The sequence below is a fragment of the Sodalis sp. RH19 genome, assembly GCF_047324215.1.
Taxonomy (GTDB): domain Bacteria; phylum Pseudomonadota; class Gammaproteobacteria; order Enterobacterales; family Enterobacteriaceae; genus Acerihabitans.
This window is the reverse complement of record NZ_CP178734.1, coordinates 4203114-4260474: the sequence shown is the minus strand read 5'-3', so window position 1 is coordinate 4260474 and position 57361 is coordinate 4203114. Positions and strand designations below refer to the sequence as shown.

Sequence of the window (57361 nt, the reverse complement as noted above, 5' to 3'; positions counted from 1 at the left end):
AGCGGTTTCTCGTCGGCCCGCCGGCCCGCGAGGCGGGCCACCAGGTTAAACCGCCGCTCGCCGAACCGCTTGAGATCGATGCTGAATCCCTGTTCCCGCAGATAATCCGCCAGGAATGCCATGCATAAAGACTCGTCGCCGGGCGGATTGATGGTATTAAACCGCACCAGGGCGCGGGTGAGTGAAATAACGTCATCGTTCGGGTTCATGGCTTGGTCCGCAATCAGCGCCACGGGGGCGATGCCCCGCGGCATTCAGCGCGTAAAGACACGCCGGGGATTATCGATCATCAGGGTTTCCAACTGCTCGCCGCTGATGCCGTGGCGCCGCAGGCGCGGTACAAAATGCTTGAGAATATAACCATAGCCATGGCCGCCATAGCGGGTCAGCATGGTTTTCAGGAATACATCCTGGGACAGCAGCACCTGTTGAATAAACCCGTCGTCGATAAGCTCGCGAATGGCGCGGGCGTTTTCTTCGTCCGACGGCGATTGCGCGGCTTCATCGGCATAATAATAACCCATGCCGATCATATCGTATTCCAGGAACGCGCCGCGCCGCGCCAGATCGCGCTGATAGGTTTTATCCTGGAAACTGGGGTTCATATGGCACAGCACCACATGGCGCAGGTCGGCGCCCTCATGCTCCAGGATGTCCAGCACCCGGTGGCCGTGGCGTTCCCAGCCCGGCAAATGGATTTCCATCGGCACGCCGGTGGCGGCGCTGGCGCGTCCGGCGGCGCGCAGCGATTTTTCTTCATCCGGCGTAAACGCGGCGGATACGCCGATTTCGCCGATAAGCCCGGCGATAACCAGCGGTTTTTCCACGGCGCCGCCGACATCGTAGATAAGCTGCTCCGTTAACTGTTCCACCGATCGGGTCTTGACGTAGGCCGGATGCGAGGGTTCCAGGTAAAAGCCGGTGCCCATCACGATATTCAGGCCGGTAAGGCGCGAAATGCGCTGCAACGCCAGCGGATCGCGGCCGATGCCGATATTCGTGGGATCAACTACCGTTTCGCCGCCGAGCGCGCGAAATTTCATCAGCTCCGCCACCGCCAGCTCCGGGTCGAACAGCTGGCAATTATCGCGGCTGGCCAGGGGATTGAGCGCCAGTTCGCCGAGGTTTTCCATCCGCACCGGCATTTCGGCCAGGTGGCGTTCGCTGCAGCAGCAGGGCGGCACCCATTTGCCGGAAGCATCCAGCAGAATATGCTCATGCATCAGGGTCACCCCCATCCGCGCCACCGGCAGCGGGCCGAGCACCGTCATCACATAACCGCTGTCCACGCCGAGCGGCAGCGGATCGGCATGGCGGAAAATCGAGTTTTGCATCCTGTCTATCCTTTGGTCGGCACGGGATTAAAAATGCGGGTATTGAGCCAGATTGCCAGCAGGATTATGGTGCCGGTGGCAATTTGGGTATAAAACGGCGATATATGCGACAGGATCAGTCCGTTTTGGATTACGGCAATGGACAGGGCGCCCAGCAGGGTACCGATAATGGTGCCGAATCCGCCGAACAGGCTGGTGCTGCCGAGCACCACCGCGGCGATAACCTGCAGCTCGAATCCCTCGCCCTGGTTGGAAGAACCGCTGCCCAGGCGGGCGGTAATAATCATTCCCGCCAGCGCGGCGCTCATGCCGCTTAGCACATACACCCACAGGGTGGTGGCGCGGGTATTGACCCCCGCGCGCCTGACCCCTTCGGTGTTGGAGCCGATGCCGGTGACATAACGGCCGAAACGGGTGTGATTAAGCAAAACATGCCCGCAAAGCAGGGCCAGCACGCCCAGGATGGCCGGCAAGGGCAACCCTATCACCCATGCCCGTCCCAGCAGGGTAAAAGGGCTATCGGCCGGGATGGGAATGGAATAGCCCTGGGTTATCAGCAGCGCCACGCCGCGCACCACCGCAAGCGTCGCCAGGGTGACGATAAAGGCCGGGATGCCTTCGTAGGCGATAAAATACCCGTTAAGCACGCCTATCATCCCGCCGAGCGCCAGGCCGCCCAGCAGCACCACCGGCCAGGGCAATCCCCAGTTATTTAGTGCAATGGCGGACAGCGCGCCCACCAGGGCCAGGGTGGATCCTACCGACAGGTCGATGCCGCCGGTGGTGATCACAAGCGTCATGGCCGTGGCGACAATGAGCAGCGGCGCGCTCTGGCGAATAATATTCAGCCAGTTGGCGCCGCTGAGGAAGTTATCGGTAATCAGCGCAAACACCACGCAGCAGAACAGGCAAAACAGCGCGATGCTGACCACGCCGGAGTGATTGTGCAGGATGCGTCTTGGCAGGGAGTGCCGGATCATTCGGGTACTGGTCATATTTATCATACTCATGCGGAGATCCCCCGTTAATGGGCGCGGGCGGAATGCGCCTCGAACTTTTCGCCAACAATAAGGTTAACGATTTCCGCCAGGCTGGTATCGGCCACCCGGCGGTCGGCAACATTCGTGCCCTCGTACATCACCATAATGCGATCGCATACCAGGAACAGATCCTGTAAGCGGTGGGTAATCAGGATCACGCTGACCCCGCGGGCGCTGACGCGTTTGATTAACGCCAGAACCGCCTCCACCTCGGCCACCGCCAGCGCGGCGGTCGGCTCATCCATGATCAGCACCTTGGGTTCGAATGCCGCGGCGCGGGCGATGGCGATGGCCTGCCGTTGCCCGCCGGACAGGTTGCGCACCAGCAGACGGGTATCGGGAATGGAAATGCCCAGCCCCTGCAGCATGTCCCGCGCCTCGGCATGCATTCTTTTTTCATCCAGGAAAGGCATGCCCAGTAGCCGCGTCTGCGGCTCCCGGCCCATAAATAAATTACCGGCCACATCCACCGTGTCGCACAACGATAAATCCTGGTAGACCATTTCGATATGGCAGCGGCGGGCATCGGCGGGCGTGGCGAATCGCTGTTCGCTGCCGTCGATGCGGATGGCGCCGCTGGAGGGGACCACTGCGCCGGATAAAATCTTGGTCAGCGTGGATTTGCCCGCGCCGTTATCGCCGACCAGTCCCAGCACCTCGCCCGGCGCCAGCTTGAGATTGACGCCGCGTAGCGAACGTATGGATCCGTAGGTTTTGGTGATGGCCACCATCTCCACCCGGGGTGGCACCCTCTGTGCTACAGCCATTGATTAACCTCCACTCGTGTTAACAAATACGAAGGGGGGACATGCCGGCCCGCAGGGCCGTCACGCCGGCGTCGGAAATTGCCGTTATTTTCGGTTTGCATTCCTTTGTAAACCGGTTTACCAAAATAACGGGAATCCACTTTCGCCGCTCCACTCGCAATAACGCGCTGCTCATGGATATTTGTATCGCCATACGCCATCAAGCAGCTTTCATGCCATTCAGGATGGGCAGGGGGCGACATAGTCGTGCAATAAACCGGTATTTAACTGTTTTTTAAGATAATAAAAATTATTCGCAACATTGCGATCCCGGACTTGCCGGTCAGGGGGACCGGCGCGGATTACCGCGCCGTGACGCAGGGTTGTGCAGGCATGCGCCGTTATGGTGCAAAAGCGTTAGGCCGGAGCATAGGGTTTAACCGAATCGCGGCCAATCCATTCCACCGGGATGCGGGTAACCTGGGCCACCGCCTGGCCGCCGCCAAGCAGCTTCATCATAATCTCAATGGCGGTGCGGCCCAGCAGCCGGGCGGGCTGGCGAATGGTGGACAGCCGCGGGGTGATAAGCTCGGCATAGCTGGCGTCATCGAAGCCGACCAGCGACAGCGCGTCGGGTGCGCTTTGGCCCCGTTGGCGCAGTCCGTCCAGCAGACCCAGCACCAGATAATCACTGGCGGCGAATACCGCGCTCGGCGCATCCGGCAGCGCCAGCAGCCGGTGCAGGGCGGCCTGGCCAAACTCGCGGCTGTAATCGCCATACAGTACCCATTCCGGCGGGCAGCTCAAACCGGCGCGCGCCATCGCCTGCCTGAATCCTTCATGCCGTTCCCGCACGCTCATCAGGGCGTCGGGACCGCCGACAAAGGCGATACGCCGGTGTCCGGCATCAAGCAAATGCTGGGTGGCCAGTATTCCGCCCTGGACATTATCGACAAAGACCTTAGGCACGGCGCTGCCCGGGATATCCTCGTCAATCAGCACGATGCGCTGATGGCCCAGCAACTCCTCGCGCAGCAGGCCGTTATCGGGCCGGTTGGTCGTGAACAGCAGGCCGTCCACCTGGCAGGTATCCAGCCAGCGGATAAACTGACGCTCCTTGTCGGGATTATTGCGGGTAATGCACAGCACCAGGCTGTAGTGGTGTTCAGAGGCCGCCTCTTCCGCCGCATCGGCCAGCTCGGCAAAAAACGGATTGGTAATATCCGGCAGCACCAGGCCGATAGTCTCGCTGCCGCCTTTGCTCAGGCGGCGCGCCAGGCTGTTGGCCCGATAGTCCAGACTGGCAATGGCATCCTCGATACGCGTAATAGTGGCCTGCGGCAGGACGATGCTGTTATTCAGGTAGCGCGAAACGGTAGCCTTGGACAGGCCCGCCAGAGAGGCGACATCCGACAGTACGACCCTTTTTTTACCCATCCAGCCCACCGCTGTCAGTGAATCCAGCGGTATTGTTAACACATTTTGGTCAGGCGTTTACAGCCTTTTTTTAGCCGGCGCGGGCTCCCGGCTGCTAGCCATAAAAAAATTAGCGCTTGACAAAAAAACGGCGCCGATTAATTGTAATTAACAGTTTACCTGCACCAAAGAGTAACCGGGAGTTATTCCCAAGCCTGTTGGTTCCTGCCGTGAAATAGCCTACATGGACAGGTTATGGTAAGGATTCAGCAGTGACGATGTATGCAAACCCGGCGAAAACGATTTAAGCCCGGGAATGTTTCTTCGCGCTATCAGATATTTGTCCCGCCAAAAAATAATCCTTGATGCGTAACGCGGCTGCCGCTTTACATTTCCCATCATGCCCTGAGCGTTTATTTCCGACGAGGACAACGTTATGTCATTCTATGCCAGTAAAAAAATTATCCGTACTGTAGCATGCTCGCTAAGCGCCGCCGCGCTCGTGGCCGGCGGGGTTTTCTCCGCCGGGGCAATGGCCAAGGACGCGCCGCCCACCTACGCGCTGGTGCAAATTAACCAGCAGGCGTTGTTCTTTAACCTGATGAATAAAGGCGCGCAGGAAGCCGCGAAAGAGAGCGGTAAATCATTGGTCATCTTTAATGCCAACGACAATCCGGTGGCGCAGAATGACGCCATCGAAAACTATATCCAGCAGGGAGTGAAAGGCATCCTGGTGGATGCTATTGATGTCAACGGCATTATGCCCGCCATTAAGGAAGCGGCGGACGCCCATATACCGGTTATCGCCATCGACGCGGTACTCCCGGACGGCCCGCAAAAATCCCAGGTGGGCGTGGATAATGTCAAAGGAGGCCAGATCCTGGGCGATTATTTTACCGATTATGTACAAAAAAATATGAACGGCAAAGCGAAGGTCGGTATTGTCGGCGCCCTGAACTCAGCCATTCAGAATGCCCGGCAGAAAGGTTTTGAAGACGCGATAAAAAAGAATCCGGCGATTACCGTCGCCGATGTGGTGGACGGACGCAATATCCAGGATGATGCCCTGACCGCGGCGGAAAACCTGATCACCGGCAACCCGGATATGACCGCGATTTACGCCACCGGCGAACCGGCGCTGCTCGGTGCCATGGCGGCGGTGGTCAACCAGGGACGCCAGGGCGATATCAAGGTCTTCGGCTGGGATTTGACCGCCCAGGCGATTGCCGGTATCGATCAGGGGTATGTGGCGGCGGTACTGCAGCAGGATCCGCAGAAAATGGGCGCCGAGGCGTTGAAGGCGCTGAACGCGGTAACCGCCGGCAACAGCGTGGAGAAAAATATCCTGGTACCGGCCGCGGTGGTGACCAAAACCAACGTCGATACCTATCGGCCATTGTTTAAATAACGCCGATCGGATCGGTGTTGATGGTCATGGGTGATAACGCCATTACCCGTACGGCATCCCGGCCCGGGCCGGGATGGATGAACGCGTCCGGTCACGCCAGGATGGCGTCAAGCTCGGCGCGGGTGGGAAACGCGCGCAGCGTACCGCTGCGGCCGATGGTGACTGCCGCCGCCAGGCCCGCGTGCCGCAGGGCGATAGCATCCACCGGCAGGTCGCGCCGCAGCGCGGAGGCCAGCATGGCCGCCAAAAAGGTATCGCCCGCGCCGGTGGTGTCGACGACCCGGCAGGGCGCGGCTTCGGCCCGCAGTTGCCGGCCGTCCCTGAACAATACCGCGCCGTCGGCGCCCAGGGTCATGACCAGGGCGCCGTTGCCGCCGGCCAGCAGGCGCCGTGCGGCGTCGGTCCTGTTTTCCAGGGCGGCGTTGAGCAAACGGGCCTCGACGCTGTTCACCACGGCCAAATCGACCAGCGGCCAGAGCCGGGCGAATTCCGTTTTGACCGGCGAGGGATTAAACACGGTGTATAACCGGCGGCTGCGGCAATATTCAAAAATGGCGCGCGTTTTATCAAAGGAGAAATTACCCTGCTGCAAGACGATATCGCCCGGCCGGGCATCGGCCAGGACGGCAGTTATCTGCGCCAGCGCTAACATCCCGGCGGCGGTGGTGGTGGTAATATTGGCGTTATCACCGTCGGCGCTGTTTAAGATAATCGAGGTATCGGTCGCACAATCCAAGGGTTCTTCTGGAAATAATGTTAATGATTCCTGAGCTAATTTATCGCGACACCAGTCACCCTGATGATCGTTGCCGCGGGCGGCGATTAACGTGGTGCTTATTCCGCAGCGGGCCAATATTACGGCCTGATTGGCGCCTTTACCGCCAAGGTCCTGCGATATTTTTCGGCCATGGATCGATGCGCCTTTTTCCGGCAGTTCATCGATTTGATAGGTCTGGTCAACGCCCATATTACCCACGACATAGACGTGCATAACTTATTCCTTAGAAGGTGAAACATAATGGCATCTATATCAGCAGAAAAACCAAGCGCAATACAAGATATATTTTCAAGAAACAAAGCGATAATTGGCGTGGTCCATTGCGAAGCCTTTCCCGGCTCGCCACAATATAAAGGCCAGTCTTTTGCTAAAATAATCGATCGCGCGCTCTATGACGCAAAAAGTTATATTGAAGGCGGTGTGCATGGATTAATTGTCGAGAACCACGGCGATATTCCTTTTTCTAAACCCGAGGATATCGGCCCGGAAACGGCGGCGTTAATGTCGGTGATTACCGATCGTATTAAGATGGCATTCGGCGTGCCGCTCGGCATCAATGTATTGGCCAATGCGGCGTTGCCGGCATTGGCCACGGCGTTGGCGGGCGGCGCGGATTTTATCCGGGTCAACCAATGGGCGAACGCCTACATCGCCAACGAAGGTTTTATCGAGGGGGCGGCGGCCAGGGCGCTGCGTTATCGCAGCCTGCTGCGCGCCGAGCATATCCGGGTGTTTGCCGACAGCCATGTAAAACACGGCAGCCATGCCATTGTCGCCGATCGCTCCATCCAGGAACTGACCCGCGATGTGGATTTTTTCCAGGCCGACGCGGTGATCGCCACCGGCCAGCGCACCGGCGACAGCGCCACCCTGGAGGAAATTGACGAAATCCGTTCGGCCACGGTGTTGCCGTTGCTGGTCGGGTCGGGCGTCACGCCAGATAACGTAGGACAGATCCTGCAGCGCACCCAGGGGGTGATCGTGGCCAGCACCCTGAAAGTGGACGGCGTATGGTGGAACGAAGTGGAGCCGGCGCGGGTTAAACATTTTATGGCCGCGGCGCGGGCCGCGCTGGAGGCGTGATCGTGATAAGTTTTAGCGAACAATTGCTGGCGGAACATCAATCCACCTGGCAGGCCATGCAGCAGCATCGTTTTGTCACCGATATCGGGCAGGATCGGCTGCCGGCGCGGGTGTTTAACCAGTACCTGGTGTTTGAAGGCGATTTTGTCGCCACGGCCATCGGCATTTTTGCCCTGGCGGTGAGCAAGGCGCCTGGCATCCGCCAGCAGCGCTGGCTGGTGGGCGTGCTAAACGCGCTGGTGGACGAGCAGATGGGCTATTTTGAGGACGTGCTGGCAAGGCGCGGCATCGATATTAACAACTACAGGCGCGATGTGCCGGCGGTCGCCCGTTTTCGCGACGGTATGCTGGCGGCGGCGCGGCAGGGGGGCTATGCGGATATTATTACCCTGATGTTCGGTGCCGAGTGGATGTATTACGCCTGGTGTCGGCGCGTCAGCGAGTCGGCGCAGTCGGACGCCGATTTGCGCCATTGGGTGGAGATGCATGCCGCCGAGGCGTTTTTTGCCCAGGCGCGCTGGTTAAAAGAGGAATTGGACGCCCTCGCCGCGGCCCTGCCGGAGACGGAGCGCCAGCGCCTTTCCGACCTTTACCGCCAGGTGCTGGTGTGGGAAATTGATTTTCACGAGGCGGCGTATACCCAATAAGGCAGGGAAACAACGCCGGGTGGTTGCCCGGCGTTGGGTAGGGCGGCTTTGCGCCATCACCCGACGGAGGTTACCGGATGATGTTTGCGCGCCAGGATCGGCTTGAGAAAACGCGCGGTATGCGAGGTTTCACAGGCCGCCACCGTTTCCGGCGTGCCGGAGATCAGGATTTCGCCGCCGCCGTTGCCCCCTTCCGGACCCAAATCGACAATCCAGTCCGCGGTTTTAATCACGTCCAGGTTATGCTCGATAACCACGATGGTATTGCCCTGATCGCGCAGCTGGTGCAGTACCGCCAGCAGCTGTTCGATATCGGCAAAATGCAACCCGGTGGTGGGTTCGTCAAGGATATACAGCGTCTGCCCGGTGCCGCGTTTCGACAGTTCGCGCGCCAGCTTCACGCGCTGCGCCTCGCCGCCGGACAACGTGGTCGCCGACTGGCCCAGCCGGATATAGGACAGGCCCACGTCGATCAGGGTTTGCAGCTTGCGCGCCAGTGCGGGCACCGCGTCAAAAAACTCGCGGGCGTCCTCGATGGTCATATCCAGCACCTCGTGGATATTTTTACCCTTATACTTCACTTCCAGGGTTTCACGGTTGTAGCGCTGCCCTTTGCACTGATCGCAGGGCACGTAGATATCCGGCAGAAAGTGCATTTCCACTTTTATCACCCCGTCGCCCTGGCAGGCTTCGCAACGTCCGCCGCGCACGTTAAAACTGAAACGCCCCGGCGTATAACCGCGCGTACGGGATTCAGGCACGCCGGCAAACAGTTCACGCACCGGCGTGAATACGCCGGTATAGGTCGCCGGGTTGGAGCGCGGCGTGCGCCCGATGGGGCTTTGGTCGATATCAATGACCTTATCGAAATGTTCCAGGCCCTGGATATCGCGATAAGGGGCGACCTCGGTGGTGGTGGCGCCGTTGAGCTGGCGCTGCGCCACCGGGAACAGCGTGTCATTGATAAGCGTCGATTTACCGGAACCCGAGACGCCGGTGATGCAGGTAAACAGGCCCACCGGCAGGGTCAGCGTAACATCCTTGAGGTTATTGCCCCGGGCGCCGATAAGCTTCAGCACCTTGGTGGGGTCGGCCGGTATGCGGTGTTCGGGGATGGCGATTTCCCGCTTGCCGCTCAGGAACTGGCCGGTCAGCGAGGCCGGATTGGCCATGATCTGCTCGGCGGTGCCTTCCGCGACGATTTCGCCGCCGTGCACCCCCGCGCCCGGGCCGATATCGATAATATGATCCGCCGACCGGATGGCGTCTTCGTCATGTTCGACCACAATCACCGTATTGCCGAGGTTGCGCAAATGAATAAGCGTTTCCAGCAGGCGTTCGTTATCGCGCTGGTGCAGCCCGATGGACGGTTCGTCCAGCACATACATCACCCCCACCAGGCCGGCGCCGATCTGGCTGGCCAGGCGGATGCGCTGCGCCTCGCCGCCGGACAGGGTTTCCGCCGAGCGGGACAGCGAGAGGTAGTTCAGGCCCACGTTCACCAGGAATTTCAGCCGATCGCGGATCTCCTTGAGGATTTTGTCCGCAATCTGCGCGCGCTGGCCGCTGAGTTTCATCTCATCAAAGAACCCCAGCGCATTGCCGATGCCCATATCGGAAATGGTCGGCAGGGTGGTGTTTTCCACAAACACATGGCGCGCCTCGCGCCTGAGGCGGGTGCCGCCGCAGCTGGCGCAGGGCCGGTTGCTGATGTATTTCGCCAGTTCCTCGCGCACCGCCGAGGATTCGGTTTCCTTATAGCGGCGCTCCATGTTCGGCAGCACGCCTTCGAAAGGATGGCGCCTGACCGAGCTGTCGCCGCGATCGTTGATATACCTGAACTCAATGGTTTCCTTGCCGGAGCCGAACAGGATTTTTTGCTGTACCGAGGCGTCCAGCGCATTGAACGGCGCTTCCACATCGAACTTATAATGGTCCGCCAGGGAGCGCAGCATTTGGAAATAGTAAAAGTTGCGCCGATCCCAGCCGCGAATGGCGCCGCCCGCCAGCGAGATTTCCTCGTTCTGCAATACACGTTCCGGATCGAAGTATTGCTGCACGCCCAGTCCGTCGCAGGTGGGGCAGGCGCCGGCCGGGTTATTAAATGAGAACAGCCGGGGTTCCAGCTCCGGCATGCTATAACCGCAGATCGGGCAGGCAAAGTTGGCCGAAAACAGCATCTCCTCGGCATCGCCGCCGTCCATCTCGGCCACCACCGCCGTGCCGCCTGACAGGCCGAGCGCGGTTTCAAACGATTCCGCCAGGCGCTGGGCCAGATCTTCGCGCACCTTGAACCTGTCGACCACCACTTCGATGGTGTGTTTCTTTTGCAGTTCCAGTTTGGGCGGATCGGAGAGATCGCATACTTCGCCGTCGATGCGGGCGCGGATATAGCCCTGGGTGGCCAGGCCTTCCAGGGTTTTGCTGTGCTCGCCTTTGCGGTCTTTGACGATCGGCGCCAGTAGCATCAGGCGCTTGCCCTCCGGCTGCGACAGCACGTTATCCACCATCTGGCTGACGGTTTGCGCCGCCAGCGGCACGTCGTGATCGGGACAGCGCGGCTCGCCGACGCGGGCGAACAGCAGGCGCAGGTAGTCGTGGATTTCGGTAATCGTCCCGACGGTTGAGCGCGGGTTATGCGAGGTGGATTTCTGCTCGATGGAAATAGCGGGGGACAGCCCCTCGATATGGTCGACATCCGGTTTTTCCATCAGCGACAGGAACTGGCGGGCATAAGCGGACAGCGATTCGACGTAGCGGCGCTGCCCTTCGGCATACAGGGTGTCGAACGCCAGCGAGGACTTGCCGGAGCCGGACAGGCCGGTAATCACTATGAGCTTGTCGCGGGGAATAATCAGACTAATGTTTTTCAGATTGTGGGTACGCGCACCCCGAACTTCGATCTTATCCATTCAACTTAATCCCGACACCGGATGAATATTTGCCGCCGGTGATGCCTGCAACGACACACCTGGCGCGAAACGGACAATTATGACACAAAAAAAGCTGAACGAATATCCAGTATTGATTGTAACGCTGAACTCTGCATTCATCGGGCTGCGATCGCAGCCGCAATGATTTTCACCCGTGTCCTTTGGGCATTTGCGTGGTAAACTTTACCGATTACACTTACGTAAACGTTTAAGTAAAACATCTTATCAGGAGAGTCGACATGGCCAGCAGAGGCGTTAATAAAGTGATTCTAGTCGGAAATCTGGGCCAGGATCCGGAAGTCCGCTACATGCCGAACGGTGGCGCCGTGGCCAACATGACTCTGGCCACTTCCGAGAGCTGGCGCGACAAGCAGACCGGCGAGACCAAGGAAAAAACGGAATGGCACCGCGTGGTGCTGTTCGGCAAGCTGGCGGAAGTGGCCGGCGAATATCTGAAAAAAGGGTCGCAGGTCTATATCGAAGGCGCGTTGCAAACGCGTAAATGGACCGATCAGGGCGGCCAGGAACGTTACACCACCGAAGTCGTGGTTAACGTCGGCGGCACCATGCAGATGCTGGGCGGCCGCCAGGGCGGCGGCGCGGCGGGTGCCGGCGCGGGCGCGGGCGGCGGCCAGCAGGGCTGGGGCCAGCCGCAGCAGCCGCAGGGCGGCAACGCGCAGTTCAGCGGCAATCCGGGCGGCGCGGCGCCGGCAGCGCCCGCGGCCAGTCGTCCCGCCGCGCAGAACAATGCGCCGGCCGCGGGCAATGAGCCGCCGATGGATTTTGACGACGATATTCCGTTTTAATAGCTACCCAGCCCATCTTGCCACATCCAGGCTTAAAACCCCCGCATCGCGGGGGTTTTGTATTTTCGCCGTCACTCAGCGCTAAGCCGAACCGGGGGACGTGATATCCGCTGATGGAATCCGCCACTGGCCGTCATGACGTGTGGCGGCGGAATGTATCCTGCTAGCGACGGGACGACGGCGCGTAGAACGGTGCGCGCGGCGTTTCCTGCGCCAGATAATCGCGGTAAAAATCTTTTACATGCGGGAATACAGCCTTGCCCAGCTCGCGCCGGGCCTGCTCGTCCGCGCTGCGCGGCGCGGCCAGCTTTTGCGCGATATCATTGAGCACGGCGGCGCGATCGACCCGGGTAAACCGCCCCCGATGGCAGACTTCCTCGCCCTGGATGAATACGCTCTCGATATCCTTGGCGCGCGCCCGCTGCACCAGTACATCCAGCAGGGGAATATCCTCATCCTGATACGGCCAGGTGATACTTTGCCAATCGAACAGCACCGCATCCGCCAGTTTTCCCGGCTCCAGCCGGCCGATCCGCCCGGCAAAGGGGGTGGTTTTTGCCCCGCCCTCGGTGGCCATGCGCACGATTTCCCCACAGGACGGCACTTCATCGTCCTCAATGCCGGGCACGCGATGCACCCGCAACGCCAGACGCATCTCCTGCAGCATATCGCGATCTTCGTTAATTCCCGCCTCATCCAGCCCCAGGCCGACGGTCAGCCCATGGCGGCGGAAGGCGTTCAGCGGCGCGACGCCGCTGCGCAGGCGCAAATTAGAACTGCAGTTATGGCAAACGCAGGTTCCCGTCGCCGCCGCCAGTTCAATATCGGCCTCGTTCAGCCAAACGCCATGTCCCAGGGTCAGCGATGGTCCCAGCAGGCCCAGCTTGTGCAGGTGCGCCAGTGCCGTGGTGCCGGTGCGTCTACGGGCATATTCCCGCTGGTAGGCGGTTTCGACCAGATGCATATGCATCGGCACGCCGGCGTTATCCGCTTCCGCTTTAATCGCCTGCAATGCTTCATCACCGCACCAGTGCAGGTTGGCGGGCGCCAACTGAATACGCGTTAGCGACTGGCCGCGGTTATCCGCCGCCAGCATGCGGAACAGCTTAAGGTGATCGTCCAGCGGCAGCCGCTGCTTTTTCAGATGAGCGGCCAACTGCGGCCGGATTTCAGCCGGCACGCGGGCCACAAACCGTTCATCGGCTTCATAGACCAGCAGATTCTGCTCACGCACCGCGAAGCTGTAGGAGGCGCGCATGCCTATCTCACGGTAGGCGGCAAGCACCGCGCCAGCCGCCTGATGTATCGTCTCCAGCGTACCGGGGCGCCAGCCGTGGATATGCTGTACCGTGGTGATGCCGGAGGCGATCATCTCAAAAGCGGAATAAAGCGTATCCAGCCGCAAATCCACCTCGCGTGCGCCCATGCGGCTGGCAAACCACAGTTCCAGCGCATAATCGGGCGAACCCAACTGCAGCGGGGTTAAGCCCACATGATGATGGCTGTTGACAAATCCCGGCATCAGCACGTGTTGCATGGACCCGTAGCGGCGGACCTGGGGATATTTATGGATCAAATCATCGGCATTGCCGATGTCCTCGATAACACCGTCTTTTTGGTAAAGCGCGCCCCGTTCCACCGCGATCGGGCGACCATCGTCGCCGATCCCCTGGATAAGGGTGCCCGCCAAGATCAATGATTCAGACATAGGGATATCCTGTAGCTGTGAGTTTATCGTACCCAGCCGTATGGCACGGGGCCGAACAAATCGTCGCGCCGATCGTTGAAATAGCGCATTTGCTGACGAATTTGACTGAATTGCCGGTAATCCAGCGTTGCGTTCACTTCCCCCGCCCCAAGGTGGCGAGGGCGGTGTGCCAGCAGCGTGCCGTCGGCGTTGATCACGCACGACTCGCCGTAATTATCCGTCGCTATTCCGTCCAGCCATTCCTCGCCCACTTTATTGGCGCAAACGACTATCAGGCCGTTCTCTTTGGCATGGGTACGCAATTCGCCGAGGAAGAAGGCTGCGTCGTCGCCGCCGCTGCCGGCGACGGGAACAATGACCACCTCAACCCCCGCCTGGCGCAGCGCGCGCCAGCATTCAGGAAAGCGGCGGTCATAACAGATCAAAATCGCACAGCGCCAGCCTTCAATAGCGAACCTTTGCAGTCCGTCGCCCGGCGTGAAATGCGCGGCCTCGTCATAGCCGGGCGGCGGATAGTCGCTGGCCGGCAAATGCAGCTTCCTGGCCAGGGCGCCGTCGCCCAGCCGTTTCCCCAGGCGGTCAAAACCGATAACGGCGTTGTGGTAACAGCCGGTTTGGCTATCGTGCTCATAGAGCGGCAATAAAATAGCGCATCCCAGCCGCTGGGCCAGCGCCGCGCACCATCCGGCGCTCTCGCCCCGGACGGATTCGGCCCAGTGGCGATATTTTTCCGCCGGCGCGGCGCAAAAATAGGGCGTCAGCGCCAGCTCGGGCAGCGCCACCAGCCGTGCGCCGGCTTGAGCGGCGCGGGTAATGGCCGCCTCCAGCTGCCGGCGATTAAGCGCCAAATCCTCGCAACCCGGCGGCATTTGCAGCGCGGCCACCGGCAGGTAGGGTGATATCATCAGCCCACCTCCTGTTCGGCAAAGGCGCGATCGACTTCATCGCGCAGCAAATCGATAAGATGGTCGCTGAGCTGATGAAACAGGGGGCTTTTGGGGTCGCGCGGCCGCGGGAGATCGATGGGAATGATTTCTTTGATGCCGCCCGGACGCGCGGTAAAAACCACCACGCGATCGGCCAGCGCCACGGCTTCATCAATATGATGGGTGACAAAAATCATCGATACGCCGGTTTGCCGCCATATGCGGATAAGAAAGTCCTGCATCTTCGCCCGCGTTTGCACATCCAATGCCGCAAAGGGTTCATCCAGCAGCAGCGCCTCGGGATTCAGCGCCAGCGCCCTGGCCATCGCCACCCGCTGGCGCATGCCGCCGGATAACTGATCGGGCCGTTTCTGCGCGGCATCGGCGAGGCCGACGTTTTGCAGGATGGACTGCGCCCGTTTCAGCCTTTGTTCTTTCGACATACCCTGCATCTTCAGGCCGAAGGCGACATTTTCCGCAACCGAAAGCCAGGGATAGAGCGACGCTTCCTGGAAGACAAATCCGCGATCGGTGCCCGGTTGCGACACCTCGGCGCCGCCGCAGCGGATTGAGCCTTCGCTGACCGATTCCAGCCCGGCTATCATATACAGCAGGGTGCTTTTACCGCAGCCGCTGGGCCCAAGCAGCACGACAAACTCTCCGCGCGCCACTTGCAAATCGACATTTTTCAGCGCGACGACAGCGCCGCCTTGCGCGTCGGTCCAGACTTTGCCCACGCTATTGCAATCAATCAGCGGCGGCTGTGGGAGGGTATTTTGCGTCATTTCTGGCCTCCGGCGCGGTTGTCAGGTACCCAGTAAAGGAGCTTTTTCTGCACATAGCGCAACAGCAGATCGAAAACAAATCCGGTAATGCCGATGATGGTCATGGTGAAAAACGACAGGCTGGAATTGAAGGTATTGCGCGCCTGCATGACGATTTGCCCCAACCCGCTGCCAACGCCTGTCGCCTCAGCCACCAGCACAATCATCCAGGCGCCGAACAGGTTCATGCGCAGTACGAAAAATAACGCGGGCAGGATGGCGGGGATAATGACGTAACGGAAGGTTTGCGCCCGGCTGGCGCCCATAACCGCCGCCACGTTGAGATGGGTTTTGCTCACGCTCTCAATCTGGCTGATAGTGGATACCGTCATGACGAAAAACAGTGAAATAAACACCATGAAAATCGCCGGTGGATTGCCGATGCCGAAGATAAATATGGCCACCGGCAGCCAGGCGATAGGCGAAATAGGCGCCAGCAGGGTGATGGTCGGCAATACCAGCTTGCCGAACAGGCGGAAATAGCAAATGGCCAGACCACATACCAGGCTCAGGACAAAACCCAGAGTCAGGCCCGCCATCACGCGGCCCACCGTGGCGAGAATGGTTTTTCCCAACGACAATAAGGCGGTGTCGTTAGTGACCTGGCCAATCACATCGGTTGGGATAAAGTATTGCGCCTGCTGGGCAAAATTCGCCAGGAAGATATGTGGCGGCGGCAACAACAGCGGATTTAATCCCCCAAAAGCCCAGCACGCTTCCCAGATCCCGGCAAACAGGGCGACGGAAGCCACGCCCCAGCCGAGGCGCGAGAAAAACGCCGGCCAGCCGCGGCGGCGGGTTTTCCTGACCGGAGGAATGATCTCGACCGGTGAGACACCAGCCGCTTTTACCGGCTTTCGCAGGGTATTCACATTCATGCGCTTTTCAGCTCCAGCGAACCATACAAGTCGGGATTTTCCTTAATCACCTCATTGAGCAATGACCAGTCGAAGATATCCGTTCCTGGTACCTTCTGGATGTAACGCAGCTCTTTCAGGTTATTGGCGCGCTGCAGGATAAAATCCTGGTTCTGCCGCTGGTCTATCATCGCCGGCTGTTTGGCGGCGGCGTCCAGGGTGGCTTCGTAGCTGGTCTTGAAATATTTGCCCACGGTATCCTTGACCGCCGAGGCGCGGTCGGTCTCTTCCTGATGCTGGCCGATCATCATGCCCTTGATAAGCGCCTTCACCGCCTCGCGATTTTCCGCCAGCACGGAGGAGCGTACCGCCAGCACGCAATCGCTATAGTTCTTGCCATAGATGTCGACGCCGTCGGAAAGCCGTACTGCGCCAGGGCGCGCCTGCAATGCCTGGGTAGCATAAGGTTCGATATGGCACATGGCGTCGATATTGCCGTTGATAAACGCCTGGGCCAGTTCCGGGGAGGTGCCGAAGTAGCGCACTTTGACGTCGGCAAAGCCCATGCCCGCTTTCTTCAGATAGTCATAAGGCAGCATTTCCAGCGTATCCGCCTGGAAGGTGCCTAGCGTCTTGCCACGCAGCTTTTCGGCGGAATCGATGCCCTGCTGGCTGACGATTACGCAGCCCTGCACGCCTGAGCCGGCGACAATCTTGATTGGCGCGCCCTGAGCGAAAAGCGTAATAAAGTTGGTGTAGGGGACTACCGTCACATCCACCAGCCCGGCGCCGAACAAGGCGGCTATATCGGCGTTAGTCGGGGTGGTGACAAAATCCAGCGCGACGTTTTTCGCCAGCCCGCGTTCCTTGACCAGGAAGAAGGGACAGTTGCATAATCCCGTCCCATGGGTGGCCTTAAAGGTGGTGATATCCGCCGCCAGGGCGGGGGTGCTGATAAGGTATTTGCCCAACGCCAGGCCGCCGGCCGCCAGCGCGCTGTGTTTCAGGAAGTGGCGGCGATTGATATCAAAGCCATTAAGCCGCGGTAAAACCCGTTTTGTTGACATGATCTTTGTCTCCTGGTGTTGATAAAAGAGCGAACGAACCCCTGCCTGCAAGGCATAATGTCCAGTGGATGGCTGTCGCGGCCTGGTGGCAGGCGAAGCCGCGTATTAGTGCGTATATTCCGTTTGCGCCAGCAGGGCGGATAACCGGCTGAAATCGAGTACGGAATACGGATTATCCGGCGGCGCCAGCCTGCCCATCGCCGCCAGCGCCTGGAACCGGCTGATAATGGCGCCGGCAAGAGGGCGAATATCGATTTGCGGCGGCTGCCGCGCCAAGCCTTGCATCATCGTCGCCGGGGGAACGCCGGGATAAAATCGGGTTACGCTTGCCAGGGCGCCCTGCGGATCCGCCTTTATCGTGGTTTCCGCCTGCAACAGGGCCTTTATCACCGCATCCACCACATCCGGGTATTGATGTAAAAAGCTCTGGCGTGTGACCAATACGGTATCGGGGTAACCGGTTCCCCACACTTCGGCGGCGTCGCACATTTTTTGAAAACCCAGCATTTCGAGCTGGCTAATCACCGGCTCGATAAAAGTGCAGGCGTCTATTTCACGCCGCTGCATGGCGGTAATCGCCTGGTGCAAGGTGTCGAAATAACGAATATCGCTGTGTTGCCAGGCGCCGCGGTAATGGGTGATCGTATCGTGCAGCAGCACTTCCATCGGATCCTCGAAGAAGGTGCCGAAGCGCAGGGCAGAAGGCGCCGCGGCCACGCTGTCCGGATGGATCATTACCGCCATGCCGCCAACGCCGCTTCCGGCGATAATGCGCAGCGGATCCGCCGCGCTGAAATCGCTCAGCGGCTGGGTAAATCCCGTGGTGCCAATCTGCGCCGCGCCGCTTCTGAGCAATGCGATGGTTGACGCGGTGCCGCTGAGTTCCGGCACCCTCACCGTTAATCCCTGTTCGCGAAAGTAACCGCATGCCTGCGCCACGAATAACGGCAGGTTGGAAAGCGCTTCACCATGAGCCAATACCAGTTCAGACATGCGGTGCTCCACAAAATGCTTAAAGATTGTCAACAATCATCTGCGGCGAAATAGCGTCGGGATCGTTGCGGCAGAGGATATGGATTAAATTTGACAATAAGATCATGCAAAATTGAAGTCAATAATTATTTAAATTGTTCATCAGTTTTATTTTCGTAATATGCATTTCTTATATATAGCGTTTTGCGGGCAAAAAGAAAGGAAAATACAAAGTGAGAAAAGAGCACCTAAAGCGCTCTTTCTACAGGGGAAAACCGGTGGATGTAAAGGGTGTGGGGACATCGGGGCTGCCGGGCCGCATGGGCCAGATATAAGAAATTCAGTTTCCCGTGCCGAGCAGGATCTCTTCCAAATCGTCTTCCTCTTCTTCCGGCTCTTCCAGATGAAGCGAATTTTCGATCCCCAGCAGGTGATCCAACATGAGTTTTTGCGCGCGCATGCTGTCCCGCGCCTCTACCGCATCGACCAGCCGTTCATGCTCGTTGTGCTGGCAGGTGACGTCCGTGGGGGTGTCATACAGCAGGATAGTCAAGCACGTCAATAACTGCAGGCCGCGTACGGTTCTTTCAAGAAAACGATTTCCCGCCAGGGAGGCCAGCAGCACATGAAACTCGCCGGACAAGCGCACAATCTTGCGGCGATCGCCTGAATGCCTGGCTTTTTCTTCCTGTTTAACGTGCTGGCGCAGCAGCGTGATTTCCTGCGCGGTCACCCGCTGACATATATTTTCCAGCAAGGGAATCTCGACATAGCGCCGGGCCTGGAAAAATTCCTTCGCTTCCGCAATGGTGGGGCTGGCAATAAAAGCGCCACGGTTGGGCAGGATTTCCACCACGCGCTCGAAAGCCATTTGTTGCAAAGCCTCTCTTACGACGGTGCGGGAGACCTTGAAAATGGCCGCCAGCTTTTCTTCCGTAAGCTTGGTGCCGGGCTTCAGGCGGTGTTCCGAGATGGCATTCATTAATTTCTCATACACCGCGCTGCGATCCCGGGCACATAGCGTGGCCGCGGCCTGCATATTTTCATCTGTCGGACGTTTCGCTCTGGCCATGTTAAATCACTCAGCCTCCTACCTGTGGCGGAATTTAATATCAATATTTATTTACAACAATCATGACACCAATATGTATATGTCTACAAGATAAATTGTTAAACATTAAAATTAATTATGTTTATCAGTCTATACGGACGATACAGTACGGCCGTAGCGTGATGACATTGGTAACCTGGGTTACTATCCTTGAATTACCCTCCTTTGTCCGGCGATTGTTGGCTAATATCACTTGTTTCGTTAAAAAATCGTACTATTTTACAAGATCGGCAGCGGCCTTCCAGGGATTATCGAAGCGTAGACACGCGTCGTATCAATAATAGGACCATGCCATGGATCATATTGTGTATGTTGTTGACGATGATGATGCGGTAAGACAAGCCATCGTTCGGCTGCTACAGTCGGAAGACTTTAACGTTGCCGATTTCGCCTCGGCGGAGATGTTCCTGAACCAGCATTTTGGCCCGCTCCCCAGTTGCTTGATCCTCGATATGAATATGCCGGTGGCGGATGGGTTCCAGGTTCTGGCCGCGCTGGAAAAAAAAGGCAGGGAATTGCCGATTATTTTTATCACCGGGTTTGGCACCATTCCTCTTTCGGTGCGGGCGATGAAGGCCGGGGCCTGCGAGTTTTTAACCAAACCGATCGACGCGGAAGACCTGCTCAACGCCGTGCGCGAGGGGCTGTCGGCGGCGGAAAAAAACCTCTCGTTCGTGAGCGAGCAGTCGAGCCTGGCCCAACGGCATCAAACCCTGACGCCCCGGGAGCGCGAAGTACTGGGACTGGCCATCGGCGGCCTGCTGAATAAACAAATCGCCACGGCGCTGGGCGTCAGTGAAATTACCGCCAAAGTCCATAAACGGCGGGTGATGGAAAAAATGCAGACCCGCTCCCTGGCCGATCTGGTGCGGGCGGCGGAACGGCTGCATATTGTTAAATCACAAAGTCGTTAACGCTTCCCTTCTTATGAGGAACATCATTATGCCGGAGCATGTCAATGGCGATTATCGCGCCAGCCTCAAAACCGTTTCAACCTCATTACGTAAGCTGCATAAGGCCTTGATTGACCTGGAAACGGCGCGCTTCGGCCCGATCGGCGGCCCGTTTGAGCATTTGCAACTGGTGAGCAGCCATCCGCAGTTTGCCTGGATCCGGCGCCTGTCGGAGATCTTGGTGGAATTGGACGAACGGCTGGATGAACCGGACGACATCGATGCCGCAACGGTCCTGTCATATAAAACCGTCATTGAGCGTTTACTTGCCCTCGGGCCGGAAAACGACACGGAATTCGCTAAAAAATATATCGCCGCGCTGCAGGAATCCACCGAGGTGGCGATGGCGCACGGGGCGCTGCGTCATCTTCTGTTTTTAGCCAATGATACGTCAGGCGCGCCGGGTAATGCGCCGGCATGATGCATAGGCTCAGGGCTGTGCCGGGGGCCACGGCGCCACCGGTACGGCCAGGCTGCCGCCCTGGGTGCGTTGCCAATAACCCGGCGATGTGCCGGTAAAGGTTTTAAATACCCGTGAAAAATGGCTTTGGTCGGTAAAACCGCATTCGAGCGCGATCTCCGTCAGCGTCTGTTGCCTGGCGCCCAGGAGTTCCAGCGCTTTCCGGATGCGCATGTTTTGCAGCCAGACACAGGCGGAAGTGCCGGTGGTATTTTTGAAATTGCGCGCAAAGTGCGCGCGGGACAGGCCGCATTCCCGGGCAATCAATTCAAGCGAAACGCCCTTCGACAGGTTTTCCAGCATAAAATCCTTGGCCCGTTGTTCCTGCCAGGGCGCCAGCCGGCCTTTCTGCCGGGTCCAGTCCTGGGATGCCTTGCCGTAGACTTCGGCAATATGGGCGAACAGCGCCAGGGAGATATGATCAAACATAAAATCATGCATGCCGCCGGGTTGACCCAATAACGGGATCAGCGCCTGTGCCAGATGATAAATCACCGGATCCAGCGCGCCGGGAGCGCAGTCAAAATGACCGATGCGCTTTTGTCCGCTGTCATAGGTGAATTCGTCCAGCGCCTGGCGGGTAATTAAAAATCGTACGTTATCAAAGGCGCTCAAATGCTGGCAACGCCAGTCCTCGGTAAGCCTGGTAATCGCGACGGCCTGCTGCGCGTGTCCGCCCGCGTGGACCAGGCGGCCGTCATGCCAGAGTCGGTGCGAGGCGAAATCCCGCAGCTGCACGATAACGGAAAAGGCTTCGTGATGGGGAATGGCGATAACCGGCGCGTGTTCCGGCGGCATGGTTTCCCTATGGCGGCTGACGACCAGCCGCGCCGCGCCGGTGGCCAGCGGGTTGACTGGCGAGGTGATAGTATCGATTTTTTACGCTCCCGGTGAATGTCGTCGGCTTAGACTGCGCACGCGGCGCACGCAACAACAAGGATCGCTGCAGACCCACAGTAAACCACAGAATACCCGGCTGGCGACCCTTTCCCGGGGCGCCGGGGCGGGATTCAGAATTTAGCCATTAGGGCGAACGCCGCCGCGGCGCGGCCTGGTTTTGCCTTTAACCGCCGGTGGGCAGCGCAGGCAGGGTGAACGAAAAACAGCTGCCGTGGGGATGGCGCTGTGACGCCGCCATCTGCCCCCGGTGGTTTTCGATTATGGCATGGCTGATGGCAAGCCCCATGCCCATGCCCTGCTTCTTGGTGGTATAAAAAGACTCGAATACCCGCGCCCTGACCTCGTCGCTCAGGCCGATACCGGTATCGGCCATGGCGAAGGTTATCTTGCCCGGCGCCGGATTGACGGAGGACAAGGTGAGGATGCGCGGCCGGTCATCCACGTCCGCCATGGCTTCCGCGGCGTTCATCACCAGGTTAAGCAGCACCTGCTGGATTTGCACGCTGTCGCCATAGACGATAAAGGCATCGGCCCACAGCTTATCTTCGATGGCAATCCGGCGTCTTTCCAGTTCGCTATGGGAAAGGGTAAGGATATGATGCGCGGTATGGTGCAAATCGACAGGGGCAAAATGGGGCGGCGCGTTGCGGGTGAGCGCCTGCAGGCTGCGGATCATTTCTCCCGCGCGCTTGCCTTCGGCAATGATATCCTCCAGGCCGGTGCGGACATTATCCAGCCTGGCCGGGTCGCGGTTAAGCCAGCGCAGGCTGGCGCCGGCGTTGGCCACGATGGACATCAGCGGCTGGTTGATTTCATGGGCAATCGAGGCGGTGAGCTGCCCGACCGTCGTGGCCCTCGCCACACGCGCCAAGTCGGCCTGCGCGGCCCTGACCGCGTCCTCGGCCTGTTTGCGGGCGGTGATATCGGTTATGGTGCCAAAATACTCGTGGGCATTGCCGCAGGCCAGGATCGGCTCGCCGATTCCCGCCACGTAGCGAACAGTGCCGTCAGTCCTGACGATGCGATACTCGGCTTGCATGGACAATCCTTTACCCAGGCAATAGTCGATCTGGTTGAGTATCCGGTTTCGGTCATCGGGGTGGACAAAACCGATATAGGCGGTATAGGAGATAGCCTGCTGCTCTTCATCCAAACCGAATATACGCGCGAATTCGGCCGATATTTCCAGCGTTTCCTGGGTGGTTTCCCAGCGCCAGCTGCCGGTGTGGCTGATCTTTTCCCCCAGCATTAATGAGGTCTGGCTGGTGCGCAGCTCGTTCTCGACGCGACGGCGCTGGATATTCTCCTCGAGCAATTCCGCGTACAGGGTGGCGGTTTCAATGGAGATGGCGGCCTGCGCCACCAACAGCGCAATGACCTTCGAATGTTCGGCGGTAAAGGCATCAGGCATCAGCCGGTTTTCCAGGTAGAGCACCCCCACCAGCCGGGCCTGTTTAAACATGGGCACGCACAGCGCCGCCGCGCCGGAAGCCATCAGGTAGGGGTCGTGGCTGAACGGGCTGAACTCCCCCGGCGCGCCCAGGCGGATTTCCTGGCCGGTGCGAATGACCGCGTTAAGCATGGATACCGGCAGATCTGCCGCCACCGGCGCGGCCTTGACCACCTGTACGTTTACGCCGGCGACGGTGGTGTCGGCCCGCGCCTCGATAACCGGCGAACCGGCGATCACCCTGATCAGCAGGCCGCGCTGGGCGCCCGCGTGCTCCAGCGTCATTTTCATCAGGATATGAATCAGCCGGCCGAGATCGATTTCCTCGGATAATGCCCTTGAGGCGATGATAACGCTTTGCAGATCCTGGTTTTCCTGGGCCTGCCTAAAGGAAACCCCCGCGGGGAAACCGCCGCCATCGCCGTGTTTCTCCCGGCTGTCCAGTAAAGCGAACATCTCCTTTCGCATCAGCCCGGCTGCGTTTTTAGCGCCCTGGCGCGCCCGTATGGCCGCCAGGGAAAATTGCCATTTACCGTTGCGCCTGGCCCTGGTGGCCAGTCCGTCATTGATAACGCCATTGATAAACTGCCGGGCGAGTAAAGGATTGCCGCCGGTCTCGGCATGCGCCAAACCGGCAAGCGCCGCCATGTTGGCGGGTGTGGTACGAAAATCGTGCGCCAGCCATCGGGCCAGGGCGGTGGGGCTTAATGGCGCGGGCTGGATATCCACCACCCGCGCCGCGTTATGGCGCAGCGTGGCAAGCGGCGCGGGAAGCGACGGGTCGCCGGGGGATGTCGGGTCGCGTAACGCAACCACCAGCAGCAGCGGCAGCATGGCGGTATGGGCCATCAGGTGCTCCAGCAGGCCCATGCTGGCCGGGTCTATCCACTGAATGTCGTCGATCGCCAATACCAGCGGGCGGCCCAAAGTGGCAAAGGCGCTGGCCAGACCATATATCATAGGGTTAAACCGCGCCTCTCCCGCCTCGGCGGAAAGCGCGTACAGCGGGCTTTTTTTACCCAATATCAATGCCAGTTCCGGTACCAGATTGATGGCCAGCCCCGCATCATCGCCAAGCGCCGACGCGAGACGTGTTTTCAGCGCATCGATTTGCGCCGCCGGTTGCCCGAGCATATACAGGGTAAGCGATCTGAACGCCTCCGACAGCACGGCGAACGGCAGTACCTGTCGATACCGGCACACCCGGGCGACGGCCAGGAGCGCGTCTTCTCCCCGCAGTCCCGCCAGGGCGCGGGCAATCAGCGATGATCTGCCGATCCCAGGAGGGCCGCCGACCACCACCAGCGCATGGGTTCCCTGGCTTTTCACCCGGGTAAACGCGGCGGAAAAAGCCTGGAGACCGCTGGGCGGCGTGAAGCGGCCATCGGACGGCCGCAACGACGGGGAAATATCCTGTAGCCCCGGCATAAAGCGCCGGATATGGCCGTACGCCGCCAGCGCAGAACGGCATCGCCTGAAATCCGCCATCAGCCCTTCGATGGTCTGGTAGCGGCTTTGCGCAGATTTAGCCAGCAGTTTCATCACCACCTGCGATAACATTTCCGGCACAGACGGCCGCAGGGTATGGGGCGCCGCCGGCTCGCAGGCGATATGGTGATGTATCCATTCGGCTACCCCGCCGCCGCCGGGGAACACAAACGGCGGCCGGCCAGCCAGCCGTTCATAAAAAATCATCCCCAGGGAATACAGATCGCTGCGGGCGTCGACGCCGCATTGGGTCCGTCCCGTATGCTCGGGCGACATGTAGGCCAGCATATCCTTGCTGACCGGCATGCCCGCCGGCGGCGTCGCCGGGCCGCCCATATCAAGGCGGCAAGCGCCATCGTCGGTCATCGACAGCGCGGCGGGCGTCAGTGCGCCATGGATTATCCCCTCGGCATGCAACAGCCGCAGCGCGGCGCAAATACTCAGGGCCTGGGAGAGAAAAGCGGCGATGGCGCCATTCGCCGGGGCGGATAAGGGATCGGGGGCAGGGTGCGTCTTGTCATCGGTTAAGCGCGATCGTGGCGCCGGCGGCATTGCATTGATCATGGACTTCCCCCGCGTTGGGCTAATACCCGCTGGATATGCTCCAGCAGCATATCCACATCGATAGGTTTACGCATAAAAGAAACCGCGCCGGCGTTTAGCGCCCTTTGTGCCATGTCCTCGTCGCCATGGCCGGAAATCAGCATGACCGGCAGCCCCGGTCGGGATTGTCCCAGGCGGCTGATAAGTTCAAACCCGTTTATCCCTTTCAATTTGACATCCAGGATGACGAAATCGATGCTATCCCGCGCTTCATCATTCAGGAATTGCTCCGCCGATTCAAAAGATATCGTCGCATAACCGGCGGATTGCAATAAATTACTTAATCCGCTTCTTACGGAACGATCGTCGTCGATAATGGCTATAAGCAACGAGGGCGTCATGACGGTCGTCCCTAGGATGGCGGGGGCTTTCGGGTATCGGGCGGCGGCGCGCCGCTGATCTTGGGGACACACTCCGTGCGAAACCATGCCAGGGTCAGCGGCTCCCGCTTCAGCAGGCGCCGGCAGACCGGCACAATCTGCTCTCCTATCAGCATACCGAGCAGGCCCAGCAGGGCAATAACCGGCGGCGCGGGTGAACGTACCTGCAGCAATGAATAAATCACGCCGGCTAACACCCCGGCCAGCAGGGAAACAACGTAGGATTTCATAGACCTCCTCCCGGAGCGGATGACTCGCCGCGCAGGGATCGATTGGGCGTGAGAGCCGCGTCTTGCGCCGTTAAGGAGGCAACGGTCTTTTTTGCCGGGGCGGCGTTTGCCGCGTGGCGTGTCGTGGGTTGCGCCGCAAAGGCCTGGCTTATCACCAGCGCCGACAGCTGTTCGCCGATAAGCATCCCCAGCAGGCCGATGAGGGCGATGGCGGGCGGGGCGGGGGAGCGCACTTTCAGCAGCGCATAGACCAGGCCGATCAGAACCCCGGCGCCCAGCGAAATACAATAAGCATTCATATTCACCCCTGCTTTAACGGGAAGCGGCCGGGCGCGCCATGGGGACACGCCGGCCGGGAGAGCGGTTATTTCGCGGGAACCGGCGCCAGGGTATGGTGATCGCCATGGCCCCTTTCCGGCGCCTTATGCACCATGGTATAGGCATAATCCACGCCCATGCCGTAGGCGCCGGAATGCTCCCGCACGATAGCCATCACGGCGTCGTAAGTTTCCTTGCGCGCCCAGTCCCGCTGCCACTCCAGCATCACCTGTTGCCAGGTCACCGGGATCACGCCGGCCTGGATCATGCGCTGCATGGCGTAATCATGGGCTTCCCTGGACGTGCCGCCCGACGCGTCGGCCACCATATAGATTTCATAATCGCCCTCCGCCATGGCGCACAGGGCAAAACTGTTGTTGCATACCTCGGTCCACAGTCCCGACACCACGACTTTTTTCTTGCCGGTGGCGGCCAGCGCATCGCGCACTTTCTGGTCGTCCCAGGAGTTCATCGACGAGCGTTCAAGGATGTCGTGGGTGGGAAATACATCCAGCAGTTCCGGATAGGTATGGCCGGAAAAACTCAGGGTTTCCACCGTAGTGATGATGGTGGGAATGCCGAACACCTTCGCCGCTTTCGCCAGCGCCACCGTATTGTTCTTTAACACCTGGCGATCTATCGACTGCACGCCGAACGCCATTTGCGGCTGCTGATCGATAAAAATCATTTGGCAGTTGGAGGGCGTCAGCACGTCAAGTTTTGAATCAATCATAATGGTATCCCGAGAGGGTGGAAGGAAAGGATCGCCCGCGCTTACGCGGCGCGCCGGTTGGGACGATGGAAGCCGGAAGTCAGCGGAACATCCATCTGCTGAGATGGTAGGCCGGGGAAATAAGCGAAACCATTATCTCTATGTATAACTAGACGGTGATCCGCGCCGGCGATAATAATCCAGCCATTGCCAACGCGACCACGCCTGACCACCCGGCGCGCGTTTCAGCCCGCAGCCTGGCGCTGCCCACAGTTCCGGAGGTTTTATGGTTTCGCCCGATAAAGCAGAGACAGCCGAATTAATCCTGGTGAACGGAAGGTTTCATACCCTGGACCGGCAAAATCCCCTTGCCGACGCGGTAGCCGTCGGCAAGGGGACATTCCTGGACGTCGGCGACGCCGCGTCGGTGATGCGTTACCGCGGTACGCAGACCAAGGTTATTGATCTGGGGGGGCGAACCGTCGTTCCCGGCCTGAACGACTCCCATCTTCACCTGATCCGCGGCGGGCTGAACTATAACCTCGAACTGCGCTGGGAAGGGGTGCCGTCATTGTCCGACGCCCTGGCGATGTTAAAGGCGCAGGCGGACCGCACGCCACATCCGCAGTGGGTCAGGGTCGTGGGCGGGTGGACCGAGTTCCAGTTTGCGGAGCGCCGGATGCCGACCCTGGACGAGCTTAATGCGGCGGCGCCGGATACGCCGGTCTTTGTACTGCATCTTTACGATCGCGCGCTGCTTAACCGCGCCGCGCTGCGGGTCGTCGGCTATACCAGGGAGACGCCCAATCCCCCGGGCGGCGAAATCCAGCGCGATGCGGCGGGTAATCCCACCGGTATGCTGATAGCCCGCCCGAACGCCATGATCCTGTATGCCACCCTGGCAAAAGGGCCGACGTTGCCGCTGGAGTACCAGGTGAATTCCACCCGGCAGTTTATGCGCGAACTCAACCGGCTCGGCGTCACCAGCGCCATCGATGCCGGCGGCGGTTTCCAGAACTACCCCGAGGATTATGACGTGGTGGATCAACTGGCGCGGGAAGGCCAGCTGACGGTGCGCATCGCCTACAATTTGTTTACCCAGCGTAAAGGCGCGGAGCTGGAGGATTTTCAAAAATGGACCGCCATGGTCAAGCCCGGGCAGGGGGATGACTTTTACCGGCACAACGGCGCGGGCGAAATGCTGGTGTTCTCCGCCGCCGATTTCGAGGACTTCCTGGAGCCGAGGCCGGATTTGGCCGCCGGCATGGAGAACGAACTTGAGCAGGTGGTCCGGCATTTGGTCTCCAATCGCTGGCCCTTCCGTTTGCACGCCACTTATAACGAATCCATCAGCCGCATGCTGGACGTGTTTGAAAAGGTGAATCGCGAGATCCCCTTCGACGGCTTGCATTGGTTATTTGACCACTGCGAAACCATTACGCCGCCCAATATCGAGCGGGTGCGCGCCCTGGGCGGCGGTATTGCCATCCAGCACCGCATGGCTTTTCAGGGCGAATATTTTGTCGATCGCTACGGCGCGGCGGCGGCGAGCCATACGCCGCCCATCGCGCGCATGCTGGCGATGGGCGTGCCGGTGGGCGGCGGCACGGATGCCACCCGCGTGGCCAGCTATAACCCCTGGACCGCGCTCTACTGGCTGGTATCGGGCCGCACCGTCGGCGGTATGAAACTTTATGATAGTGCGGATCGTCTGCCCCGTGATATTGCCCTTGAGCTGTGGACCGCCGGCAGCGCCTGGTTCTCCGGCGAGCAGGATAAAAAAGGGCGGATCAAGGCCGGCCAGCTTGCCGATATGGCGGTATTGACCGCGGATTTTTTTGCCGTGCACGAGGATGAGATCAAATCCATCGCGTCGCTGATGACCCTCGTCGGCGGTAAAGTCGTGTATGCGGACGGCGAGTTTACCTCCCACGGCCCGGCGGCAATCCCGGTGCTGCCGGACTGGTCGCCCGTCGCCCTGGTGCCGGGACATTACCGCCAACTGACCGCCGCCCGCGCCCCGATGTTGCCCCATGCCTGCGCCGGTGCCTGCGGCGTCCACGGCCACGCCCATGACGCCGCGCGCGGTTCCTCGGTGCCGGTCGCCAATCACGCCGGTTTTTGGGGCGCGCTGGGCTGCAGCTGCTTTGCGTTTTGACCATGAAAACCACCGGGCGGTTTTACCTCACCCCGCAGGTCGACCTGGGCCTGCTGTTCCTGCGCCTGACCGGCTGTTTTATGCTGTTGTACGTACACGGCGCGCCTAAAGTGCTGCACTACGCCGATGAGCTCACCAGAATTGAGGATCCTTTTGGGCTGGGCGCGTCCCTGAGCCTGTGGGCCGCCATTTTCGCCGAAGTGGTCTGCCCGGTGTTTATCGCGTTGGGCGTGGCCGCCAGAGCGGCTTGTCTGCCCATCATCGCGGTATTGCTTATCGCCATGCTGGCGGTTCATCCGGACTGGTCGGTGGCGGAAGGGCAATTCGGCTGGCTGCTGCTGATTATCTTTACCACCATCGGGTTATGCGGTCCCGGCCGCTGGAGCCTGCGGCCGGCGGCGCGGGGAGGTATCTTATGACGACATCGGACAAACAGGTTTTCAATCAGGATGCCGCCGGCGGGGACAGCGCGGCGGCCGCGCCGCCCTCTTCCTGGAGCCCGCTGCGCCAGCGCGTTTTCCGCATGTTATGGATTGCCACGGTGGCCTCCAATATCGGTTCCTGGATGAGTGATGTGGGCACCAGCTGGATGATGCTCACCCTGAATTCCGACCCGCTGATGGTGGCTATGGTCCAGGCCGCCGGCAGCCTGCCCATGTTCCTGTTTGCGCTGCCCTCGGGGGTGATGGCCGATATCGTCGACAGGCGCAAATATCTGCTGTTTTCGCAGGCCTGGGTACTGGCGGTGGCGGTGGCCATGGCGCTGCTGGCGTTGTCAGGCCAGATGACGCCGCCCCTGCTGCTGGCCGCGGCGTTCCTGCTAAGCACCGGCGCCGCCATGAGCTCGCCGCCGTTCCAGGCCATCGTGCCGGATCTGATACCGCGCGCGGATCTGGCGCCCGCCATCGCCCTGAACTCGCTTGGCATCAATATTAGCCGCGCCATCGGCCCCGCCCTTGGCGGCCTGATTTTATCGTTTTCCGGTCCGGCGGTGGTTTTTATGCTGAATGCCCTGTCGGTGGTGGGCGTCATCGTCGTGCTGTACCGCTGGAAAACCGACACCGCCATCCAGCGCCTGCCGCCCGAGCATTTTTTTTCCGCCATGCGCGTGGGGCTGCGTTATGTCCATGCGGCGCCGGTGTTGCGCACGGTACTGGTGCGGGCCATGGCGTTCTTCCTTTTCGGCAGCGCCGGCTGGGCATTATTGCCGCTGGTGGCGCAACGCGAATTGGGCCTGGGGCCAGGCGGATATGGCGTGCTGCTGGCGGCCATCGGCATCGGCGCGATTTGCGGCGCCATCCTGCTGCCGGGGCTGCGTAAAAAGCTGACGCCCGACAGCCTGACGGTACTGGCCAGCCTGCTGTTTGCGCTTACCATGCTGGCGCTCGCCTTTGTCCGCCATTTCTGGTGGCTTGCCGGTATCCAGTTTTTTACCGGTTTTGCCTGGATAACCGTGCTGTCGACCCTGAATGTCGGCGCGCAGCGCAGCGCGGCGCGCTGGGTAAAGGCGCGCGCCCTGGCCGTTTACCTGACGGTATTTTTCGGCTCCATGACCGCCGGCAGCGCTGTCTGGGGGAAGCTGGCGTCGCAGCTGACTATATCCACCTCCCTGGCCGTGGCCGCCATCGGCATGGTATTGGGCACCGCCACCGCCCTGCGCTGGCGGTTAAACCAAGATCCCGATTTAAACCTTGAACCCACGGATCACCCCCTGGCGCCGGAGTCCGCCATAGAGCATGACCGGGGCCCGGTGATGATAAGCGTCGAGTATCAGGTTGAATCCGGGGAAATACCCGCCTTTATGCGCGCGATCCAGGAAATGCGGCGCGTCCGCCGGCGCGGCGGCGCGCTGACCTGGGCGGTGTATGAGGACATCGAGTTTCCCGGCAAGTGTGTCGAGGTGTTTGTCGTCGGTTCCTGGCTTGAACATCTGCGACAGCATGAGCGTCACACGGTGAATGATAAACGCATCCAGGATCGGGTGCGCGCATTCCATCATGGCGAGCAGCCGCCGGTGGTGCGCCATCTGGTGGCGCCTGAATAGCGCATTACGGCAACAGATATGACGTCCTGAATCCGGGGATGTACACACCTTCAGTTTTCCCGCACACACCCTGTAAGGAGTATACCTATGACTACTTTTATGACCCGTGACGGCACAGAAATCTATTTCAAGGACTGGGGGCAGGGACAGCCGGTGATCTTTGTCCACGGCTGGCCGCTGGATGCCGATATGTGGGAATACCAGATGACGTTCCTGGCGGCAAAAGGTTATCGCGCGATTGCCTACGATCGCCGTGGTTTCGGCCGTTCCAGCCAGCCCTGGGAGGGTTATGATTATGATACCTTCGCCGATGATCTGGAGGAACTGCTGCAAAAGCTGGAGATCCAGCACGCGGTGCTGGTGGGGTTTTCCATGGGCGGCGGCGAAGTCGCGCGCTACATTGCCCGCCACGGCACCCGGCGGTTGGCAAAGGCGGTGCTGATAAGCGCGGTAACCCCGTTGTTTATCAAAACCGCCGATCATCCCGAAGGCGTGGATAAATCGGTCTTCGATGGCATAAAAGCGGGCCTGGCCGCCGACCGGCCGCAGTTTTTAAGCGATTTCAGCACGGTGTTCTACGGTACCAATCGCCCCGATAGCAAGGTTTCGGCCGGCATCCTCACCCAAACGCTGAATATCGCCCTGCTGGCCTCCATTAAAGGCACCCTGGACTGCGTCACCGCGTTCTCGGAAACGGATTTTCGCCAGGATATGCCGGCATTTTCATTGCCGACCCTGGTCATCCATGGCGATGACGATCAGGTGGTGCCTTTTGCGGCGACGGGTAAACTTGCGGCGGCGGCAATCCCGTCGGCCATCCTGAAAGTGTATCCCGGCGCCCCCCATGCCCTGTGTTTTACCCATAAAGACCGATTGAATCAGGATTTGCTGGCCTTTATACAGCAGGATTAAGCCATCCCGGCCCTGTGAATAGGCAGGCTGCGCCGCGTCCTGATAGGTTATGGATCAGGACGCTTCCAATAGGGCCAGATAATCGCCGATTTGCTTGCGCTGCTTGGTTTCGCGCAGTTGCAGGGCCATATTGATAATATCGAGCTGCCGGGCGTTGACGGCGATATCAGGGTGTAGCTTTCCTTTTGCCGCGAGCCATTCGGCCACGTCGGCCCAGCGCCATAACGGCGAGACGCCTTTGATCCTTTGCACCGGCGAGGGGAAATCGCCGCTGCCGCGGGTGCCGTCCTTGAGCATGGCAACCGCCTGCCGCGACATATCCGACAGCTCGGCGATATCGCTTAAACCAACCAGGTTGGCATCCACCGAGATGACCCTGGCGCCCAAATCCGCCGATTCGATATCACCGATGGCGCTTAACACCGCCTGGGCGAAAGACGCGCTGTCGCGATCGAATTCCAGGTACACGGATTTACCATAAAAACACACCAGGGCGTCATCGCAGCCGCTCTCGAACAGTCGGTCTTCCAGTCCTTTGGTCTCTGCGGTTACGCCGGAGAGGGTAAGCGCAAAATTGTACAATGCCATTGTCACCTCGATTAAAGGCGGAGATCCGCCTTTGCGTAATAAAGCATGTGGCCATGTTACCGGCAGTGATTGATCTTGCGGCGAAGCTGCCTGGCATGGTTTTCCGCGCTGCGGGGCGTAGACCAGACACGCATTTGATGCTCTTCATGGCCGGGCACGCCGCAGGTCAGGCGGCCAAACGCATGTCCTTTGCCATGGCGAAATCGCCAGCCTTTGGAGAGAGCATATTCAATCGCCGCCTGAATATGCTTGTTGGGATGATCCTTCATCTCCCTCCCTATTGCTTGGGTTAATGTAATAGACGTGTTGACGCTTGTCAACGATGAATGGCAGTCTCCTGCCGGCTGAGAGTAACAAATCTTTCGCAAGAAGAGAGTATAACGGGTTATTTAACAGTGGATTAGCGAGCGGCGCCGCAAATTCTGGGGTAATGGCGGGGCGGTACGGCCGCCACCGCCCAGCGGTTTATCACAGTGGCGCCTATGGCCGCTGCGCGCTGATATGCGGCGCAAGCTGTGCCGCCAGCCAGTCCATAAACACCCGCGCGCGCTGGGGCAGATAACGGCGATCGGCATAGACCAGCGAAACGTCCATAGGCGGCGCGGGGCAGTCGGGCAGGATCGCCACCAGTCGTCCGGCGGCCAGATGCTCCTCCAGGCCGATGGCCGGCGCCTGGATAATACCCAGGCCGCCGAGACAGGCCGCGTTATAGGCATCAACATTGTTCACCGTGACCAGCGAGGGAAGCTCCTGGCTCAGGTACTTGCCCTGATGGCGGTAAACAAATCCCTCCGCGCGCGATCCCAGGCTGGAGACATAATGGATCAGCACATGGCCGGCCAGATCCGCCGGCGTCCTGGGTATGCCATAGGCCGCCAGGTAAGACGGACTGGCGCAGTTCACCATGGGCAGCCGGCCCAGCCGCCGGGCGACCAGGGAAGCCTCGGTCAGTTCGCCGATGCGCAGGACGCAGTCAAAACCTTCGCGCACGATATCCACCCGGCGATCGGTGCAGCTGATTTCAATGCGCAGGTTGGGATATTTTTGCATAAATTCGCCCAATTGCGGCAATACCAGGGCGCGGGCAATACCGGCGGGCATATCCACCCGCAATCGCCCGGCCAGCACCAGGCCGTCCTGACGGAATAATCCCTCAAGTTCATCCATGTTCGCCAGCATATCCTTGCCGCGCTCATACAGCGCCAGTCCGTCCTGGGTGGCCGTGACGCGGCGGGTCGTGCGATGCAGCAGCCTGGCGCCCACCAGGGCTTCCAGGGTCTGGACATGTTCCGATACCGTTGATTTAGGCAGGCCAAGGCTCTCGCCCGCCTGGGTAAAACTGGACAGTTCGCTGACGCGAATAAAACTGCGCAGCAGCTCAAGCTTGTTGACCATCGTATGTCCGGATTATTGTCCTGTCATACCGAACAGTATTTCCGCTTTTTGCGGGTTTATCTATACCCCGCCGGCTAATAAGCTGTAGACCGACAGATTTACCTACCCACAGGAGCACATCGAGATGAGTCACAAAATTGCTTTAATTACCGGCGCCAGCCGTGGACTGGGCAAAAACGCCGCTCTGCACCTGGCGGCAAAGGGCGTGGATATTATCGGCACCTATCATAGCCGGGCCGAGGAAGCGCAGGCGCTGGTGGCGGAGATTCAACGGGCCGGCGGCAAGGCGGTCATGCTGCAGCTGGACGTCGGCGACAGTAGCCGGTTCAGTGAATTCGCCGCTGAAGTCGGCCGCACCCTGGCCGGGGAGTTTCAATGCGATCGGTTTGATTATCTGGTCAACAATGCGGGCATCGGGCTGCATGCCGCTATCGCCGACACCACCGAACAGCAGTTTGATGAGCTGTTCAGGATTCATTTGAAAGGCCCGTTTTTCCTGACGCAAAAACTGCTGCCGCTGATAGCCGACGGCGGGCGCATCCTGAATATCTCCACCGGCCTGACGCGTTTCACCGCCTCGACGGCCGCCGCCGCGTACGCCACCATGAAAGGCGGCCTTGAGGTGTTGACCCGCTATCAGGCCAAAGAATTGGGCGGCAGGGGCATCAGCGTAAATGCCCTGGCTCCCGGGGCGATAGAAACGGACTTCGGCGGTGGGATAGTGCGCGATAACCAGCAGGTCAATCAGCTTATCGCCGCCAACACCGCCCTGGGCCGGGCGGGCCTGCCCGACGATATCGGCGGCGCGGTGGCCGCCCTGCTTGCCGATGGTACTCATTGGATGACCGGCCAGCGTATCGAAGCCTCCGGCGGCATGTTTATCTGACGCGCCGGGCCGCGCTGTCCGCCAGTTGCAGGGCGCAGGGCAGCCGGCGCAGTTCCGCCATGACCGGCGGCGGGAGTTTGTCGTCGGTGATGATGTCGGTTAAATCCGCCAGGGGCATGGCGCAGAACAGCGAGTAAGCGCCGTATTTACTGCTGTCCGCCAGCAGGATACGCCGTCCGGCATGGGCGGCGAGATCCCGTTTGAGCGCCGCTTTATCCTCTGTCGGCGTGGTCACGCCCTTTTCCAGGCTCCAGGAGTTGCAACTGATAAAGGCCACGTCCGGATAGATTTTCTGCAGCAGCTGGCGGCCGTGGTCGCCGATGCAGGACTGGCTGCTGTCATCAATACGTCCGCCGGTAATCGTCACCTCGATTTGCTTGAATTCCGATAAGAACAGCGCGATATGCAAATCCGAGGTGATAACCCGCAACGGCAGATGGGTCAGATGGCGCGCCAGTTCCAGCATGGTGGTGCCCGCATCCAGCACGACGGCGTCGCCGGGCCGCACGCATTGCGCCGCCAGTTCGGCGATGGCCTGTTTCTCCAGCAGGTTGCGCTGCTGTTTTTCGTTGGTGGTCGGCTGCGCGGGGATAAAACGGTTGAGCGTGACGCCGCCGTGGGTACGGCTGATAACGCCCTGCTCATCAAGTTTGATTAAATCGCGGCGAATGGTCGCGGGGGAGGCGGTTATCGCCTCGACCAGTTGTTCCACGGTGACCAGATTATGGCTTTTAAGGTATTCCATAATCTGATCTAAACGACTTTGTCCCTTCATAGCGCCCGTTCAGTTAAGCCAATGGCACGGCTGATTTTATGGATATCGCCATGCTGTCAGAGTTGGCTTTAGCTGTCCAGCCAATATCAAACGCCGCGCTTTTGTCCCCGTCATCTAACCAGCAAGATAGCCGGTAGGGTTTGCTGCCTTATGCCCGCGCCGGTCGGCGTGGTCAATATGGCCGCGCCTGATTGCCAATATTTTCAATTAATTCAGTTATATAGTGACAAAAAAATTCCTCAGGCCAAATGGCAGGCCACCTGCTGCCCGGAAGGTTTGGCGCGCAGGATGGGATGTTCCGCGCGGCAGCGGTCCGTGACATAGGGGCAGCGGGTATGGAAACGGCAGCCCGGGGGCGGCGACAGGGGGCTTGGCAACTCGCCGGCCAGGCTGACCGTGGCGACGCGGTTGGCCGGATCCATGCCGGGCGCCGCGCGCAGCAGCGCCTGGGTATAGGGATGCAGCGGCTGCCGGTACAGGACCTCCGTCGCGCCGGTTTCAATGACTTCACCCAGATACATCACCGCCACGCGATGGGAAATATGCCGTACCAGCCGCAGGTCATGGGCGACAAACAGCACCGTCAGCGCCAGCTTTTGCTGTAAATCCAGCAGCAGGTTCACCACTTGCGCCTGTACCGAGACATCCAGCGCCGACACCAGTTCGTCCGCCACCAGCACTTCCGGCGCTACCGCCAGCGCCCGGGCAATGCCGATGCGCTGGCGCTGGCCGCCGGAAAATTCATGGGGCAGCTTATCCACCGCGTCGGCGGGCAGGCGTACCAGTTCGAGCAGCGCCATGATGCGCGCCGGGATCGCGGCGCGCGGGCACATCCTGTGTACCGAGAGCGCCTCGCGCAATACCTGTCCCACCGTCATGCGCGGGTTAAGCGAACCATACGGGTCCTGGAAGATCATCTGCACCTGGCGGTTGAAATCGCGCCTTCCCTTGCCGCGCAGCGCGGCGATATCCTGGCCTTTAAAGCGGATGCGGCCGTCATCGGCCGCCAGCAGGCCCACCAGCGCCCGGGCCAGCGTCGATTTGCCGCAACCCGATTCGCCCACCACCCCCAGGGTTTCACCCCGCTGTAATTCCAGCCTGACGCCGTTAAGCGCCTGGATAAACTGGGGCGGGTGCCCCTGCAACCGGTGCCAAAGCGATTGTTTTACCGCAAAACGCACCTGTGCGTCCTCGACGCAGATAATCGGCTGTTCGTCCGCCGGGGTTAATCCGTTCATCACAGGCTCCGCGTTTTGACCAGATGTTGATAATGGTGGCAGGCCACGCCCCGGTGGTCCTCCAGGGACAGCAGCGGCGGCACCTGCTGGCGGCACAGATCCGTGGCGTACACGCAGCGCGGGTTAAAGCTGCAGCCCGGCGGCGGGTCCAGCAGCGAGGGCGGCGTGCCCTCGATGGAGAGCAGCGGCGTGCGTTCCACGCCGACCCGCGGCACCGAGCCCATCAGACCTTGGGTATAGGGGTGGCGTGGCGTTGCAAATACCGCGCCCACCTCGCCCGATTCCACGATGCGGCCGGCGTACATCACCGCCACCCGATCGCACAGCTGCGCCACCACCCCCAGATCGTGGGTGACGAAAATAATGCCCATATGCAGCCTGTCGCGCAGGGACAGCAGCAGATTAAGGATTTGCTGCTGGATGGTGACGTCCAGCGCGGTGGTTGGCTCATCCGCCAGCAGCAGGCTGGGTTCTCCCGCCAGCGCGATGGCAATCATCACCCGCTGGCGCATGCCGCCGGAAAACTCGTGGGGGTAGTTTTCCAGCCGGCGCCGGGCGTCGGGAATGCCGACCTGGTTAAGCAGTTCAACGGTGCGCGCCAGCCGCTGGCGACCGTTAAGCCGCGTATGGGCGCGCAGCGTCTCGTCAATTTGCCGGTGTACCGTTAACACCGGATTGAGGGCGATCATCGGTTCCTGGAAAATCATGGCGATATCGCCGCCGCGGATGCGTTGCAATTCTTGCGGCGCGGCGTCGATGAGTTCCCGTCCCCGCCAGGTCACCGAACCGCTAACCTGGGCCGACCCGGGCATAAGGCGCAGCAGGGAACGCAGCGTCACGCTTTTGCCGGAGCCGGATTCGCCCACCAGCCCGAGTATTTCGCCGGGCCGCAGTTCAAAACTGATATCCTGGATGGCCTTTATCATCCCGCGCGGGGTATGGATAACGGTGTTCAGGTTGCTGACCCGCAGGGTATCGTCACCCGGCGCGCCCGGCGCCTTGCCTGGTAATTCAGGGCCTAGCGCTGTTGTGGCATGCATTCTCGACCTCCCTCATCAGCGGTGTCCGGGCCGGAGCCGTTCGGCCAGCACATCGCCCAGCAGGCTGAATCCCAGTCCGGTAAGCACGATGGCCAGGCCGGGGAAAATAGTGATCCACCAGGCGGTATCCATAAAATTCTTGCCGGCGGCGATTAATACTCCCCACTCCGCGGTGGGCGGCTGCGCCCCCAGGCCGAGATAGCCCAGGCTGGAGCCGAGCAAAATAGCCAGCGCCATATCGGTCATCCAGTACACCAGGGTGGTGGTCATGACGTTGGGCAACAAATGTCGGAAAATAATGCGCGGCCGGCTATACCCCATCACCTGGCCGGCGGCAATATAGTCCAGGCGTTTCTGGATACTGACTTCACCGGCGATCAGCCGGGCATAGAACACCCAATAGATAATGCCGACCGCCACATACATGCTGCCCAGGCCCGGGCCGAGGATTGCCACGATGGCTATCACCAGCACCAGCAGCGGGAACGTGATCACCGCGTCCACCACCCGCTGGAACAGCGTTTCCGCCCAGCCGCCGTAAAAACCCACCAATAGCCCGACCAGCGTGCCGAAAACCATGGGGAACAGCGTGGTAAACAGGGCGATTTGCAAATCCACCCGATAGGCGTAGATAACACGTGAAAAAATATCGCGGCCAAAATTATCGGTGCCGAACAGGTGATGCGGGCCGGGCGGTTTCAGGATGGCGCGGTAATCGAACGCCAGCGGATCGTAGGGGGCGATCAACTGCGGGAAAAAACCGGCGGCCAGGCTGAACAGCAGGATGATGGCCGTGCTCAGCAGTGGCCAGGGGATATGCCGCCGCCAGGTACGGGCCGGCATTGATGGCGCCGGATGGACCGTCATCGCGCTCTCCTCGGGTCGATCATGACCTGGACGATATCGGTCACCAGGAAAATAAGCGACACCATTACCGACAGCACGATGACCAGTCCCTGGACCATGGGGTAGTCGCGGCTGAAGATGCTGTCGACCATCAGGCGGCAGATGCCGGGCACGGCAAACACCGTTTCGGTGATCACCGCGCTGCCGATAATGGTGCCGATATTAAGGGCAAACAGACTGACGGTGGGGATAAGCGAATTACGCATCACATGGCGCAGCATAATCACCCGGTTTTTCAGCCCCTTGGCGCGGGCAAAGGTAATGTATTCCGCGTCCAGCACCGCGATAATAGACGTGCGCAGGTTATTGATAAGCACTGCCGCCAGGCTCAGGGCCAGGGTCATCGACGGCAGGAACAGATGGTACAGCTTATCCGTGAAAGTGGCGCCGTAGCCGCCCACCGGAAACCAGTGCAGATGGGCGGAAAACACCGTCAGCAACACCAGACCGATATAAAACGACGGCATGGACAGCGTCACCTGGAAAGAACCGCGGATAGTCATATCGGCGGCGCTATTGCGCTTAAGCGCCGAGACAAAGGCCAGCGGAATCGCCATCAGCAGCGCGAACAGGCCGGCCATGGCGGTCAGCATCAGGCTGACCGGCAGGCGCTCGGCAATCACCCTGGTCACCGGGCTGTGCAGCACATAGGAGTCGCCCAGGTTGCCGGTCAGCACCTGGCGGGCAAAAAAGAAAAATTGCACCGGCAGCGGTTTGTCCAGTCCCAGCTGTGCGTTGATCCTCGCCACGTCGGCCTCGGTGCTGCGATCGCCAATCATGGCGCTGGCGGGATCGCCCGGCAGCAGCCGTACAATGGCGAAAGTCACCACCAGGATCACCAGCAACGTGGGGATAATCAGCAAAATACGTTTAACGATATAGGCAAACTCTGACACCCCTCTCTTCTCCTGTTCCAGGTTCCGGCCGTTAACCTGCGTCGACGTTATTTGCGCGTCAGGTAGGTTTCGGCAAACAGGTTATTGCCCAGCGGAATCTGCACAAAGCCGTGCACCGTCTTATTCAACGCCACCGGATAAGGGCTTTCATACAGCGGCACGATCGGCCCCTGGGCGTTAAAGATCGCCTGGATCTGTTGATAATCGGCCGCGCGTTTTTGCGGATCGATTTCCTGCTGAGATTGCTCAAACAGCTGGTCTACCCGATCGTTTTTCCAGCCCGAATGCACCGCCTGGATATTTTTCGAATAAGCGAAGTAAGAGGTGATTTCATTGGGATCGGCAATATCATCGGTCCAGGTGGATAAGCGCATGCCGAAATCGCCCTTGCGATAGCGGTCGGTTTCCGTGGCGTGGTCCACCTGGGTGATGGTGAGTTTAACGCCCACCTGCGCCCACATTTGCTGCAGGGCGGTGGCGATGCTGATTTCGTCCTCATTGCCGGCCAGCACCATGATATTGGCGCTGAAACCGCTGGCGAAACCGGCCTGATCCAGCAGCTGTTTGGCCTTGGCCGTATCCACCGGATAGAGCGGTTTGTCGCCTACGTGCCCCGGCGTGCCGCTGGAAATATAAGACGTCATCGGCGTGCCGATGCCATAGGTCACCAGTTGGATAATGCCTTGCTTTTCGGTGGCGTAGTTCAGCGCCTGGCGCACCTTTTCATTGGCCAGCGGATTGGCCGCGCCCTGGTACTGCGGGCGCACGTTCAGGCTGACGTATTCCACCCGGGTGGAGGGAAACAGTTTCATATCAATGGCCGGATTGGCCTTCAATTCGTTGACGCGCGAATACGGGATAAACTCGGTGGCGTCCAGCTCGCCCGACTGTAACTTCAGGATGCGCGTGGCGTCGTCCGGGACGATCTCGAAGGTAATGCCGTCGAGATAGGGCAGCGGCTTGCCGTCGGCGCCGTTGCGCCAGTAATACGGGTTGCGCACCAGGGTCATGGTGGCGTTATGCTGCCAGGATTTCAGCACATAGGGGCCGGACCCCACCGGATGCTCGGCGAAAGCTTCCGCTTTTTGCTGGTCGGTGGCGCCCGGCGTCGCCTCGAACTGCTTTTTCGGCATGATGGAGGTATTAAACGCCGTCAGGGCGCTGAGGATGGCCGGGTCCGGGTGTTTCAGATGCAGGGTAATGGCGTTGGCGCCGTCAATGGAGACGCTGGCGATGGAATCGACCATAAATTGCCATACCCCGTTGCCGGGCTTGCTGGCGCGTTCCAGCGACCATTTAACATCTTCTGCGGTAATCGGCGATCCATCGGAGAACTTGATATTATCGCGCAGGGTCAGGCTGACGCTTTTGCCGTCGGCGGCGATATTCCATTTGTCCGCCAGGCCCGGTTCGATGCCTTTGCCGTCGGCGGTGGGAAACAGGAGCGTGTCATACAGATTCGACAGGATCCAGATATCGGTATTGTTTTCATTCAATACCGGTTCCAGGAACGAACTATCGCTATAGCGGCCATAGACCAGCGTGCCGCCGCGCTGCACGGTATCCGCCGCCCAGGCGTGGGCCAGTGGTAGCGCGCCCGCCGTCAGCAAGGCGATTAACGTTATCCGATGCATAACCTTCATTGTGCCCATCCCCTTATCGCTTGGAAAATGATCCCCGCCGGAAAATCCCGCGTCACTGTTCTAATGCAGTAGTACGATATTTGAAGCAATGATCGTTTAATGTCAATAAAAGGCAGTAAAAAAGGCATTATTTTGTCATAGGAAAATGCTATAGCCCGTTGAATAGGAAAATATGCCCGCTGTGCTTGCGTTAGCTAAGCTTATAACGATAGTGTATTAGTAAATTAGCACGCATTAATGGGCGGTTTGTGGACTTCCAACTTGATAGAACATTGTCGCTCCCGTTGGGGATGCAGTTGCGGGGGCTGGTGGAGTATGCCATCACCTTCGGCGCGCTGAAGCCGGGGGATAAATTGCCCTCGGTGCGCGACATGGCCGAGCGGGTCGGCGTGGCGCCGATGACCGTGGCGCAGGTTTATCGCGAGTTGAAACAGGCTGAACTGATCTACAGCAAGCCCGGCTCCGGTACCTTTATCGCCGACGCCGCCCAGGTCCTGCGCCACAGCGACAAGCGGTTGACCGATCTGCATCAGCACATCGACGCCCTGATCGATCGGGCGCAGGACCTGTCTTTATCGGCGGCCGACCTCGCCGCCCTGGTCACCAACCGGTTCCATCACCGCCAGCGGCGCGCCAGGACCAAAACGGTGCTGGTGGTGGGTAATTTTATCGAGTCCGCCCGCGATTATGCGCAGATTATCGCCGGCACCCTGGGCGACGGCGCGCAGCTGGATGCGACGACGCTGTCGATACTGACCGCCGATAACCGCGCGCGCGAGCAGGCGCACAGCGCCGATCTGATCCTGACCTTTGCCCACCGCCGGCGCGAGGTGATGAGCCTGCTGCCCGGTATGCGGGTTATTAATATCAGCTTTATCCCCTCCGAGCAGACCCGGCGGGCGCTGGCGTCGCTTGATCCCCTTGCCAGGGTGCTGGTGGTGTCGATCTTCCCGGAGTTTACCGCGCTGATGAAAACCGGGGTGCAGCGCTTCGCCCCGCATGTGCAGTCCATTACCGTGGTGCATCGGGACGACCCTGAACTGAACCGCTATCTGGCGCATGCCGATGTGCTGGTCTACGCCACCGGCGCCGAGGCGTTACAGGACGCCTTATCTCCTGGCCAACAGGCGTTTGAATACCGGCATATTCCTGACAGCGGCGATATCAGGCGTGTGGTGATGCCGCTGCTGACGCCGGATGTGCCCTCCGTGACAGGATTGAAGGAAATATCATGAAAATCAGTGAAATGAATTGGCAGCAGCTGGAAGAATACCTGGGCCGGGACGATCGGGTGGTGGTGCCGCTGGGCAGTACGGAGCAGCATGCGTTTCTCAGCCTGTCGGTGGATTCCATCCTGGCCGAAAAGGTCGCCGTCGAGGCGGCCGAGCCGCTGGGCATACCGGTATTCCCGGTAATGCCGTTCGGCATGACGCCGGCGTTCAGCGATTTTCCCGGCACCATCAGCCTGCGGGTCGGCACTTACCTCCGGCTGCTGTACGATATTCTCGATAATCTGAAACGGCAGGGCTTTAAGCGCGTTCTGCTGGTTAACGGCCACGGCGGTAATATGCCGGCGCAGCATATTATCAGCGAATGGATGGTGGCCAATCCCGAGGTGATGGTACAGCTGCATAACTGGTGGTGCGCGCCGCTCACCTGGGCAAAGGTACAGCAAACCGATCCGGTGGCCTCGCATGCCTCATGGATGGAAAATTTCCCCTGGACCCGGCTGGCGGGCGTCGCCCAGCCGGACCGGCAAAAACCGATGCTCGATCTGGTCGGCTTTCGCAAGCTCAATCCGGCCAAGGCCCGCGCGATGCTGGGCGACGGCAACTACGGCGGGTATTATCAGCGCGCCGACGAGGAGATGCTGGCCCTCTGGCAGGTGGGTGTCGAAGAAACCCGGCGCGTGATGGAACTGCTCTGATCGCCGCCCGGGCAAGGCACCGTGCGGGGAGCCGTTTATGCGGCGGGAGTACCCGCGGCGCGAGCGGCCGCCGGTGCGAGGCCTGGGGCGCGGAGAAATACGTCTTGCCCGGCGTCATGCCCGCAGTGGCGAACGCTTAGCCCTGCTGTTCCCGATGCCGGCATTTACGCTCTTGCGCCACCAACAGCGGGCAGCTCGGGCAATATTCCAGGCCGCTGAGCTTATAGCGCAGGCAGCACAGCCGGCGGATGATTTTCGGGCCGGCGTCGTGCTCCACCACCCGTACCGGCTGATACAGCCGGTTGGGCGCGCCGTCCGCCAGGATTTTGGTGGCGAGAAACGCCCTGGCTTCCCCGGTATCGGCGCCTTGTTCCGCGGCCATATCGATGCCGTGGGCGACGCGGATGGCGGCGTTGTTCCAGAACAGGCCCGGCCTGATGCCGGCCAACTGGCCGAAGGTCCGGCAAACCGGCAGCACATGCGTCTCCAGCAGCTGCCCGAACAGGGCGGGGATGGCGACGCCGCCGGCGATTTTTGCGCCGCGATCGGCCAGGATAAATTTTTCCGGCACGGCGGATTGCGCTCCCTGGGTAAACTGAATCGCGCGCGGATCCGCCGGCAGCCGCCAGTCATGCAGCAGCGCGATCCTTGTCCAGGGCGCCAGCAGCAGGGCAAAATACCACTGCGACCACATGGAGATCACCGCCGCCCGGTCACCCCCTTCGTTCAGCCGCAGGAACGGCTCCAGTAGCGCCAGCGCCGTTTCCGGCGCGCATAAATCCGCCGCCGAATAGCCCGTTCCGCCGCTGGGAACGGAGAAGAGAAAACTGCCGTTGATATCAATGGCGCATCCGGGGGTGGGTGCTGCTGCGTCAGGCTTCATACGCTTCCTGTATCGATCGGGACTATTGATTAAGGACAAGGCAAAGAGCTTCCGGCAGGCGGGCGGCTTGCGGTCTCTCTCCGAATGCGCATAATAGGCGATCAAAATCAGAATGATAACTATTAATATTTAAAATTTATGCAGACTCATGATGCCTATCGCCGACGTCTTTTACAGGCGATGGCCGTGTTGCCCTGGTGGTTTTCCCGCCGCGCCGCCGCCGCGCCCATACCCGATGCGGCACGTATTATCGCGCTGGAATGGCGCCCGGCGGAGCTGCTGCTGGCCCTTGGCGTGACGCCGATGGCCATTGCCGACGCGCCGAATTACCGCAGCTGGGTGGCGGAGCCGGCGCTGCCGCCGTCGGTGCTGGACGTGGGGTTGCGCAACGAACCGAATATGGAGGCGATGCAGCGCCTGGCGCCTTCGCTGATCCTGCTATCGGAGGGCTTTGGCCCGGCGCCTGCAAGCGTCGCGTCCATTGCGCCCACCATGACCTTCCGTTTTAGCCGGCAAGGCGATAGGCCTTTGGCCGTGGCCCGCCAGGATATCGTCGCCCTGGCCGGGCGCCTGGGGATGCCGGATCGGGCGCAACGGCATATGGCCGATCTTGACCGGCAACTGGACCAGACCCGGCAGCGGCTGGCGTCTGGATCCCTTCCGCTTCCCCCCGTCTTGCTGTTTTCCTTTATCGACAGCCGCCGCATCATGGTTATCGGCAAAAACAGCCTGCTCCAGGATGTGCTGGATCGGGTGGGGGTGGCGAACGCCTGGGACGGCGAGGAAAATGTTTGGGGCAGCGCAACGGTGGGCCTTGAGCGGCTGGCGCAGTTCCGGGGCGTCAGGGCGCTGTGTTTTCATCGCGGCGCCCAGGATCCCCTGGCGGAAGTGGCCGGTTCCACGCTTTGGCAAACGCTGCCTTTTGTCCGGGAAAAACAGCTGCGGGTGCTGCCCGCGGTGTGGTTTTTCGGCGCCACCCTTGCCGCCATGCGCTTTTGCCGGATGCTCGGGCAGGCGATGGAGCCACGGGCATGAGTAAACGCGTTCCGCGCTTATCCGCCGCATTGGTCCTGGCGTTGTCGCTTGCCGCGCTGTCGCTTGCGGTATTTAATTTAACCCTTCAGCTCGCGCCCGGTTTATGGTGGCGGGCGGCGTGCCATCCCGATACCGGCAGTATTGATCAAATGCTGTTTCACTACAGCCTGCTGCCGCGCACCGCGCTCTCGCTGCTGGTGGGCGCCGGGCTGGGGCTGGTGGGGGTGGTGTTCCAGCAAATACTGCGCAATCCGCTGGCCGAACCCACCACGCTCGGGGTGTCGGCGGGCGCGCAACTGGGGCTCACGGTGGCGACCCTCCTGGCGTTGCCGGGCGACGAGGCGACCCGCCAACTGGCGACGATAGCCGGCGCGCTGGCGGTGGGCGGCCTGGTGTTCGGCGTTTCCTGGGGGCGCCGGTTGTCGCCGGTCACCCTGATTCTGGCGGGATTGGTCCTGGGGCTTTACTGCGGGGCGGCCAAAAGCCTGCTGGCGCTGCTTAACTATGAGCGGCTGCAAACCCTTTTTCTCTGGAGCAGCGGCATGCTCAACCAGCAGGATTGGAGCAGGGTACAGTTCCTGCTGCCCCGGCTGGCCGTCGGCCTGCTGCTGATATTGCTGATGCTGCGACCGCTGATGCTGATGGGATTGGATGACGGCGTGGCGCGCAACCTGGGCCTGGGCCTTATCGCCGCGCGCGTCGGCGGCATCGGCGTGGCGATCGTATTAAGCGCCTTTCTGGTCAACGCCGCCGGCATTATTGGTTTTATCGGCCTGTTCGCGCCGCTGCTGGCGCGGATGCTCGGGGCCAGGCGCCTGCTGCCCCGTTTAGGGTTTTCCTGCCTGCTGGGCGCGCTGCTGCTGCTGCTCAGCGATCAGCTGATGATCCTGCTGGCCCGGCTGTGGCGGGAAATCCCCACCGGCGCCGCCACCGCCCTGATCGGCGCCCCCCTGCTGCTATGGCTGTTGCCCAGGCTCAGGGAGACCCGCGCCATGGCCGCGGATAACGCCCAGACGCTCAGGCCGGAGCGGCGGATGACGCCGCCGGCCGTACTGGCAGGGGTTGCGCTGCTGATACTGGTCGCCGTCGTGGCGCTGACGCTGGGACGCGATAATTACGGCTGGTATTGGTCGCTACAGGAGATGTGGCGCTGGCGCTGGCCGCGCGTGCTGGCGGCCGGCGCGGCCGGCGCGATGCTGGCGGCGGCGGGCACCCTGATTCAGAAAATGACCGGCAATCCGATGGCCAGCCCGGAAGTGCTGGGCATCAGTTCCGGCGCGGCCTTTGGCGTGGTGCTGCTGTTGCTGCTGGTGCCGGACGACGCGTTTGCCTGGCTGCTGCCGGCCGGTAGCCTGGGGGCGGCCCTGACGCTGCTGCTGATTATAGTGCTCTCGCAGCGCGGCGGGTTTTCCAGCGGGCGTTTGCTGCTGGTGGGCATAGCGCTGAGCACGCTGTTCACCACCTTGCTTACCCTGCTGCTGGTCAGCGGCGATCCGCGCATGTCATCGGTGCTGACCTGGCTATCCGGCTCCACCTACAAGGTCAGCGGCGCCCAGGCCATACGCACCGCCGTTATCGCCGTGGTACTGCTGGCGGCGGCGCCCCTGTTGCGCCGCTGGCTGGACCTGCTGCCGCTGGGCGGCGCCACCGCGCGCGCGGCAGGCGTGGCGTTAAAACCGGCGCGTATGGCCATTCTATTGCTGGCCGCCGGGTTGATTGCCACCGCCACCCTGAACGTTGGCCCGCTCAGTTTTATCGGCCTGATGGCGCCGCATATGGCCCGGCTGACCGGATTTCGCCGTCCCATGCCACAGATGCTGGCGGCCTGCCTGCTGGGCGGCGTGCTGATGATGATCGCCGATTGGTGCGGCCGATTTATTATTTTCCCTTATCAAATTCCCGCCGGGCTATTGGCCACCTTCTTTGGCGCGCCCTATTTTATCTATTTACTGCGCCGGCAGGCCGGCTGATGTATTACCCTGGCATCAGGCGCGCTAATCTATTTACACACCGCGCCGGCGGACCGGTTAACAGACCGGTGCGCCTGGCCTCGGATCGGTTCACAGCTCACCATTCCCCCGCGGGTTACAGGGGAATACCGGGCAAATACCCGTCGGCGCGTGAGATTTGTTAATTTAAGACAAAAGAATTACTAATATCTAAAATATTGTCTTGCAAATAATGCATCCTCTTGCATAATCCTGAACTCTCATAAGAATCATTCTCATTATTATTCAGCAAGGGTTTTCTGCACATGCGTACTGCCGATTTTTCTCCCGTAGGGCGAATCACGTCCTCTCCACGTCTACTGGCAGTGGTTATCGGCGCGTGCTGCGGCGCGATGGCGTTACCCGCCAACGCCGCCGCCGCATCCAGCGCTGCTAACGCCGCCGCGTCTACCGCCGCCACGCCTGCCGCCAATACGGCCGCGGGCAAGGGTGATACCATTACCGTGGTGGCCGCGCCGGAGAACAACTTCCGTCCGGGCGGCGATCAGCTGGTGCCGGCGTATATGGATGGTCAGATCGCCAACGGCGGCCGGGTGGGATTTTTGGGGCAGCAGGATGCCAGTAAAGTGCCCTTCAGCGTCGTCGGGTTCACGTCGAAGCTTATCCAGGATCAGCAGGCGCGCACGCTGGCGGATGTGCTGAATAACGATGCCTCGGTGCAAAGCGGCTACGGGTACGGCAACTATGCGGAAAACTTCGTGGTGCGGGGATTTACCCTTAATGGCGACGATATCTCCTACGGCGGTTTGTACGGCATATTGCCGCGCCAGATATTGCCCACCGAGTTTGCCGAACGTATCGAATTACTGAAGGGATCCAGCGCATTTCTCAACGGCGTGCCGCCCGGAGGCACCGGGGTCGGCGGTACGGTAAACGTCGAGCCCAAACGCGCCGGCGATGAACCGCTTAACCGCGTTTCCCTGGATTATACTTCTAAATCCCAGGTGGGCGGCGGGGTCGATATCGCCCGTCGTTATGGCGATAACAACCAGTTCGGCGTGCGCATCAACGCGGCGCACCGCGAAGGCGGCAGCGCCATTGATGATGAAAAACGCCGCCTGACCATGGCCTCCATCGGCCTGGATTACCGGGGCGATCGTTTTCGCACCTCGCTTGATCTGGGCGCCAGTAAACAGACGGTACATGGCGGCCGTTCGGTGGTCTACCTGGGCAACGCCACCAAGATTCCCGACGCGCCTTCCGCGACGAATAACTACAGCCAGAAATGGGCTTATACCGATACGGAAAACGAGTTCGGCATGCTGCGCGGAGAATATGACCTGACGGATTCCTGGACCCTCTATGGCGCGGTCGGCGCCAATCACGATCATGAGAACGGCGATTACTCGTCGCCGACGTTGAGCGATGATAACGGCAACGGCACCATGAGCCGGCTGACAGTACCGTATTTTTCCGACAGTTTTGCCAGCCAGGCGGGGATTCGCGGTAAATTCAATACCGGCTTCGTGAAACACAACGTCAATGTCGGCTTCTCCACCCTCAACCGTAAGGTGAGCACCGCCTACACCATGTCAGGCGCGACGATAACCAATAATATCTACGATCCGCACTATTCCGACAGGCCGGAGGAAAACCTCTATACCGGCGGTCATATGGGCGATCCGGGCGTCTTCAACCGGGTGCGCAACAACGGTATCGCCATCGCCGACACCATGTCGGTACTGGATGACAAAGTGCAGCTGACCGCCGGCGCCCGGCGCCAAAACGTAGTGGTGGCCAATTACGCCTACACCGGCGAGCAAAGCAGCCAGTTCGATGAAACCAAGGTGACCCCGGCCTTCGGCCTGGTGGTTAAACCCTGGGATCATATTTCGCTGTACGCCAACCATATCGAAGCGTTGCAGGCCGGTGATAGCGCGGGCCTGACCTATAACGGCGATCTGGTAACCAACGGCGGGCAGGTGGCCGGCATCCAGACCTCCAAGCAAAACGAAGTGGGGATCAAGGCGGACTATGGCCGCGTCGCCGGTTCGGTGGCGCTGTTTGAAATCAAGAAACCGGTCGGCGTGTATACCCGCAACGGCGCCGACAGCTATTCGTTCAACAACAGCGGCGAGGTGCGTAACCGCGGCCTGGAGCTGAACGTCTTTGGCGAACCGATCTACGGCGTGCGCTTAAACGGCAGCATGGCCTGGATGGACCCGGAAATGACCAAGACCCAGGACGGCACTTACGACGGCAATGACGCCATCGGTATCCCGCGCTACCAGATGGTGCTGGGCGGCGAATGGGATATTCCCGGCCTGACCGGCATTACCGCCACCGGCAAGGTGATTCATACCGGCTCGCAGTATGCCGATTCGGCCAACAACCTGAAGGTGGATAGCTGGAACCGCCTGGACCTGGGCCTGCGCTACAATATGAACCTGCCGAAAAACAATATTATCTGGCGTGCCGGCGTGGAAAACGTCACCAACGAGAAGTATTGGGCTTCGGCCACCGGCGGTTACCTGACCCAGGGCGACCCGCGCCAAGCGAAAGTGTCCATGACGGTCGACTTCTGATAACGCGCCGGGCATAAAAAAACCGCACCGGCCCCGGCCGTTGCGGTTTTTTTTCTGGTATTTGCGCCGCCTTTGACGACATGTCCGCCGTTAGATGCGTCACGCGTGCAGCGTTGGCCGCACGCGGTCGACCTATTAGAAGTCGACGCTCATGGAAAGCTTCAATTCACGCGGGTCGCCCTGGAAAACATAGGTGCCGGTTTCTTCCACCGATGACCAGTAATTTTCATTAGTGACGTTTTCGACACCGGCGCGCCAGACCACGTTATGCTCCTTAAGGCTGGTGGTGTAGCGCGCGGCCAGGTCCAGGCGGGTCCAGGAATCAAGCTTTACCGTATTAGCCTCGTTCATATATTGCGAGCCGGCGTGAGTTACGGTGCCGGTGGCGGTCAGTCCTTCAACGCCCGGGATATCCCATTCCCCGTTCAGCACCGCTTGGTATTTCGGCACGCCGACGGCATCGTTGCCATCATTGACCCCATTAAGGGTTCGGGACAGTTCGCTGTCTATCCAGGTGACGCTGCCAAGCAGGCGCACGCCGTATAGCGGCTCGCCGAACACATTGAGCTCTATGCCGCGATTTTTTTGTTCGCCGTTCAGGCCGTAAATATTGCTGGTCGGATCGGTAAAGCCGTTGGGCCGTTTAATTTCAAACAACGCCACCGAACCGGCGACGCGGCCGAAATCGGCTTTAATCCCCATTTCATTCTGTTTGGATAACACCGTGCCGGTAACATAACCGGCGTTAGCCGTTCTCGAAGGCGCGGTCTTGCCCGGCTGCAGCGCTTCGATATGGTTGGCGTAAAGGGAAATATGTTCCCAGGGTTTGACCACCAAGCCATATGCGGGCGTGATTTTCATCGCGTCAAAGGCGCTGGCGCCGTCTTCGACGCCGGTGTAGCTGTAATTGCGGATGCGAATTTCCTGGCGCCGCGCCCCAAGCGTTAGCAGTACACGATCGTCCAGCGCCGAGAGCGTATCGGATACGGACGCGCCGGTGGTATTGGTGCGGCTGCGGGTCACCGGATGATGCAGTGAACTGGCGGAATACAGCGTCGGCGGATTATCAACCTGCACCGGATCGTATATGTTAGTCCGCGATGTCGAGCCCGATAGGGTATAGCCGGCGCGGGTTTGGGTATTGACACCCGAATAGCCGACGTTCACGTTATGCTTGATCACGCCGGTATGAAACGTCCCGCGGATGCCGGTCATGCCGGAGAAATTATCGCTGCTGTAACCGGTTGACAGACGGCTTATGCTCGCGTCGCCCTGGCTGTTAAGCACCGTCGCAGCGGTATAGGAGCCCAATTCATCGTTACGGCTGGCGCCGATGGCGGAATAAAACGTCCAGTTCTCGGTGATGTCATATTCGCCGCGCAGCATGCCGAATTGGGTCTTCAGATCGGAATAGGCCCACTGCGGGCTGTAATTGGTGGAAGCATCCGGCAGGGCGGGCAGGTCCGTCATGTTGGGCCCAAGCTTCAATCCCATCCGGCCGCCGTGGTCGGTCTGTTTCTGGTAACCCCCGTCCAGCGACGCGCGAAAACGATCGCCGCGGTAATCCAGGCCGACCGAGGCCAGGGTGGTGCGTTCTTTCGCGTCGTGCACCGCCGTTTCCCCTTCGCGCTGCAGGACGTTGGCGCGTACGCCAAACTGGTTGTTATCGCCAAAGCGGCGCCCGGCATCCACCGATGTCCCGATGCGTGATTTGGTGCTGTAGTCCGTTCCCAGACGCACCAGCGGGTCGTCGCCGGCGTGTTTCGGCTCCAGGTTAATTGCGCCCCCGACGCCGCTGCCTCCCGGCGGTACGCCGTTGAGGAAGGCGTTGGAACCTTTGAAAATTTCGACTCGATCTATCATCTGGGTGGAAATAATCTGACGCGGCATCACACCATAAAGCCCTCCCAGGGAAATATCCTGGCCGTCGACCTGGAAACCCCGGATCCGATAGCTTTCGGCAATATTACCGTAGCCGCCGGCCAACTGTACCGATGCATCGTTGCGCACGACATCGGACAGCGTTTTCGCCTGCTGATCCTCAATCATCTTGGCGGTAAAGCTTATTACATTGAATGGCACGTCAAGCGCGCTCTGTTCCCCCAGGATGCCCAAGCGAGCGCCATTGGCCACTTGTCCGTCCAGGTATGCCGGCACCGGCTGGTCACCACCGGGTTTAAACGCCTGCGGCGCGGCGACCACGGTAATCACGTCGTCCTTTGCACCGGTGGCGGCGGGGGTCGCTGTAGGGGCGGCGGGGAGCAGCGTTGCCCCAGCGACATGGCCACTTAATACGGAACTGAGGACTAGGGCCAGGGAACGGCGAACCCTAAACCGCCGCCCTACCAGTGAACACATACGCATAACATCCCTTAATGATAAAGATAATGAGTTTCATTCTTAGGTGGCTAATTATCAATAATTGGAATTCATTTGCAACAATTAGTAAGAATTACATTTGCAATTGCCTGCGAAAAACCTGGCGATCACAGCGGATGGCGCAAGGGGTGGTCTACAGTAATAACAGGCAATCCCTTCAAGGAGCGCGCGATGCTATCCGTTCATCACCTGAATAAATCCAGATCACACCGTATCCTGTGGCTATTGGAAGAGCTTGATCTGCCCTACGACGTTTTTTATTACCAGCGGGATAAACATATGCTGGCGCCTGAAACGCTGAAAATAATCCATCCGCTGGGCAAATCACCCATTCTTACCGACGGCGCGCTGACCCTGGCGGAATCGGGCGCCATTATTGATTATGTGCTGGATCGCTACGACGGCGCGTTCCTGCTTGCGCCGCAGGACAGTGGCAGCGAGGAGTGGGTACGGTATCGCTACTGGCTGCATTATGCCGAGGGGTCGTTAATGCCGTTACTGGTGATGAAGCTGATTTTCGGCATGCTGGGTAAACCACCGGTACCGCTGCTGGCAAGGCCCATCGGCGCGGCGGTGGGCAAGGGGGTATCGCGCAAATATCTCGATCCCCAGTTGCTGACCCATTGCCGGTATCTGGAGAATCATCTCAGCCAGTATCTCTGGTTCGCCGGCGACCGGTTCAGCGCGGCGGATATCCAGATGAGCTTTCCGCTGGAGGGCCTGGCGACGCGCGTGGGCATTGACGGGTACCCGTCGCTGCGGTCTTATCTTGATAAACTGCGGCAGCGGCCGGCCTACCAGCGGGCGAAAGAGCGCGAGCAGCCGCCCGGGATAGCCTGAGGACCCCCGCCAAATCAATAAAGTGTCAGCTAAAGGAACTTTCGGTTGAAATCCCCCCGCCGGGGGCAGGATAATCCCCGCCCTCGCATGGTTATATCATCGCAATCGTGACGGTAAGTGATGATGAAGCAACATAATCCCAGGGGATTTTTTATGTCCAGTTCCATCCAACCGGCCAGCGACAACGCCCGGCCGCGCTCCTCGCTTGATGCCTGGTTCCAGATTTCCGCGCGCGGCAGTACTCTGCGCCAGGAAGTATTAGCCGGCCTGACCACGTTTCTGGCCATGGTGTATTCGGTGATCGTGGTGCCCGGCATGTTGGGCAAGGCCGGGTTTCCGCCGGCGGCGGTATTTGTCGCCACCTGCCTGGTGGCGGCGTTCGGTTCGCTGTTGATGGGGCTATGGGCCAACCTGCCGATGGCGATCGGCTGCGCCATTTCCCTTACCGCCTTTACCGCGTTCAGCCTGGTCTTGGGCCAGCATATCAGCGTGCCGGTGGCGTTGGGCGCGGTATTCCTGATGGGGGTGGCGTTTACCCTGATTTCCGCCACCGGCATCCGCTCCTGGATCCTGCATAACCTGCCTATGGGCGTGGCCCACGGCACCGGTATCGGCATCGGCCTGTTTTTATTGATTATTGCCGCCAACGGCGTCGGCCTGGTGGTAAAGAACCCCATCGAAGGCCTGCCGGTGGCCTTGGGTCATTTTGCCTCGTTCCCGGTCATGATGGCGCTGACGGGGCTGGCGGCCATTTTTGGCCTGGAAAAGCTGCGGGTGCCGGGCGGCATTTTGCTGGTGATTATCGCCATCTCGCTGCTGGGCCTGATATTTGATCCCCAGGTCAGCTATCGCGGGCTGTTTGCCTTGCCGACCCTGTCCGACGCCGAGGGGCATTCGCTGATTTTTAACCTGGATATCAAGGGCGCGCTGCAGCCGGCGGTATTGCCAAGCGTGCTGGCGCTGGTGATGACGGCGGTGTTCGACGCCACCGGCACCATTCGCGCGGTGGCCGGGCAGGCCAACCTGCTGGATAAGGATGGCCAGATTATCAACGGCGGCCGCGCGCTGACCGCGGATTCCCTGAGCAGTATCTTTTCGTCGCTGGTGGGCGCGTCCCCGGCCGCGGTCTATATCGAATCCGCCGCCGGGACCGCCGCCGGCGGCAAGACCGGGCTGACCGCGACCATTGTCGGCCTGCTGTTCCTGGTGATCCTGTTTTTATCGCCGCTGTCTTATCTGGTGCCGGCGTACGCCACAGCACCCGCGCTGATGTATGTCGGCCTGCTGATGCTCAGCAACGTCGCCAAACTGGATTTCAGCGATTTTGTCGACGCGATGTCGGGACTGCTGTGCGCGACCTTTATCGTGCTGACCTGCAACATCGTCACCGGTATCATGCTGGGCTTCGGATCGCTGGTTATCGGCCGGGTTTTTGCCGGGGAATGGCGCCGGCTTAACGTCGGCACGGTGCTTATCGCCGTGGCGCTGGTCACGTTTTACGCCGGCGGCTGGGCTATCTGAGGGGTTTAATGCCGGCATGACGCGGCTACCCGCCGTCGCGCGGGTTATTTGCGCAGCTTTATCTTGCTTCCAGGCCGCGCCGGTTTCTTTAACCGGCGCGGTTTTTTATTGCTATCCCGGCGCCGCTACCCGATCGGGGGATAAAAAAAAACCGCCCATGGCCGATAACAGGTTTTTAACTTTTGGCAAAATGATCTACTATCAAAACTCGCGTTTCAGGCCAGGACCCCGCTCCAGGGCCAGACGGTAAACGTTGCCAGAAGGACAGACTAAGGTAAGCATGGAAATCTTTTTTACAATTCTGATCCTCACCTTGATTGTATCCCTGTCGGGTGTGATTACGCGTATTTTGCCGTTTCAAATTCCCCTGCCGTTAATGCAGATTGCGCTGGGCGCGCTGCTGGCCTGGCCGCAGTTCGGCCTGCACGTGGATTTTAACCCGGAGCTGTTCCTGGTGCTGTTTATCCCGCCGCTGCTGTTCGCCGACGGCTGGAAAACACCGGCGCGGGAATTTTTACGCCACGGCGGCGAAATCGTGGCGCTGGCCCTGGTGTTGGTGCTGATTACCGTGGTCGGAGTCGGTTACCTGATTTACTGGATGGTGCCCGGCATTCCGCTGGTGGCGGCGCTGGCGCTGGCGGCGGTATTGTCGCCCACCGATGCCGTGGCGCTTTCCGGCATCGTCGGCGAAGGCCGCATCCCCAAGAAGCTGATGGACATCCTGCAGGGCGAGGCGCTGATGAACGATGCGTCCGGCCTGGTCTCGCTGAAGTTCGCCATTGCCGTGGCCATGGGCACCATGGTGTTTACCGTGGGCGGCGCCACGCTTGAGTTCGTGAAAGTGGCGGCCGGCGGTTTACTGGCCGGCGTGGCGGTGACCTGGGCCTATAGCAAGTCGTTGCGGCTGATCAACCGCTGGAGCGGCGACGACCCCGCCACCCAAACGGTATTGCTGCTGCTGTTGCCCTTCGCCTCCTACCTGATCGCCGAACATCTCGGCGTGTCCGGTATCCTGGCGGCGGTGGCCTCCGGCATGACCATCGGCCAGTCCGGCATTATCCGCAACGCGCCGCTGGCCATGCGCCTGCGCGCCAATAGCGTCTGGGCGATGCTGGAGTTTGTGTTTAACGGCATGGTGTTTATCCTGCTGGGCCTGCAGTTCCCGGAAATCCTGGCCACCTCCATTACCCAGGCCGAGCTGGATCCGACCATCGAAACCTGGATGCTGTTTACCGATATCGTGGTGATCTATGCGGCGCTGATGCTGCTGCGGTTCGTCTGGCTATTATTGATGAAAAAATTCAGCCAGCGGTTTTTGCATAAACGGCCGATGGTGTTTGGCGACTACAGCATGCGCGAAATCCTTATCGCCTCCTTTGCCGGGGTACGCGGCGCCATCACCCTGGCCGGCGTGCTGTCGATCCCGCTGCTGCTGAGCGACGGCGCCGCGTTTCCTTCCCGCTATCAACTGGTGTTTATCGCCGCCGGGGTGATCCTGTTTTCGCTGATCTGCGGGGTGGTCGCCCTGCCGCTGCTGCTGCGCGGCATCGTGGTATCGGATAAGGCGCTGAACCGCAAGGAAGAGCGCATGGCGCGCGCCGCCGCCGCCGAGGTGGCTATCGAAAGCCTGCGTAAAATGCAGGAGCGGCTGGCCAACGATAATGAAGAAAATATCGACACCCAGCTGCTTAACGAGGTTAGCGCGCGGGTTGTCGGCAACCTGCGCCGGCGCGTCGACGGCAAAAGCGACCAGGGCGACGCGCTGCTGGCGGAAAACCTGGAGCGGCGCATGCGGCTCAATGCGCTGCGCGCCGAACGGGGCGAGTATTATCATCTGCGCGCCCAGCAGAAAATCAGCAATGAAACCCTGATGAAGCTGCTGCACGATCTGGATTTGCTCGAGGCGCTGCTCATCGAGCGGGAATAATGCCCGGGGGCGTCCGGCGGGGAAGCGCGCTGATGTCCGTTTATGGCCGCGTGCGGCTATCCGCTGGCGTGCCGTTTAGCGCGCGTCGGCGGGTTTCGGCTGCGGCCAATGCTGGCGGCAGGCGGTTATCCAGGCCTGGGCGCCATGGGATAGATAACTGTCCTGGCGCCAAATAAGCCCCAGCCGCCACATCATCAACGGCGCTACCGGCAGCGACAGCAGCCGGGTTTTATCCAGCCGCCGGCAGATGGGCTCGGGCAGGATGGCGATGCCGATGCCCGCTTCCACCATGGCCGCCAGAAAATCCCATTGCCCGCTGCGCACCGCGATTTGCGCCGTGATGCCCCCGGCCTGGAAGGCAGTCATCAACTGCCGGTAAAGCGCAAAATCCTCGTTATAGATTAATATCGGCCAGCTCCCCAACTCGGCAAAAGGCACCGTGTCGCGCCTGAGCCACGGCGCTGCGCGCGGCACCACCGCGCATAACGGGTGGCCAAACAGGGGCAATATGGCCAGGGCGGCTTCGGTATCAGGCGTCAGCGCGGTCAGCGCCACATCCAGCTCGCCGGACAATACCGCCTGCTGTACCGTCAAACCGCCAAACTCGGCGATCTGCAATTCTATACCGGGGTACTGGCGGCGGAAATCGCGGATCAGATCCGCCATCTGCGTACCGACCATGGG

Annotated in this window: 50 protein-coding genes and 2 pseudogenes (2 of these 52 only partly in view); 19 read left to right on the top strand and 33 right to left on the bottom strand. The window is 60.2% G+C overall.

Annotated features, from left to right (window positions below; all coding sequences use genetic code 11):
- The 5 genes from ACL2XF_RS19195 to ACL2XF_RS19175 form a co-directional block, all read right to left on the bottom strand.
- A protein-coding gene (locus tag ACL2XF_RS19195; protein WP_413727371.1) for a M20 family metallopeptidase crosses the window boundary here: on the bottom strand, positions 1–209 show its 5' end (the start). Its footprint begins 934 nt before the window's first position; the window shows 209 of its 1143 coding nt (coding positions 1–209); the start codon lies at positions 207–209; the stop codon falls past the left edge of the window.
- A 45-nt stretch (positions 210–254) separates the two neighbouring features.
- Positions 255–1334, bottom strand: coding sequence for a phosphotriesterase (locus tag ACL2XF_RS19190; RefSeq protein ID WP_410012607.1), 1080 nt, complete (start codon positions 1332–1334; stop codon positions 255–257).
- Positions 1335–1339: 5 nt separating this feature from the next.
- Positions 1340–2335, bottom strand: coding sequence for an ABC transporter permease (locus tag ACL2XF_RS19185; protein WP_410016659.1), 996 nt, complete (start codon positions 2333–2335; stop codon positions 1340–1342).
- Between the two features lie 23 nt (positions 2336–2358).
- Positions 2359–3105, bottom strand: a complete 747-nt coding sequence (locus tag ACL2XF_RS19180) for an ATP-binding cassette domain-containing protein (protein WP_410016658.1) — start codon at positions 3103–3105, stop codon at positions 2359–2361.
- Positions 3106–3537: 432 nt separating this feature from the next.
- Positions 3538–4557 carry a LacI family DNA-binding transcriptional regulator gene (locus ACL2XF_RS19175; protein WP_413727370.1) on the bottom strand — a complete coding sequence of 340 codons (1020 nt, stop codon included), beginning with the start codon at positions 4555–4557 and terminating at the stop codon, positions 3538–3540.
- A gap of 415 nt (positions 4558–4972) precedes the next feature.
- Here ACL2XF_RS19175 and ACL2XF_RS19170 point away from each other — a divergent pair, with 415 nt between their 5' ends.
- Positions 4973–5944 carry a substrate-binding domain-containing protein gene (locus ACL2XF_RS19170; RefSeq protein ID WP_410012605.1) on the top strand — a complete coding sequence of 324 codons (972 nt, stop codon included), beginning with the start codon at positions 4973–4975 and terminating at the stop codon, positions 5942–5944.
- A gap of 91 nt (positions 5945–6035) precedes the next feature.
- Here ACL2XF_RS19170 and ACL2XF_RS19165 read toward each other — a convergent pair whose 3' ends face one another.
- Positions 6036–6935 carry a ribokinase gene (locus ACL2XF_RS19165; RefSeq protein ID WP_413727369.1) on the bottom strand — a complete coding sequence of 300 codons (900 nt, stop codon included), beginning with the start codon at positions 6933–6935 and terminating at the stop codon, positions 6036–6038.
- A gap of 27 nt (positions 6936–6962) precedes the next feature.
- Between ACL2XF_RS19165 and ACL2XF_RS19160 the strand changes: the two genes are divergently transcribed.
- The gene (locus tag ACL2XF_RS19160) at positions 6963–7805 is read left to right on the top strand and encodes a BtpA/SgcQ family protein (protein ID WP_413727368.1); all 843 of its coding nucleotides are present in this window, start codon (positions 6963–6965) and stop codon (positions 7803–7805) included.
- Between the two features lie 2 nt (positions 7806–7807).
- A complete protein-coding gene (locus ACL2XF_RS19155; protein WP_410012602.1) occupies positions 7808–8452 on the top strand; it encodes a TenA family protein in 645 nt (214 codons plus the stop codon).
- A gap of 56 nt (positions 8453–8508) precedes the next feature.
- On the opposite strand, the gene uvrA is transcribed toward ACL2XF_RS19155, so the two are convergent.
- Positions 8509–11364 (bottom strand): excinuclease ABC subunit UvrA, encoded by a 2856-nt coding sequence (uvrA, locus tag ACL2XF_RS19150; RefSeq protein ID WP_410012601.1) that lies wholly within the window; start codon positions 11362–11364, stop codon positions 8509–8511.
- 260 nt (positions 11365–11624) lie between these two features.
- Here uvrA and ACL2XF_RS19145 point away from each other — a divergent pair, with 260 nt between their 5' ends.
- Positions 11625–12191 carry a single-stranded DNA-binding protein gene (locus tag ACL2XF_RS19145; RefSeq protein ID WP_413727367.1) on the top strand — a complete coding sequence of 189 codons (567 nt, stop codon included), beginning with the start codon at positions 11625–11627 and terminating at the stop codon, positions 12189–12191.
- Between the two features lie 163 nt (positions 12192–12354).
- On the opposite strand, the gene ACL2XF_RS19140 is transcribed toward ACL2XF_RS19145, so the two are convergent.
- The 7 genes from ACL2XF_RS19140 to ACL2XF_RS19110 all read right to left on the bottom strand — a co-directional run bounded on the left by ACL2XF_RS19140 (position 12355) and on the right by ACL2XF_RS19110 (position 19617).
- Positions 12355–13899 (bottom strand): amidohydrolase family protein, encoded by a 1545-nt coding sequence (locus tag ACL2XF_RS19140; RefSeq protein ID WP_413727366.1) that lies wholly within the window; start codon positions 13897–13899, stop codon positions 12355–12357.
- Between the two features lie 23 nt (positions 13900–13922).
- On the bottom strand, positions 13923–14804 hold the full coding sequence (locus ACL2XF_RS19135) for a carbon-nitrogen hydrolase family protein (protein WP_413727365.1): 882 nt from the start codon (positions 14802–14804) through the stop codon (positions 13923–13925).
- A complete protein-coding gene (locus ACL2XF_RS19130) occupies positions 14804–15610 on the bottom strand; it encodes an ABC transporter ATP-binding protein (RefSeq protein WP_410012596.1) in 807 nt (268 codons plus the stop codon). The genes ACL2XF_RS19135 and ACL2XF_RS19130 overlap by 1 nt, the downstream gene beginning before the upstream one ends.
- Entirely contained in the window at positions 15607–16527 is a 921-nt protein-coding gene (locus tag ACL2XF_RS19125; protein ID WP_413727364.1) for an ABC transporter permease, read from the bottom strand. Before ACL2XF_RS19125 ends, ACL2XF_RS19130 begins: the two co-directional genes overlap by 4 nt.
- Positions 16524–17573, bottom strand: a complete 1050-nt coding sequence (locus ACL2XF_RS19120; protein WP_413727363.1) for an ABC transporter substrate-binding protein — start codon at positions 17571–17573, stop codon at positions 16524–16526. The genes ACL2XF_RS19125 and ACL2XF_RS19120 overlap by 4 nt, the downstream gene beginning before the upstream one ends.
- 105 nt (positions 17574–17678) lie before the next feature.
- On the bottom strand, positions 17679–18566 hold the full coding sequence (locus tag ACL2XF_RS19115) for an ABC transporter substrate-binding protein (RefSeq protein ID WP_413727362.1): 888 nt from the start codon (positions 18564–18566) through the stop codon (positions 17679–17681).
- Positions 18567–18885: 319 nt separating this feature from the next.
- Positions 18886–19617 (bottom strand): GntR family transcriptional regulator, encoded by a 732-nt coding sequence (locus tag ACL2XF_RS19110; protein ID WP_413721859.1) that lies wholly within the window; start codon positions 19615–19617, stop codon positions 18886–18888.
- Between the two features lie 332 nt (positions 19618–19949).
- Between ACL2XF_RS19110 and ACL2XF_RS19105 the strand changes: the two genes are divergently transcribed.
- Both ACL2XF_RS19105 and ACL2XF_RS19100 read left to right on the top strand, forming a co-directional pair.
- Entirely contained in the window at positions 19950–20570 is a 621-nt protein-coding gene (locus ACL2XF_RS19105) for a response regulator transcription factor (protein WP_413721860.1), read from the top strand.
- A gap of 28 nt (positions 20571–20598) precedes the next feature.
- Entirely contained in the window at positions 20599–21030 is a 432-nt protein-coding gene (locus ACL2XF_RS19100) for a hypothetical protein (RefSeq protein WP_413721861.1), read from the top strand.
- Positions 21031–21039: 9 nt separating this feature from the next.
- Here ACL2XF_RS19100 and ACL2XF_RS19095 read toward each other — a convergent pair whose 3' ends face one another.
- From ACL2XF_RS19095 to ACL2XF_RS19065, 7 genes and pseudogenes are all read right to left on the bottom strand, one after another.
- Entirely contained in the window at positions 21040–21867 is an 828-nt protein-coding gene (locus tag ACL2XF_RS19095) for a helix-turn-helix domain-containing protein (protein WP_413727361.1), read from the bottom strand.
- A 265-nt stretch (positions 21868–22132) separates the two neighbouring features.
- Positions 22133–23815 (bottom strand): annotated as a pseudogene (locus ACL2XF_RS19090) (ATP-binding protein); the annotation flags it as partial.
- A 429-nt stretch (positions 23816–24244) separates the two neighbouring features.
- A pseudogene (locus ACL2XF_RS19085) lies at positions 24245–24847 on the bottom strand (AAA family ATPase); the annotation flags it as partial.
- A 620-nt stretch (positions 24848–25467) separates the two neighbouring features.
- Positions 25468–25851: a response regulator transcription factor gene (locus ACL2XF_RS19080; protein ID WP_413721863.1), complete on the bottom strand. Its 384-nt coding sequence runs from the start codon at positions 25849–25851 to the stop codon at positions 25468–25470.
- Between the two features lie 11 nt (positions 25852–25862).
- A complete protein-coding gene (locus ACL2XF_RS19075; RefSeq protein WP_410012587.1) occupies positions 25863–26120 on the bottom strand; it encodes a DUF1427 family protein in 258 nt (85 codons plus the stop codon).
- The gene (locus tag ACL2XF_RS19070; RefSeq protein ID WP_413721864.1) at positions 26117–26419 is read right to left on the bottom strand and encodes a DUF1427 family protein; all 303 of its coding nucleotides are present in this window, start codon (positions 26417–26419) and stop codon (positions 26117–26119) included. Before ACL2XF_RS19070 ends, ACL2XF_RS19075 begins: the two co-directional genes overlap by 4 nt.
- A gap of 65 nt (positions 26420–26484) precedes the next feature.
- Positions 26485–27171 carry a hydrolase gene (locus tag ACL2XF_RS19065; protein ID WP_410012585.1) on the bottom strand — a complete coding sequence of 229 codons (687 nt, stop codon included), beginning with the start codon at positions 27169–27171 and terminating at the stop codon, positions 26485–26487.
- A gap of 265 nt (positions 27172–27436) precedes the next feature.
- On the opposite strand from ACL2XF_RS19065, the gene ACL2XF_RS19060 reads away from it, so the two are divergent.
- From ACL2XF_RS19060 to ACL2XF_RS19045, 4 genes are all read left to right on the top strand, one after another.
- Positions 27437–29308 carry an amidohydrolase gene (locus ACL2XF_RS19060; protein WP_413727360.1) on the top strand — a complete coding sequence of 624 codons (1872 nt, stop codon included), beginning with the start codon at positions 27437–27439 and terminating at the stop codon, positions 29306–29308.
- A gap of 2 nt (positions 29309–29310) precedes the next feature.
- Complete coding sequence (locus tag ACL2XF_RS19055; RefSeq protein WP_410012583.1) at positions 29311–29727, top strand: DoxX family protein; 417 nt, start codon at positions 29311–29313, stop codon at positions 29725–29727.
- A complete protein-coding gene (locus ACL2XF_RS19050; protein ID WP_413721866.1) occupies positions 29724–31352 on the top strand; it encodes an MFS transporter in 1629 nt (542 codons plus the stop codon). Before ACL2XF_RS19055 ends, ACL2XF_RS19050 begins: the two co-directional genes overlap by 4 nt.
- Before the next feature lie 87 nt (positions 31353–31439).
- Positions 31440–32264, top strand: coding sequence for an alpha/beta fold hydrolase (locus tag ACL2XF_RS19045; RefSeq protein WP_413727359.1), 825 nt, complete (start codon positions 31440–31442; stop codon positions 32262–32264).
- Positions 32265–32318: 54 nt separating this feature from the next.
- Here ACL2XF_RS19045 and ACL2XF_RS19040 read toward each other — a convergent pair whose 3' ends face one another.
- The 3 genes from ACL2XF_RS19040 to ACL2XF_RS19030 form a co-directional block, all read right to left on the bottom strand.
- Positions 32319–32852, bottom strand: coding sequence for a helix-turn-helix transcriptional regulator (locus ACL2XF_RS19040; protein ID WP_410012580.1), 534 nt, complete (start codon positions 32850–32852; stop codon positions 32319–32321).
- 56 nt (positions 32853–32908) lie between these two features.
- Positions 32909–33121: a hypothetical protein gene (locus tag ACL2XF_RS19035; protein WP_410012579.1), complete on the bottom strand. Its 213-nt coding sequence runs from the start codon at positions 33119–33121 to the stop codon at positions 32909–32911.
- A 211-nt stretch (positions 33122–33332) separates the two neighbouring features.
- Positions 33333–34247, bottom strand: a complete 915-nt coding sequence (locus tag ACL2XF_RS19030; RefSeq protein ID WP_410012578.1) for a LysR family transcriptional regulator — start codon at positions 34245–34247, stop codon at positions 33333–33335.
- A gap of 124 nt (positions 34248–34371) precedes the next feature.
- Here ACL2XF_RS19030 and ACL2XF_RS19025 point away from each other — a divergent pair, with 124 nt between their 5' ends.
- The gene (locus tag ACL2XF_RS19025; RefSeq protein ID WP_413721868.1) at positions 34372–35133 is read left to right on the top strand and encodes an SDR family NAD(P)-dependent oxidoreductase; all 762 of its coding nucleotides are present in this window, start codon (positions 34372–34374) and stop codon (positions 35131–35133) included.
- On the opposite strand, the gene ACL2XF_RS19020 is transcribed toward ACL2XF_RS19025, so the two are convergent.
- The 6 genes from ACL2XF_RS19020 to ACL2XF_RS18995 all read right to left on the bottom strand — a co-directional run bounded on the left by ACL2XF_RS19020 (position 35126) and on the right by ACL2XF_RS18995 (position 41631).
- Positions 35126–35908: a DeoR/GlpR family DNA-binding transcription regulator gene (locus ACL2XF_RS19020; protein WP_413727358.1), complete on the bottom strand. Its 783-nt coding sequence runs from the start codon at positions 35906–35908 to the stop codon at positions 35126–35128. The genes ACL2XF_RS19025 and ACL2XF_RS19020 overlap by 8 nt on opposite strands.
- A 239-nt stretch (positions 35909–36147) precedes the next feature.
- Complete coding sequence (locus ACL2XF_RS19015; protein ID WP_413727357.1) at positions 36148–37146, bottom strand: ABC transporter ATP-binding protein; 999 nt, start codon at positions 37144–37146, stop codon at positions 36148–36150.
- On the bottom strand, positions 37146–38186 hold the full coding sequence (locus ACL2XF_RS19010; RefSeq protein ID WP_413727356.1) for an ABC transporter ATP-binding protein: 1041 nt from the start codon (positions 38184–38186) through the stop codon (positions 37146–37148). Before ACL2XF_RS19010 ends, ACL2XF_RS19015 begins: the two co-directional genes overlap by 1 nt.
- A 15-nt stretch (positions 38187–38201) precedes the next feature.
- Positions 38202–39053 (bottom strand): ABC transporter permease, encoded by an 852-nt coding sequence (locus tag ACL2XF_RS19005; RefSeq protein WP_410012573.1) that lies wholly within the window; start codon positions 39051–39053, stop codon positions 38202–38204.
- Positions 39050–39988 carry an ABC transporter permease gene (locus ACL2XF_RS19000; protein ID WP_410012572.1) on the bottom strand — a complete coding sequence of 313 codons (939 nt, stop codon included), beginning with the start codon at positions 39986–39988 and terminating at the stop codon, positions 39050–39052. Before ACL2XF_RS19000 ends, ACL2XF_RS19005 begins: the two co-directional genes overlap by 4 nt.
- Before the next feature lie 47 nt (positions 39989–40035).
- Positions 40036–41631, bottom strand: coding sequence for an ABC transporter substrate-binding protein (locus tag ACL2XF_RS18995; protein ID WP_413727355.1), 1596 nt, complete (start codon positions 41629–41631; stop codon positions 40036–40038).
- Positions 41632–41879: 248 nt separating this feature from the next.
- On the opposite strand from ACL2XF_RS18995, the gene ACL2XF_RS18990 reads away from it, so the two are divergent.
- Positions 41880–42866: a GntR family transcriptional regulator gene (locus ACL2XF_RS18990; RefSeq protein ID WP_410012570.1), complete on the top strand. Its 987-nt coding sequence runs from the start codon at positions 41880–41882 to the stop codon at positions 42864–42866.
- Positions 42863–43558 (top strand): creatininase family protein, encoded by a 696-nt coding sequence (locus tag ACL2XF_RS18985; protein ID WP_410012569.1) that lies wholly within the window; start codon positions 42863–42865, stop codon positions 43556–43558. The genes ACL2XF_RS18990 and ACL2XF_RS18985 overlap by 4 nt, the downstream gene beginning before the upstream one ends.
- A gap of 136 nt (positions 43559–43694) precedes the next feature.
- Here ACL2XF_RS18985 and fhuF read toward each other — a convergent pair whose 3' ends face one another.
- Positions 43695–44441 (bottom strand): siderophore-iron reductase FhuF, encoded by a 747-nt coding sequence (gene fhuF, locus ACL2XF_RS18980; protein WP_413727354.1) that lies wholly within the window; start codon positions 44439–44441, stop codon positions 43695–43697.
- A 138-nt stretch (positions 44442–44579) separates the two neighbouring features.
- Between fhuF and fhuD the strand changes: the two genes are divergently transcribed.
- The 3 genes from fhuD (at position 44580) to ACL2XF_RS18965 (ending at position 50010) form a co-directional block, all read left to right on the top strand.
- Positions 44580–45476 (top strand): Fe(3+)-hydroxamate ABC transporter substrate-binding protein FhuD, encoded by an 897-nt coding sequence (fhuD, locus tag ACL2XF_RS18975; RefSeq protein WP_413727353.1) that lies wholly within the window; start codon positions 44580–44582, stop codon positions 45474–45476.
- Positions 45473–47446: a Fe(3+)-hydroxamate ABC transporter permease FhuB gene (gene fhuB, locus ACL2XF_RS18970; RefSeq protein WP_413727352.1), complete on the top strand. Its 1974-nt coding sequence runs from the start codon at positions 45473–45475 to the stop codon at positions 47444–47446. The genes fhuD and fhuB overlap by 4 nt, the downstream gene beginning before the upstream one ends.
- Before the next feature lie 284 nt (positions 47447–47730).
- A complete protein-coding gene (locus ACL2XF_RS18965) occupies positions 47731–50010 on the top strand; it encodes a TonB-dependent receptor (RefSeq protein WP_413727351.1) in 2280 nt (759 codons plus the stop codon).
- A 135-nt stretch (positions 50011–50145) separates the two neighbouring features.
- Here the strand turns inward: ACL2XF_RS18965 and ACL2XF_RS18960 are convergent, their stop codons facing one another.
- Positions 50146–52368: a TonB-dependent receptor gene (locus ACL2XF_RS18960; protein ID WP_413721877.1), complete on the bottom strand. Its 2223-nt coding sequence runs from the start codon at positions 52366–52368 to the stop codon at positions 50146–50148.
- 192 nt (positions 52369–52560) lie between these two features.
- Between ACL2XF_RS18960 and ACL2XF_RS18955 the strand changes: the two genes are divergently transcribed.
- The 3 genes from ACL2XF_RS18955 to ACL2XF_RS18945 all read left to right on the top strand — a co-directional run bounded on the left by ACL2XF_RS18955 (position 52561) and on the right by ACL2XF_RS18945 (position 56677).
- Positions 52561–53229, top strand: a complete 669-nt coding sequence (locus ACL2XF_RS18955) for a glutathione S-transferase (protein WP_413727350.1) — start codon at positions 52561–52563, stop codon at positions 53227–53229.
- A gap of 153 nt (positions 53230–53382) precedes the next feature.
- Positions 53383–54750, top strand: a complete 1368-nt coding sequence (locus ACL2XF_RS18950; protein WP_410012563.1) for an NCS2 family permease — start codon at positions 53383–53385, stop codon at positions 54748–54750.
- 280 nt (positions 54751–55030) lie between these two features.
- Positions 55031–56677 carry a Na+/H+ antiporter gene (locus ACL2XF_RS18945; protein ID WP_413721880.1) on the top strand — a complete coding sequence of 549 codons (1647 nt, stop codon included), beginning with the start codon at positions 55031–55033 and terminating at the stop codon, positions 56675–56677.
- Between the two features lie 75 nt (positions 56678–56752).
- Here the strand turns inward: ACL2XF_RS18945 and ACL2XF_RS18940 are convergent, their stop codons facing one another.
- Positions 56753–57361, bottom strand: the 3' portion of a protein-coding gene (locus ACL2XF_RS18940; RefSeq protein WP_410012561.1) for a LysR family transcriptional regulator. The gene runs 294 nt beyond the window's last position; 609 of the gene's 903 nt are visible here — the last part of the coding sequence; its start codon lies beyond the right edge, outside the window; its stop codon occupies positions 56753–56755.

Bases quoted from the DNA above. Each gene is read 5' to 3' on its own strand.
- ACL2XF_RS19190 (WP_410012607.1), bottom strand. From the start codon at position 1,334: ATGCAAAACTCGATTTTCCGCCATGCCGATCCGCTGCCGCTCGGCGTG.
- ACL2XF_RS19180 (WP_410016658.1), bottom strand. From the start codon at position 3,105: ATGGTGGCCATCACCAAAACCTACGGATCCATACGTTCGCTACGCGGC.
- ACL2XF_RS19175 (WP_413727370.1), bottom strand. From the start codon at position 4,557: ATGGGTAAAAAAAGGGTCGTACTGTCGGATGTCGCCTCTCTGGCGGGC.
- ACL2XF_RS19170 (WP_410012605.1), top strand. From the start codon at position 4,973: ATGTCATTCTATGCCAGTAAAAAAATTATCCGTACTGTAGCATGCTCG.
- ACL2XF_RS19165 (WP_413727369.1), bottom strand. From the start codon at position 6,935: ATGCACGTCTATGTCGTGGGTAATATGGGCGTTGACCAGACCTATCAA.
- ACL2XF_RS19160 (WP_413727368.1), top strand. From the start codon at position 6,963: ATGGCATCTATATCAGCAGAAAAACCAAGCGCAATACAAGATATATTT.
- uvrA (WP_410012601.1), bottom strand. From the start codon at position 11,364: ATGGATAAGATCGAAGTTCGGGGTGCGCGTACCCACAATCTGAAAAAC.
- ACL2XF_RS19145 (WP_413727367.1), top strand. From the start codon at position 11,625: ATGGCCAGCAGAGGCGTTAATAAAGTGATTCTAGTCGGAAATCTGGGC.
- ACL2XF_RS19140 (WP_413727366.1), bottom strand. From the start codon at position 13,899: ATGTCTGAATCATTGATCTTGGCGGGCACCCTTATCCAGGGGATCGGC.
- ACL2XF_RS19135 (WP_413727365.1), bottom strand. From the start codon at position 14,804: ATGATATCACCCTACCTGCCGGTGGCCGCGCTGCAAATGCCGCCGGGT.
- ACL2XF_RS19130 (WP_410012596.1), bottom strand. From the start codon at position 15,610: ATGACGCAAAATACCCTCCCACAGCCGCCGCTGATTGATTGCAATAGC.
- ACL2XF_RS19125 (WP_413727364.1), bottom strand. From the start codon at position 16,527: ATGAATGTGAATACCCTGCGAAAGCCGGTAAAAGCGGCTGGTGTCTCA.
- ACL2XF_RS19120 (WP_413727363.1), bottom strand. From the start codon at position 17,573: ATGTCAACAAAACGGGTTTTACCGCGGCTTAATGGCTTTGATATCAAT.
- ACL2XF_RS19115 (WP_413727362.1), bottom strand. From the start codon at position 18,566: ATGTCTGAACTGGTATTGGCTCATGGTGAAGCGCTTTCCAACCTGCCG.
- ACL2XF_RS19110 (WP_413721859.1), bottom strand. From the start codon at position 19,617: ATGGCCAGAGCGAAACGTCCGACAGATGAAAATATGCAGGCCGCGGCC.
- ACL2XF_RS19105 (WP_413721860.1), top strand. From the start codon at position 19,950: ATGGATCATATTGTGTATGTTGTTGACGATGATGATGCGGTAAGACAA.
- ACL2XF_RS19100 (WP_413721861.1), top strand. From the start codon at position 20,599: ATGCCGGAGCATGTCAATGGCGATTATCGCGCCAGCCTCAAAACCGTT.
- ACL2XF_RS19095 (WP_413727361.1), bottom strand. From the start codon at position 21,867: ATGCCGCCGGAACACGCGCCGGTTATCGCCATTCCCCATCACGAAGCC.
- ACL2XF_RS19080 (WP_413721863.1), bottom strand. From the start codon at position 25,851: ATGACGCCCTCGTTGCTTATAGCCATTATCGACGACGATCGTTCCGTA.
- ACL2XF_RS19075 (WP_410012587.1), bottom strand. From the start codon at position 26,120: ATGAAATCCTACGTTGTTTCCCTGCTGGCCGGGGTGTTAGCCGGCGTG.
- ACL2XF_RS19070 (WP_413721864.1), bottom strand. From the start codon at position 26,419: ATGAATGCTTATTGTATTTCGCTGGGCGCCGGGGTTCTGATCGGCCTG.
- ACL2XF_RS19065 (WP_410012585.1), bottom strand. From the start codon at position 27,171: ATGATTGATTCAAAACTTGACGTGCTGACGCCCTCCAACTGCCAAATG.
- ACL2XF_RS19060 (WP_413727360.1), top strand. From the start codon at position 27,437: ATGGTTTCGCCCGATAAAGCAGAGACAGCCGAATTAATCCTGGTGAAC.
- ACL2XF_RS19055 (WP_410012583.1), top strand. From the start codon at position 29,311: ATGAAAACCACCGGGCGGTTTTACCTCACCCCGCAGGTCGACCTGGGC.
- ACL2XF_RS19050 (WP_413721866.1), top strand. From the start codon at position 29,724: ATGACGACATCGGACAAACAGGTTTTCAATCAGGATGCCGCCGGCGGG.
- ACL2XF_RS19045 (WP_413727359.1), top strand. From the start codon at position 31,440: ATGACTACTTTTATGACCCGTGACGGCACAGAAATCTATTTCAAGGAC.
- ACL2XF_RS19040 (WP_410012580.1), bottom strand. From the start codon at position 32,852: ATGGCATTGTACAATTTTGCGCTTACCCTCTCCGGCGTAACCGCAGAG.
- ACL2XF_RS19035 (WP_410012579.1), bottom strand. From the start codon at position 33,121: ATGAAGGATCATCCCAACAAGCATATTCAGGCGGCGATTGAATATGCT.
- ACL2XF_RS19030 (WP_410012578.1), bottom strand. From the start codon at position 34,247: ATGGTCAACAAGCTTGAGCTGCTGCGCAGTTTTATTCGCGTCAGCGAA.
- ACL2XF_RS19025 (WP_413721868.1), top strand. From the start codon at position 34,372: ATGAGTCACAAAATTGCTTTAATTACCGGCGCCAGCCGTGGACTGGGC.
- ACL2XF_RS19020 (WP_413727358.1), bottom strand. From the start codon at position 35,908: ATGAAGGGACAAAGTCGTTTAGATCAGATTATGGAATACCTTAAAAGC.
- ACL2XF_RS19015 (WP_413727357.1), bottom strand. From the start codon at position 37,146: ATGAACGGATTAACCCCGGCGGACGAACAGCCGATTATCTGCGTCGAG.
- ACL2XF_RS19010 (WP_413727356.1), bottom strand. From the start codon at position 38,186: ATGCATGCCACAACAGCGCTAGGCCCTGAATTACCAGGCAAGGCGCCG.
- ACL2XF_RS19005 (WP_410012573.1), bottom strand. From the start codon at position 39,053: ATGACGGTCCATCCGGCGCCATCAATGCCGGCCCGTACCTGGCGGCGG.
- ACL2XF_RS18995 (WP_413727355.1), bottom strand. From the start codon at position 41,631: ATGAAGGTTATGCATCGGATAACGTTAATCGCCTTGCTGACGGCGGGC.
- ACL2XF_RS18985 (WP_410012569.1), top strand. From the start codon at position 42,863: ATGAAAATCAGTGAAATGAATTGGCAGCAGCTGGAAGAATACCTGGGC.
- fhuF (WP_413727354.1), bottom strand. From the start codon at position 44,441: ATGAAGCCTGACGCAGCAGCACCCACCCCCGGATGCGCCATTGATATC.
- fhuD (WP_413727353.1), top strand. From the start codon at position 44,580: ATGCAGACTCATGATGCCTATCGCCGACGTCTTTTACAGGCGATGGCC.
- fhuB (WP_413727352.1), top strand. From the start codon at position 45,473: ATGAGTAAACGCGTTCCGCGCTTATCCGCCGCATTGGTCCTGGCGTTG.
- ACL2XF_RS18965 (WP_413727351.1), top strand. From the start codon at position 47,731: ATGCGTACTGCCGATTTTTCTCCCGTAGGGCGAATCACGTCCTCTCCA.
- ACL2XF_RS18960 (WP_413721877.1), bottom strand. From the start codon at position 52,368: ATGTGTTCACTGGTAGGGCGGCGGTTTAGGGTTCGCCGTTCCCTGGCC.
- ACL2XF_RS18955 (WP_413727350.1), top strand. From the start codon at position 52,561: ATGCTATCCGTTCATCACCTGAATAAATCCAGATCACACCGTATCCTG.
- ACL2XF_RS18950 (WP_410012563.1), top strand. From the start codon at position 53,383: ATGTCCAGTTCCATCCAACCGGCCAGCGACAACGCCCGGCCGCGCTCC.
- ACL2XF_RS18945 (WP_413721880.1), top strand. From the start codon at position 55,031: ATGGAAATCTTTTTTACAATTCTGATCCTCACCTTGATTGTATCCCTG.